The sequence below is a fragment of the Streptomyces sp. NPDC048516 genome (genome assembly GCF_043199875.1).
Lineage (GTDB): Bacteria > Actinomycetota > Actinomycetes > Streptomycetales > Streptomycetaceae > Streptomyces.
Window position 1 is genome coordinate 454526 of sequence record NZ_JBICWS010000001.1, and the last position, 56903, is coordinate 511428.

Consider the following 56903-nt stretch of genomic DNA (forward strand, 5'->3'; position numbering starts at 1 on the left):
GCCGATCAGGTAGATGTCGCCGGAGGTGGGAATCTGCTGGTCGGACCGTACGTCCAGCCGCTGGACGTCCAGGCCGCGCTGGCGCGCCCGCCGCTCCACCACCAGGGCGTTGCCCTGGTCGCCGTACGTGCTCAGCAGGTCCGGGTAGATCCACACCAGGCGCAGGCTGTTGTCACTCATGCTCGCTCGTCCTTGTCCCTCACGTCGGTGCACCGCATTCAGTTGCCCACGCGCCGGCGCAGGTCCTGGAAGGCCGTGTAGTTGGCGATGACCTCGATCCGTCCGGGCGGCGCCATCCCCACGGCCTCGTCGAGGCTTTCGCACACGTGGAAGTCCAGCCCCGCGACCTCCAGCCGCACCGCCAGGTCCAGCTTGCGGTCGCCGAGAACGAAGATCGGGTGCCCGGCGAGCCGGGTGTAGTCGACGTCCCACAGCCAGGAGGTGTCCGTGCCGTCCGCGCCGCGGGCGTTCACCGCCATGATCACCGGGGTCGGCGGCGGGTCGATCAGCGAGAACGTCTCCAGCCAGCCGGCCGGGTTCTTCGCCAGCAGCAGCCGCAGCTCCCGCTCCATGAACGTGACCACGTCATAGCGGCCTGCCACCGCCTGCACCGAGAACATCCGCTCCAGGGCCACCTGCGGCGGCACCCCGAAGGCGGCGGCCACCGCGGCGGACGTGGTGGCGTTCGCCTTGTTGGCGCGCCCCGGCAGCTGCAGCTTGATCGGCCAGGCGCTGCCGTGCGGATCGAGCACATGGTCGCCGGACAGCGCCCAGCTGGGCGTGGGGCGGCGGAAGCCGCACTCGGCGCAGAACCAGTCCTCGCCCGGGCGCTGCATCACACCACCGCAGGAGGGGCACGACCAGGCGTCGTCCTTCCACTCCTGCCCGGCCGCGACCCACACCACATTCGCGGACGACGAGGCCGCCCAGACGATCAGCGGGTCGTCCGCGTTGGCGATGATCAGGGCCTTGGAACCGGACAGGCCTTCCCGCCAGTGCTCGGCCAGCATCCGGGTCTCCGCGGCGCGGTCGAGCTGGTCGCGCGAGAGGTTCAGCAGCGCTATGGCCTTCGGCGTCACATCGCGTGCCACGCCGGCGAGGTACTTCTCGTCCACCTCGATGACGCCGTACTTGGCGTCCGATCCACCGGCCAGCGCGGAGGTGATACCCGCCGGCATGTTGGCGCCGAGCGCGTTGGAGACCACCGGCCCACTGGCCCGCAGGGCCTCCGCGATCAGTCGCGTCGTGGTCGTCTTGCCGTTGGTCGCCGACACCAAGATGACGTCCAAGTGCCGTGCCAGCCGCGCCAGCAGGTCGGGGTCGAGCTTCAGCGCCACCCGGCCACCGATCACCGATCCGCTGCCGCGGCCCGCCGCGCGCGACACCGCCGCCGCGGCCTTGCCCGCCGTCACGGCCAGCTTGGCCCGCGGCGACAGCGGCTCCGTGTTGCCTGCCATCGTCCTTGATCCTCCTTGCATCCGGCGCCCGCCTGCCCTGAGGCTGCCGGTGGAACGCTTCCTCCGCAGCCGATGACCGGCCGAGGCTTCGGTCGGGGATCAGCCTATCGAGATCCGGCCCCGGGCCCGAACCCCGCCACCCGTCCGGCGACATCCCGGGCGCGCCGGACCGTACGCTTACCCCCATGCCCGACCGCAACATCCCCGGCTCCTCCGGCCGGGTCCGCCCGCTGCGCCTGCTCGGCGATCCGGCCCTGACCGAGCCCTGCCGGGAGGTCACCGCCTTCGACGGCGAGCTGGCCCGGCTGGTCGAGGACATGTACGCGACGATGTACGCCGCGCACGGTGTGGGCCTCGCCGCCAATCAGATCGGCGTCCCGCTGCGGGTCTTCGTTTACGACTGCCCTGACGACGAGGACCGCCGCCATCTCGGGCATCTCGTCAACCCCCGGCTCGTCGAGACCGACGGCCCGGTCATCCGCGGGCCCGAGGGCTGTCTCTCGGTTCCCGGCATCGAGGCCGGCACTCCGCGCCACGACCACACCGCCGTGACCGGGTTCAGTGTCACCGGTGAGCCCAGGAGCGTGACCGGCACCGGCTTCTTCGCCCGCTGCCTCCAGCACGAATGCGACCATCTCGACGGCGGGCTGTACGTCGACCACCTCACCGGGCTGCGCCGCCGCCGGGCGCTGCGCGCGGCGGCCAGGGCCCCGTGGGCCGCGACGGCGGCGCCCGGCCGCTGAACGGCCGGGGCGCCCCCCGTCTCACCTTCCGGCGCTCAAAAGCCGGCGCCAATGCCGGGGCTCCGGGCCGGCGCCAATGCCGGGGCTCAAAAGCCGGGGCCGCCCTCGCGGTCCGCGACCGCGGCCAGCTGACCCCAGAGCAGATCGGCCAGCTGGGTGACCAACTGCTCGCGCGAACAAGGGCGTTCGCGCAGCCACCAGTCGCCTGCCCCGTGCATCATGCCGACGATGCCGTGGCCCCATACGCGTGCCGTCAGCTCGCCGCCCGGTCCCAGGTCGAGCCGGTCGGTGATCACCTTGGCCAGCTCCTCGCCGAGCCGGCGCAGCAGCGGTGCGGAGTGCCGCCCGACGTCGAAGCCGGACTCCGATGCGTTGTCCTCGTCCGACGGGTGCATCAGGAAGCGGTACACCTGCGGCCGGGCCTCGATCGCGAGCAGGTAGGCGTCGAGGGTGGCCTCGACCCGGTCCCGGCGCAGGACGGGCGCGTCCAGCGCGGTCGCCAGATTGGCCAGCAAGGCATCGGTGTGCCGTACGGCGAGGGCGCGGTACAGGCCGCCCTTGTCGCCGAAGTGCCGGTAGAGGATCGGCTTGGTGATGCCGGCCTCGGCGGCGATGGCGTTCATCGATGCGTCCGGGCCGTCGCGCAGCACAATGCGCTCGGCGGCCTCCAGCAACTCCCGCCGTCTGCGCTCGGTCGCCGTCTGCTGGCGGCCGCCGTGCTTGGTGCTTTCCATGGTCGTGCTCCCCACCCTTGTGAATCCGTGGCGCTCGCGCAACGTAACACCCGATCTCCACGGGGAATTCGTTCTCAGGGGAGTTGACATCTCCTACTGGCGAGTAACACACTGCGGGTTACCGCTAGTAACAACAGTAATGCCAGGCAGCAGTGGAGGGGACATGGCCGAGTTCACCATGGAGCTCAACGACGAGCAGAAGGAAGTCCGTGACTGGGTTCACGGCTTCGCCGCGGACGTCATGCGCCCCGCCGCCGCCGAATGGGACGAGCGCGAGGAGACCCCCTGGCCGGTCATCCAGGAAGCCGCCAAGATCGGTCTGTACTCGCTGGACTTCTACGCCCAGCAATTCTTCGACCCCACCGGCCTCGGTATCCCCATGTCCATGGAGGAGCTCTTCTGGGGCGACGCCGGCATCGGCCTGTCGATCGTGGGCACCGGACTCGCTGCCGTCGGCGTGCTCGCGAACGGCACCGAGGAGCAGATCGGCACCTGGATCCCGCAGATGTACGGCGATGTCGACGATGTGAAGGTCGCGGCCTTCTGCTCGTCGGAACCGGACGCCGGCTCGGATGTCGCCGCGATGCGCACCCGCGCGGTCTACGACGAGGCCAAGGACGAGTGGGTGCTGAGCGGCACCAAGACGTGGGCCACCAACGGAGGGATCGCCAACGTCCATGTCGTCGTCGCGGCCGTCGATCCCGACCTCGGCTCCAAGGGGCATGCCTCCTTCATCGTCCCCCCGAACACCCCCGGTCTCTCCCAGGGGCAGAAGTTCAAGAAGCACGGCATCCGCGCCTCGCACACCGCCGAGGTCGTACTGGAGGAGGTCCGGATCCCCGGCCACTGCCTGCTCGGCGGCAAGGAGAAGCTGGACGAACGGCTCGCCCGCGCCCGGGAGAAGGCCAGGAGCGGTGGCGAGCGCGTGAAGAACGCCGCCATGGCCACCTTCGAGGCCTCCCGCCCGGCCGTCGGCGCGATGGCGGTCGGCACCGCTCGCGCCGCCTACGAAGAGGCCCTGGAGTACGCCAAGACCCGTACCCAGTTCGGCCGCCCGATCATCGACAACCAGGGCGTGGCCTTCCAGCTCGCCGACATGCGCACCCAGATCGACGCCGCCCGCCTGCTGGTCTGGCGCGCCTCCTGGATGGCGGTGGCCGGCAAGCCGTTCACCTCCGCCGAGGGCTCCATGTCCAAGCTCTTCGCCAGCGAGGTCGCCAAAAAGGTCACCGCACAGGCCGTGCAAATCCTCGGCGGAAACGGATTCACCCGCGAATACCCGGTCGAGCGGATGCATCGGGACGCGGCTATCTACACCATCTTCGAGGGCACCAGTGAAATCCAGCGACTGGTGATTGCCCGGACGGTTTCGGGAATGCCGATCCGCTGAGGTGTACGTGCCGTAAGACGCGTGGAGCCGCTTTTTGCGCGGGCCCCGCCCGGTCGTCGGGCGGGGCCTTTTGCGTGCCGTTTCCGCCGGGCTTCAAAGGAGGGTTCCGGGCGATTTCGGGGAGATCGAATCGGGGCGGCCTGGGATGGGCCGGGGGCGCGCCGGCGGCGGGGCGCGGGTGGGTCGTGGATGGGTGGTCCGGGTGGGGCGGGGCCCGTGCGTCCAGGCGGCATGCGGCGTGGTGCATATGAGGGAGCCGGTGGATGCGGGGCGTGGCCGCGGGGCACCGAAAAGCACTCATACAACCTTCAATCAGCGGATCGGGCCCAGGCTCGTCATCGCCGCTGCGGCTGCTGGCGTGGCTGCCGGTGCGGTTGCCGGTGTGGTTCTCGATGTGGCTGCCCGCAGGGGTGAGTGGACGTCTCGAGTTGGTGAAACCTATAACGTCGCCGCAGCTCTCAGGGGGTAACGGGGCATTGCTTCCCGGCGTCACCGCCACCCGTCCTCGCTGAATGGCGGCACACGAAGGCTCGAAGAATGGGCTGGTTGCCGTAAGTGGTAATCACCGCCTCCGGTAAGGGAGCCCCGCCGTAAGGGAGCCCCGCCGTAAGGGAGTTGCGGCGGGGCTCCGTCGTATCGCGTCGCAGGCCGTAGGTCGCAGGCCGCAGGCCGCTGACCGCATGGCTGCGCGCTGCCTGCTGTCCCCTGTCGCTGCCCGCTGCCCGCTGTTCAGTGTCCGCTGCCCGTGGCGCCGTGGCGCTTCGCTGCGAGCGCCCGCCTCTGCCCGTGCCGCATCGCCGGCCTTCCGCGCCGGGCGCCCGGCCTCCCCTTGACGGGTGGAACGCCGCGCTCTACGTTCCTTCCGTAAAGCAAAACATTAATTCCATGATGCGGAATTACTTCTCTCCGGCCCTCCGTCGGAGCTTGCCCGTGACAGGTCGACGCAGGAGTACTCGATGCCTCGAATGACAGCCGCTCGTGCCGCGGTGGAGATCCTCAAGCGGGAGGGCGTGACCCACGCCTTCGGAGTGCCGGGTGCCGCGATCAACCCCTTCTACGCGGCGCTGCAGGGCGCGGGCGGGGTCGACCACACGCTGGCCCGCCATGTCGAAGGCGCCTCGCACATGGCCGAGGGGTACACCCGCACCCATCCGGGCAACATCGGCGTCTGCATCGGTACCTCCGGCCCGGCCGGCACGGACATGATCACCGGCCTCTACTCCGCGACCGGTGACTCGATCCCGATCCTGTGCATCACCGGCCAGGCGCCGACCGCGGTGATCCAGAAGGAGGACTTCCAGGCCGTCGACATCGCCGCGATCGCCAAGCCGGTCACCAAGGCCGCCACCACGGTCATGGAGGCCGCGCAGGTTCCCGGCGTCTTCCAGCAGGCCTTCCATCTGATGCGCTCCGGGCGGCCCGGCCCGGTCCTGATCGACCTGCCGATCGACGTCCAGCTCACGGAGATCGACTTCGACCCCGAGACGTACGCGCCGCTGCCGGCGTTCAAGCCGACCGCGACCCGTGCCCAGGTCGAGAAGGCGCTCGCGCTCCTCAATGAGTCCGAGCGGCCGCTGATCGTCGCCGGGGGCGGCATCATCAACGCCGACGCCTCCGAGCTGCTGGTCGAGTTCGCCGAGCTGACCGGCACCCCGGTCGTCCCCACCCTGATGGGCTGGGGCATCCTCGCCGACGACCATGAACTCAACGCCGGCATGGTCGGCCTGCAGACCTCGCACCGCTACGGCAACGCGAACTTCCTGGAGTCCGACTTCGTCCTGGGCATCGGCAACCGCTGGGCCAACCGCCACACCGGCAAGCTCGACGTCTACACCCAGGGCCGGAAGTTCGTCCACGTCGACATCGAGCCGACCCAGATCGGCAAGATCTTCGCCCCGGACTACGGGATCGCCTCGGACGCCGGGGCAGCGCTGGAACTGTTCGTCGAGGCCGCGCGCGAACTCAAGGACGCGGGCGCGCTGCCGGACCGCTCCGACTGGGCCGCCTCCACCCAGGTGCGCAAGGCCCGGTTGCAGCGGCGTACGCACTTCGACGACATCCCGATGAAGCCGCAGCGTGTCTACGAGGAGATGAACAAGGCCTTCGGTCCGGAGACCCGCTACGTCACCACCATCGGCCTCTCCCAGATCGCCGGCGCACAGATGCTGCACGTCTACAAGCCGCGTCACTGGATCAACTGCGGACAGGCCGGCCCGCTCGGCTGGACCATCCCGGCCGCGCTGGGCGTGGCCACCGCCGACCCGGAGGCGCCGGTCGTCGCCCTCTCCGGCGACTACGACTTCCAGTTCATGCTCGAGGAGCTGGCCGTCGGCGCCCAGCACAGGATCCCGTATGTGCACGTCCTGGTGAACAACGCGTACCTGGGCCTGATCCGTCAGGCCCAGCGCAACCTCGACATCAACTTCCAGGTCAACCTGGAGTTCGAGAACATCAACGCCCCCGAGCTGGGCGTCTACGGCGTGGATCACGTCAAGGTCGTCGAGGGCCTGGGATGCAAAGCTCTCCGCGTCACCGACCCGGGCGAGTTGGGCGCCGCCTTCGAGGAGGCCAAGAAGCTGGCCGCCCGGCACCGCGTCCCGGTCGTCGTCGAGGCGATCCTCGAACGGATCACCAACATCTCGATGAGCGGCAGCGATATCGCCGGCGTCAACGAGTGGGAGGACATCGCGACCGAGCCGGGCCATGCGCCCACCGCGATCAAGCCGCTCAAGGTCTGACACCGCGCAGCGGAGGGGGCAGAGCACGGGGCGGAGGACGGGCTCGATGCGTTGCCCGCTCGGGGCGGCCGGCGCTGTGAATGCCCCGTCGTGGCCACCGGCGCCGTGACTGCCGCACTGCGGTCACGGGCGCCGGTCCGCCGTGTCACGGGCCGAGGATCACCGGCAGGGCGGCCGGCCCGTGCATCAGGCGGGTGTGACGCCACTCCAGGGCGTCCCAACTGTCCACCGCAGGCCGGATGCCCGGGAAGCGCGTCAGCAGCATCTCGAAGGCGATACGGGCCTCCACGCGGGCCAGCGGCGCTCCGAGGCAGTGGTGCGGGCCGTGTCCGAACGAGAGATGACCGCCCGGGCGGTCGGGGCCCTGGAGTCTGGCCGGGGGCCGGGGGCACCGGGGAGATTCCGGAGAGCCGGGAGCGTCCCATGGCTCCGTTGGTCCCGTTGGTCCCGTACGGCGATGACGGTCGAGGCGTACCTCGTCCGGCGCGGGGAACCGTGCGGGATCGCGGTTGGCGGCTCCGAGGGACACCAGAACCACATCTCCCGCGCCGATCCGGGCACCGCCGAGTTCGAACGGTTCGGTGGCAAAGCGGAAGGTCGCGAGCGTGATCGGGGAGTCGTAGCGCAGGAATTCCTCGACCGCGGCGGGGAGCAGCGCGGGATCGGCCCGGAGGCGGGAGCGGAGCGCGTCGTCCTGGAGCAGGGCCACCATGCCGTTGCCGATGAGGTGGGTGGTGGTCTCGTGGCCTGCGACCACCAACAGCACGGCCAGTGACACGAGTTCGCCCTCGGACAGCCGGTCGGTCTCGTCCCGGGCGGCGATCAGGCCACTGAGGACGTCGTCCCCGAGGTTCTTGCGCCGCCCCTCGATCAGCCGCGTCAGGTAGTCGCTGAGGGCGTGCGACGCGCGGTCCACGGTGTCCGGCGCCCCCGCGGCGAACAGGTCATGGGACCAGCGCCGCACCGCCGCACGGTCCGCCTCCGGCAGCCCCAGCATCTCGCTGATCACCGCGATCGGCAGCGGCACGGCGAACTCCTCGACGAGGTCGGCCGACCCGCGCGTGGCCAGTGCGTCGGCCAGCTCCTCCGCGATCGCGCGGATACGGGGCTCCAGTCGTGCGACGGCCGCCGGAGTGAACGCCTTCATCGCCAGCTTTCGCAGCCGGCCGTGGTGCGGCGGGTCGGTGGCGAGCATGGTGCGGCTGACGGCGGGGGCCAGCCGGCGGTTGCCGGGCCGGTCGGCGAAGTAGCGGGCGGTGTCCTTCGACAGCCGGGTATCCGCCAGCGCCGCCCTGGCCTCCGTCCAGCCGGTGACGACCCAGGTCGTACGGCCGTTGTCCGTGCGTACCCGTTGTACCGGGCCGCGCGCCCGCAGCGCGGCGAGCAGCGGATACGGGTCCCGGGAGAACTCGGCTGAGTCCATGGGGTTGTTCACGGTCGGCCTCATGCTCCCATCACGGAGGTCGGTTCCGGGGTGCTGTGGAGCGGTCTCCTTGCGGCCACGGCCGGCGGTCAGCCTACTGAATTCTTGCAGGGGCAAGGATTGCTGCTCATGGCGGCTGCCGAAGTGCGTGACCGGAAAGCCCGGCGCACGCTGGATGCATGTCCGAGCATCCGCCTGTCATCGTGCACCCGCCGACACCCTCCGGTGGCCGACGGGTGACCGTGCGTGGGCAGATCGTCGGCCTGGCACACGGCCGTGGTGATGTCGCCGAGTTCCTACGCCGCGCGGGCGTCGCCGGCCCGGCCGAGGACATCGCACTGGACGACCCCCGGCTCGTCGAATGGCGCGGAGGTTCGCTGGACGACTGGCCGATGCCGCCGGCCTGAGCCGATGCGGTCGGCCTGAGCCGATGCGGTCGGCCTGAGCCGATGCGGTCGGGCTGAGGCCGGTGCCGACCGAAGGCCGTACGCGGCTCCCCGCCCCGCCGCTCTCCGCCCCATCCTGAGCGCGGTGCGACCGGCGATCGAGCCGCCGCGGGCGAAGGACGTACGCTGGCGAACGGCGGCCTCCGGGCCGCCGGTTCGTGAGAGTGCGGCAGAAGCGGGAGCAGGGCGTGAGCGACGACGGGGACAGCGGCTACGACGACGGCGGTGCGCACAGTGGAAGCTCCGTGCTGCACGGCCGGTCGGAGCACTCCACGGACCTGCGTGTCCTGCGAAGGGCCGTGCGCTGGGAGACATTCGCGATCCTCCTGATCCTGGTGGTCCTGGCCGCGGCGGCGTCCTAGACGCGTCCGTCCTCCTTGCGCCGTCCCGGCCGCCTCGGACCGGCCCGCCCGGTCCCCCGAACGCGCCGTCCGATTTCCGCCAGCACCGCCGCCCGACCTGCTGCACAGTGGACCTGTGATGGGCGAGGACAGCAGGTACGAGGCGGTGCGCAGCAGGGACGCCAGATTCGACGGCGCCTTCTTCTTCGCGGTGTCCACGACCGGGATCTACTGCCGGCCGAGCTGCCCCGCCACCACGCCCCGACGCCGGAACGTCGCCTTCTTCCCGACCGCCGCGGCCGCCCAGGGCTCGGGCTTCCGGGCCTGCCGCCGCTGCCGCCCCGACGCGGTGCCCGGCTCCGCCGAGTGGAATGCCCGTGCCGATGTCGTCGGGCGGGCGATGCGGCTCATCGGTGATGGTGTGGTGGACCGGGAAGGGGTTGCCGGGCTGGCTGCCCGGCTCGGGTACAGCGCCCGGCAGGTGCAGCGGCAGCTGAACGCCGAGCTCGGCGCCGGCCCGGTCGCGCTCGCGCGGGCGCAGCGCGCCCACACCGCGCGGGTCCTGCTGCAGACCACCGGCCTGCGGGCCGCCGAGATCGCGTTCGCCGCCGGGTTCGCCAGCGTGCGCCAGTTCAACGACACCATCAAGGAGATCTACGCGCTCACGCCGGGCGAGCTGCGGGCCGCCCGCCCCGGCAAGACGGCCCGATACGGCCCGGTGGCGGTGCCTGCCACGCCCGGTGTGCTGCCGCTGCGACTGGCCTTCCGCGGCCCGTATGCGGCCGGGCAGCTCTTCGACCACCTCCAGCGGCGCGCGATCACCGGGATCGAGGAGGTCGTCGGCGAGCCCGGCGCCCGCACCTACCGGCGCACCCTGCGGCTGCCGAACGGCACCGGTATCGCCGAGGTCGACGAGGCGACCGGCGACGGCTGGCTGGACTGCCGGCTGCGCCTCGGCGAACTGCGTGACCTCACCACCGCCGGGCAGCGGCTGCGGCGCCTCTTCGACCTGGACGCGGACCCGTACGCGGTCGCCGAGCGGCTTGGTGAAGACCCCGTCCTGGCCACGCTGGTGGAGCGCCATCCCGGACTGCGGTCCCCGGGGACCGCCGCCCCGGACGAGCTGGCGGTCCGCGCCGTGCTCGGCCGGCAGGTCTCGGTCGCGGCCGGGCGCGCTCTCGGCGGCGCACTGGTCGCCGCGTACGGCGAACCGCTGCCGGAGCCGTCCGGAACGCTCACCCACCTCTTCCCCCGTGCCGACGCCCTGGCGGCAGCCTCACTCACGGAGATCGGCATGCCCGGATCACGGCGGACGGCCCTGCGCACTCTCGGCGCCGCGCTCGCCGACGGCACCGTCACGCTGGACGCCGGAGCCGACCGGGACGAAGCCGAACGGGTGCTGCTCGGCCTGCGCGGCATCGGCCCGTGGACCGCGGGCTACATCCGGATGCGTGCCCTGGGGGACCCCGATGTGCTGCTCACCGGCGATGCGGCCGTGCTGGCCGGAATGCGCCGGGCCGGAGCCCCGGCGGACGGTCTGGCCGCGCGGTCGGAGGCCTGGCGCCCCTGGCGCTCGTACGCCCTGCACCACTTCTGGAACGCGCCGGTCACCGGACCGGCGCCCACCCGCCCCTCCACCACGGAAAGCACCCGACCATGACGCTCTACACCACCGTCGACAGCCCGCTGGGCGAACTCCTGCTGGTGGGCGAGGAATCAGCCGCCGCACCGGGCGGCACCGCGCTCGCCTCGCTGAGCGTGCCCGGCCAGAAGGGCGGCGCGACCGTCCAGGACGGCTGGACGTACGACCCGGACGCCTTCGCCGAGATCGCCCGTCAGCTCCGCGCCTATTTCGACGGGGATCTGACCCGTTTCTCCATCGCCTTCGCCGACACCCGGGGCACGGACTTCCAGCGGCGCGTGTGGCAGGCCCTGGAGGCCGTCCCGTACGGGACCACGACCACGTACGGGGCCATCGCGGCCGGGATCGGCGCGGCGCGGGGGGCGGTGCGCGCCGTCGGCACGGCGATCGGCTCGAACCCGCTGCTCGTCGTCCGGCCCTGCCACCGTGTGATCGCTGCGGACGGGACCCTGTCGGGATACGCGGGCGGGCCCGTGCGCAAGCGGCAACTCCTCGGCATCGAGGGGGTCGCGCCGGCCGCCGGCTGAGTCCGCCGTACCGGACGTGGGCCGCACCGCACCGCTCCGTCCCACTCCCCGAGAGCCGCCCCGCCCGCCCCGCCCGCCCCAAGTCCCCCTGGAGCACGCCATGACCACCACGACCACCCGGCGCCGGGCCCGTCCCACAGTGCTCGCCGAACGGGTAGCGGCCGGCGACTGGACGGCACTGGGCAAGGAACTCGACGCCCTGGGCTGCGCGTTGACCCCACGGCTGCTCGGCCCGGCCGAGTGCCGTGCCCTGACCGCCCTGTACGACGACACCTCCCGCTTCCGCTCGACCGTCGACATGGCACGGCACCGCTTCGGCTCGGGCCGGTACCGCTACTTCGCGGACCCGCTGCCCGAACCCGTCCGGATCCTGCGCGAGGCGTTCTACCCGCACCTGCTGCGGATCGCCCGCGACTGGGCGGCCAGACTCGGCAGGCCGGCCCCCTGGCCGGACACCCTGGGGGAGTGGCTCACGATGTGCCACGACGCCGGGCAGACCAAGTCCTCGCAGATCCTGCTGCGTTACGGAGCCGGCGACTGGAACGCACTGCACCGCGACATCTTCGGGGAGATGGTCTTCCCCCTCCAGGTCGTCATCGGCCTGGACGAGCAGGGCACCGACTACACCGGCGGCGAATTCCTGCTCGTCGAGCAGCGGCCGCGGGCACAGTCCCGCGGCACCACCACCGTCCTGCGGCAGGGCCACGCCCTGGTGTTCACCACCCGCGACCGCCCCGTACGCTCCGCCCGTGGCTGGTCGGCCGGTCCCGTACGCCACGGCGTGAGCACCGTCCGCTCGGGCCACCGGCACTCCCTGGGTCTGGTCTTCCACGACGCCTGACGACACCGCGGCGCATCCCGGTCCAGGGCCGCTCCGACGGGGTCAGAGCATCGAGCCGCCCGTGACGTCGAAGCGCTGGCCGGTGATCCAACGGGAGGCATCCGAGGCCAGGAACGCGGCGACGTCCGCGATGTCGGAGGGGCGGCCGATGCGGTTGAACACCGAGTAGGCCGCCAGTGCGGCCCGCCCTTCCGGCGTCGCCCTCCGCGCCGCCGTCACATCGGTCTCGACCCAGCCGGGGGCGATGGTGTTCACCGTGATCCCGCGCGCGCCGACGTCCTTGGCGAGGGTGTGCGTGAGCGTTTCCAGCGCGCCCTTGGAGAGGCTGTAGGCGATCTGCGACGGGTGCGCCGTACTCGTCACCGCCGACGAGATGTTGATGATGCGTCCGCCGTCACGCATCCGTCGCAGACCGTGCTGGATGACGAAGAACGGAGCCCTGATGTTGACGGCGAGGGTGCGGTCGAACTCCTCGTAGGTGACCGCGTCCATACGCCCGGGGAAGTTCTGGGCTGCGTTGTTGACGAGAATGTCGAGGCCGGGCTCCGCGCCGGAGGCGGCGAGTTCGGTGTCGAAGGCGGTGAAGAGGGCTTCGGCGTCACCGGGAACTCCCAGTTGCGCGCCGACCATGAACGCCCGGCCGCCCGCACGCGTGATGCCTTCGACCGTTTCCTTGGCCGCGATGTCGTTGCTGCCGTAGTGGACGGCGATCAGCGCGCCGTCCTCCGCGAGGCGCTGGGCGATGCCCCGGCCGATGCCGCGGCTGGATCCCGTCACCAGCGCGGTCTTCCCCTTGAGGTCACCCATGATCGTTCTTGGCCTTCCGTTCACCTCGTGGCGGCGTGCCGCCGCCGGTTGCTTTCGATGGCTGGTGGGACAGCCGGGGAGCCCGATGCCCATGCTCAGGAGCCGTTACCCCTCGCGACAGACGGCTCCGAAGGCCGCCCGGTCCGGTGGCTCATGAAGTGTGGAGCCCCTGACGAGAGCGTCAGGACCCGTGAGGGTGTGCGCTCAATGCTGGGTGTCCAGTGCGGTCAGGGTGGAGACGAAGACCGGCTTGCCCTCCTGGGAGCCGGTGACCTGAACCGTCGTGGTGGAGGGGAGCGCGGACGGGATGCGCCGGGCCACGAGGGTGCAGGGGATGCCGTGCTCGGCGTACCGGTGGAATTCGGTGCCGAAGGCGTACGGCACGAAGATCTGGGGCGCGGTCAGCGCCCGGGCGGCCTGCTGTGCGGCGTCGAGCAGCAGCATTCCCGGAATGTGGTCATTCGCCGGATTCACCATCGCGCCATGGCCGGGTGCGATGCGCAGTTCCCACCGCCCGGACCTGCCGGTGGGGGACAGCAGGACATCGCTGTCCATGGCGCTGCCGGTCAGTTGGTGCGGGACGGGTGCGGGCAGTGGGCCCAGGGTGCGGCGTGCGGCCAGCCGTTCGCCACGGATCCGGCGGTAGACGGCAGGGGAGGCGACGGCGACGTCGGAATAGCCCGTGGCGACGATCCGGCCCGCCTTGCGGATGGTCATGCTGAAGTGGCCGCCGGACAGCGTGCCGTTCCGCAGTCGCATCCGGCTGCAGGTGACATCGACCGTCAGCCGGGTGGGCCCGCCGCCAACGGCCATATGCTCGGGGTGGGTTGTGTACACCAGGTTGCCGAGGATGAAGTGGTGGCCGACCGGTACGCCGAGTTCGGTGTGGCACAGGAGCAGCCCCGCCTGGCGGATGGTCTCGCCGGTGAGGATGAGGTGGTGGCGGCCGTGCGCCGAAGTGAAGTACCCGTGGTCGTGCGGCCACTGGGCGGTCAGCGTGAAGCGGGAGTCGTTCAGCCGGCGCCATGAGGTGACCAGAATGTCGTCGGCAATGGGCCGGTGAACGAACTCCTGAGGAATGCGGGGGGCGTAGGGATGGCCGGCGGCCGCGCGGTGGTTCCCCTTCGCGTGTGTCTGATGTGGAGCCCTGGGCTGAACCGTGCCGCTGACGTGCATCGTGTCGCTCATGAGTGCCCCCAGGCGTCTCTACGGGAAGAGGTACATCGCTGATAAGATACGTACCATCCGGTTTTATTTTCAATGCCGGGCGTCGAATTGCAGCAAGTGGCTGACCCAGGGGTGAATTGAGCGGTAGCTAACTGATGCGAACATGGAAAACACGAGAGACAGGAGGCGTCCTGTGGCACAACAGGACCGCGCGATCCGGACCCGGCGACTGATTTTGGAGGCGGCCGCCGCGGTCTTTGACGACCTCGGTTACGACCGCGCGACCATCGCCGAAGTCCTCGACCGCGCAGGCGTCACCAAGGGCGCCTTGTACTTCCACTTCGCCTCCAAGGAGCAGCTCGCGCTGGCGGTGCTCGATGAACACGTACTGGACATCGCCGTGAAGCCGCAGAACATCAAGTTGCAGGAGTTCGTCGATGCGGGCCAGGTGCTGGCGTACCGGCTGCGCAGTGACCCGATCCAGCGCGGGGCGGCGCGGCTGGCGGTCGAACAGGGCTCCAACCACCTCGACCGCAAGCAGTCGATGCTCTCGTGGAGCGTGTTCGTGGAGGGGCTGCTGAACGAGGCGAAGGACCGCGGTGAAGTGATGGAGAGCATCGTCGTGCGGGAGTCCGCGGAGCTGTTCGTCGGCGCCTTCGCCGGGCTGCAGATGATGTCCCAGGCCTTCACCAACCGGGCCGATCTCAGCCGCCGGTTGACCGTTTTCTTCGAGCACACCCTGCCGAGCATTGCGGTTCCGGCCATCCTTGCCAAGCTCAAGCTGGATTCTGAGCGCGGCGCACAACTCGATGCCGCCCTGCAGGGGAAGGCGCCGGCCAACGCCGGGATCGATGCCGCGGCGAGCTGACTCCGGCGCGTCGGGCCGGGCGGCTCGCGGCGGCCGGGTGGCGTGGATTGTCCGGCAGGGGCGGGAGGCGAAAACATACCGCGCATGCGGTGTTGGCGGTCGAGCTGTGTAAGTGCTGTGGATAAACGGTGCAGGTCAGAGGCGTCGTGGGGGCTCCCGCGGCGCCTCCTGTCGTAGGTGGACGGGTGCGCGGGGAGCAGCGGGCGAGCGGGCGGGCGGCGGCGTCCGGTGGTCTCTGCCGGACGGGATTGTCAGTGGTGTGCTGTTCACTGGGGCTCGGCGGGTTCGACGGAGTCCGCGCATCGAGGGTGCGGCCGGGGGAGGCCCGATGGACGGGACGAGAGGGAGTCAGAGGCAGGGCGGAGTGAGGCAGATCACGGCCGCCGGGGAGCGAGGGCGGCCGGTATCGCGGAATAGACCGCCGCGATAAAACGTTCGACATGCACGTATCCATGGCCTGATCGTGCCGACGCCCGGGGGAGATGCCCCACCCCTGGACGCTGCTGCTCACCCCCGCTCCGCCGCTCTCTCCACCCAAGTCACCTCCCCCCACTCCCACCGACGCTCATCTCCGCCGCCCTGGAGGCCGCCCGCATGACCCGCACGATGACGGACCAGCTTCCCGGAAGGGCGGCGGGCACCGCTGCCGAGCCCCCCGAGCCCGACCGGACCGTGGGCGGGCACCGCAGAACCCGTGGTGGCCTCGTCCCGGTCCTCGCCTTCTCCGGCATCGTCGTCGCGGTCATGCAGACGCTGCTGGTGCCGGTCATCAAGGACCTCCCGGTGCTGCTCAACACGGCCCCGAGCAATGCCACTTGGGTGATGACGGCCACCCTCCTCGCGGGTGCCGTCTCGACGCCCATCATGGGACGCCTCGGTGACCTCTACGGCAAGCGCCGGATGCTGCTGACCAGTCTCGCGGTCATGGTCGTCGGCTCGCTGATCTGCGGCTTCACCAGCGACCTGCTCACCATGATCGTGGGCCGGGCGCTGCAGGGCTTCGCCATGGGCGCCATTCCGCTCGGCATCGGCATCATGCGCGACGAGCTGCCGCGCGAACGGCTCGGCTCCGCCATGGGCCTGATGAGCTCGTCGATCGGTGTGGGCGGCGGGCTCGCACTGCCGGTCGCGGCCCTGGTCGCCCAACATGCCGACTGGCACACCCTGTTCTTCGGCGCGGCCGGTCTCGGTGTGCTGTCGATGCTGCTCACCGTCCTGACCGTCCCGGAGAGCGCGGTGCGTGCCCGGGGCCGCTTCGACGTGGCGGGCGCCCTGGGGCTGTCGGCCGGACTGGTCGCCCTGCTGCTGCCCATCACCAAGGGCAGCGACTGGGGCTGGGGCTCGCCCACCACCCTCGGTCTGTTCGGTATCGCGGCCCTGATCCTGGTGCTGTGGGGCGTGATGGAGCTGCGCATCGCCGACCCCCTGGTCGACCTGCGGACCACCGCCCGCCGCGAGGTCCTGCTCACCAATCTCGCCTCGATCACCATCGGAGTGGCCTTCTACGCGGTCTCCCTGGTGCTGCCGCAGCTGCTGCAACTGCCCGAGTCGACCGGTTACGGCCTCGGCCAGTCCATGGTGGTGGCCGGCCTGTGCATGGCGCCACTGGGCCTGACGATGATGCTCGTCTCCCCGCTGTACGCGCGGATCGCCGCCCGGCGCGGCCCCAAGGTCTCGCTGCTGCTGGGCATGCTCGTCATCGCGATCGGCTACGGCGCGGGCATCGGCCTGATGGCGGCCCCCTGGCAGACCGTCATCATCGCGGTGGTCCTCGGCGCCGGCATCGGCCTGGCGTACTCCTCGCTGCCCGCGCTGATCATCGGTGCCGTCGACCCCTCCGAGACCGGTGCGGCCAACGGTCTGAACACCCTGATGCGCTCGATCGGCACCTCCGTGTCCAGCGCCGTGATCGGCATGGTGCTGGCCCATATGTCCCAGCGGATGGGACCGGCCACGGTGCCGACGATGGCCGGATTCCGGGTCTCCTTCCTGATCGCCACGGCCGCCGTCATCGTCGGTGTCGTCCTGGCGTTCTTCCTGCCCTCGGCGCGCAAGGCATCCCGTCCGACCCTGATCGCGCAGAGCACGGACGGCGGTGACGGAGGTGACGGCGGCGTCATCGGTGACAGCGGTGCCGGGGGCGTGGCCGGTGCTGACGCCGAGGTCGCCGCTGACGCCCGGGTTGCCGCTGCGGTCGGGCCGGCCGTGCAGAACGCGACGGCCGTGCGGAACGTGCCGCACGAGCCGACCGCGACCGGGCCGGCCGGCACCCGTTCCGGCTTCGCCGGCCGGGTCCTGGACACCTCCGGCGGCCCGATACCGGGCGCGAGCATCACCCTGATCGACCGCCGGGGGCGGCAGGCCGGCGTCACCACGGCCGACGCCGACGGGGGCTATGCGCTCGCGGCCCCCGCGGCCGGCACCTACGTCCTCACGGGCGCCGCGCCCGGCCACACCCCCTATGCCGCCACGGCCATGTACCGGGGCGGGGACGTTTCCACCCGGGTCGAGTTGATACTCGCGGGCACCGGCCGGCTGGGCGGCGTGCTGCTCGGGGGCCCTGAAGGTGCGCCACTGGCCGGCGGGAGCATCGTGCTCACCGATGCCGGTGGCGAGGTGGTGACCCGTACGACCTCCGGCGCCGACGGGAGCTGGGACCTCTCCGCTGTGCCGCCCGGCCCCTACACCCTGGTGCTGAGCGCCCCCGGCCACCAGCCGCAGGCCCGTGCCGTCGAACTGTCCGGCGGCGAGCCGGAACGGCAGGACATCCGCCTGCAGCCGACCGCGACCGTCCGCGGAACGGTGCGGGGCCCGAACGGCCGGCCGCTCGCCGATGCCGCCGTGACCCTCGTCGAGGACGGCGCCGTCGCGGGGCACACCGTCACCGGACCGGACGGGGCTTTTGCCTTCGCCGACCTGAACGGCACTCATTACACCCTCACGGCAGCCGGGTTCCCGCCGTACGCCGTCCCGATATCCCTCGCCGGCGGCGCCCACGAGATCCTCGACCTGGACCTCGCCCAGCCGTCGGCGGCCACCCGCTGACCCGGGCATGCGGTGCGCGCACCTCGCTGCGCGCCGCACCCGCCCCCGCCTCCTTCCCCGCCCCCGTTTCGGGAGAGACCGCGGGGGAGAGGCGGCGGCGTTCGACGACGCCGCGTCCGCACGCATGCCGACCGGGGAGCGTGCGGACCCCGTCCGGTTTTCGGGCCGCGCCCGGGCCCCGTGTCCCGCTCAGCCCTGGTACTCCGTGAGATCAATGCTGTGCACCGTCAGCGCATGGCCGTACTCCGGATGCGCCGCCTCCCGCTCGAAGGCCATACCGAGCTTGCGCAGGACGTTGTCCGAGGCCTCGTGGCCCAGCCGGTTGACGGCGATGACACGGTCCAGGCCGCGGTCCTGGAGGGCGAACTCCAGCACGGCCTGGGCGGCTTCGGAAGCGTAGCCCTGGCCCCAGTACTGCCGTCCGAAGCGCCAGCTGATCGCCACCTCGTGGGCCACCTCCGGAAGAAATCCGGGTACGGACAGACCGGCGCATCCGGCCAGTTCGCCCGAGGCGAGCAATTCGACGGCGAAGAGGCCGAAGCCCTCGTCGTCCCACTCCTCCTCCCACCGTTCGATCTCCTCGGCGGTTTGCTCCAGGCTCAGGACGGAGCCGTCGCCGATCCAGCGCATGACCGCCGGGTCCGTGTTGATGTCCGCCATGGGGGCGAGGTCGTCGTCGGTCCAGCGGCGGAGGATGAGGCGGGGGGTGCGGATCTCGGTCATGGCGCCCATCCTGTCCAATGGCGGGGGCTCGGCGGTAATCGGCGGGTGCCCGTTCGCGGGCCGTGCGGCGCAGGTCACTGGCCCAGCAGCTGCGCCAGTGTCCCGTCGAGCTCGGTCTGCAGGATGCGGCTCGCGGCCTCGCCGTCCCCGTCGGCGACCGCCTCGACCAGCGCCGCATGGCGGCCATCACCGTGCTGTGGGTCCTCGTCGCGCAGTCCCAGGAGCTCCACGAGATCGATCAGTCCCTGGCGCAGCGCCGGTACGAACTCCGCGAAGAGATCGCTGAGTACGGGGTTGTGCGCGGCCTCGACCACCGCTGCGTGCAGGGCGATGTCCGCGTCCACGAAGTCCGCGTGGCCGGCTCCGGCCGCGGCCGTACGCCGTTGGCCGAGGGCGGACCGCATCGCCGCGACATCGGCGTCCGTGCGCCGGGCGGCGGCCAGCCGGGCGGCCTGAACCTCGACCATGGCGCGGACCTCGTAGACATCGGCGACGGCCGCGCCGCGCAGACGGGCGGGCCAGTCCTCGGTGGGCTCGGTGGCGATCACGAAGACGCCGGCGCCCTGGCGCGGCTGCACCAACCCGGCGCCGGCGAGGGCCCGCACGGCTTCGCGGACCGTGGAGCGGCCCACTCCGAGCGTCTTGGCCAGGGTGGTCTCGCCGGGGAGTTTGGTGCCCACCGGCCAGTGACCGCCGGTGATCTGGTCGCGAAGCCGCTGGGCGGCCTGTTCGACCAGTGGACTGGGGCGGAGCGCGTCGAGTGACATCCCGTCATACCTCTCAGGTTGTCTGAGGAGTTGATTCATGGTTAGTTTACCCGCCATGAAGCTGCGTGGTCTCCTTCTTGGCCGCCGCGGCGGGGCCTGACGCGACCGGCACCCCGCCGCGGGGTGTGGTGCTGCCGGTCTCCCGCCGGCTTGTGAAGGACTGACCATGCCCCGTAGCCACCCCGCCCGCTCCTACGCCGACTCCGCCGCCACGCAGGGCGCGACGCTTTCGTTTCCCACGCTCCGTACGCCCGCCGGGCCGGTACCCGCCGACGCGCCGGGGTGGAATCCGCAGCGAGGCAGTGCCATGTCGGCCCACCGCTACCGGCCCGCCCACGACCGCGTCGAGGTACCGCTGACCGGACGCGCCTGGCCCGCCGCCCGGATCGAGCGGGCCCCGCTGTGGGTGCCGGTCGATCTGCGCGACGGCAACCAGGCACTGGCCGAGCCGATGGACACGCCCCGCAAGCGCCGGATGTTCGATCTGCTCGTCGCGATGGGCTTCAAGGAGATCGAGGTCGCCTACCCCTCCGCGAGCCGCACCGACTTCGACTTCGTCCGGCACCTCGCCGAGAGCGGCGCCGTGCCGGACGACGTGACGGTTGTGGTCTTCACCCCCGCCCGCCGTGAACTGATCGAGCGGACCTTCGCGGCCATCGAGGGGCTGCCGCGCACCGTCGTGCACCTCTACACGCCGACCGCACCCACCTGGCGCGAGGTGGTCCTCGGCCGGAGCCGGGCAGAGGTGCACCGTCTGGTGCGCGATGCCGCGACGCAGATGGCCCGGCTGGCCGCCGCCCGGCCCGGGGCCGACATCCGGTTCCAGTTCTCGCCGGAGGTCTTCAACCTCACCGAGCCCGACCTCGTCCTGGAGATCTGCAACGGCCTGACGGAGCTCTGGGACGCCGCACCGGACCGCCCGGTGACCCACAATCTGCCGGCCACCGTCGAGGTCGCCACGCCCAATGTGTATGCCGACCAGATCGAGTACATGCACCGCCATCTGGCACGGCGGGACGGCGTCGTCCTCTCCGTGCACCCGCACAACGACCGTGGCACGGGGGTGGCCTGTGCGGAACTCGCCGTGCTGGCCGGGGCGCAGCGGGTGGAGGGATGCCTGTTCGGCAACGGGGAGCGCACCGGCAATGTCGACCTGGTCACCCTCGCCCTCAACCTGCACACCCAGGGCGTCGACCCGATGCTCGACTTCTCCGACATCGGCACCGTCCGCCGGACGGTGGAGGACTGCATCCGGCTGCCCGTCCACCCCCGCCACCCCTACGCCGGTGAGCTCGTCCACACGGCCTTCTCCGGAACCCATCAGGACGCCATCAGCAAGGGACTGGCCCACCACGCCCGACGCGCCGCCGGGCTGGGCGTCCCGGAGTGCGAGGCGCCCTGGGCGGTGCCGTATCTGCCGGTCGACCCGGCGGATCTCGGCTGCACCTATGAGGCGGTCATCCGGGTCAACAGCCAGTCGGGCAAGGGCGGGATCGCGCATCTCCTCCGGGTGCACCACGGCCTGGACCTCCCGCAGGACCTGCGCCCCGACTTCTCCCGCACGGTGCAGCGCGCCACGGATGACAGCGGGCAGGAGGCCACGCCGAAGGAGCTGTGGGAGTTGTTCCGGAGCACCTATCTGGCGCCGGGGGAGGACGGCCCGCTGACGCTCGGCTCGTGGACCGCCACCGAGCCCGCTCCGGGCCGCCACCGTGTCCGGTGCGAGCTGAGCGAGGGCGACGGCGACGACGAGGAAGTGGCGGGGTGCTACGAGGGCTCCGGCAACGGCCCGCTCACCGCATTTGCCGGCGCGCTGGCCGCGGCGGGGCACCCCGTCGACATCCTGGCCTATGCCGAGCACGGTCTCGCCTCCGGTCCGGACAGCGCCGCCGTCGCCTACGTCCAGTGTCGTATCGGTGGCGCCACGTACTGGGGGGCGGGGCAGGACACGTCCGTCCTGACGGCCTCGGTGCGGGCGGTGCTGTCGGCCGTCAACCGGGCGAGCGGGGACCGGGCCACCTCCTAGGAAACCGGGGCCGCTGGGCCTGCCGGGGAGCATGGGACCGGTGATCTCGATCGACGGAACGGCCGAACCTGGCGGTGGCGTATCCGCAACTCGGGAATTCTCTGCGATTCTGTGCGACACGCCCCGGATACCGGCTGGTCACGCCGATTCCGGGGAGACCGGCGTGCCCAGCGCCCCGGCTCGTTAGTGGTGTGTTAGTGCCTCGTTAGCGGACCGGCAGTGCCCGAGCCCACGCTGGCAGGAGTATTGGACGGAACCGTACGCACCCACGACGAGAGCTCGCACCTACCAGACGAGGGGGACACTTATGTCGCTCACCTTCAAGACACCCGGCCGCGGCCGGCGTGTCGCCGCGGGATCGCTGATCGCCGTCGCAGCGCTGGGGCTCACCGCCTGCCAGGGCGGGACCGACGCCACCTCGCACCCCTCGTCGGCCGCCGCACCCGTCACGTCCCACGACAAGCAGAGCGGTGACGGCTCGCAGTCGGCCGGCGGCAGCAAGTCGACCGGGGCAGGGCCGCAGTCCTCCGCGAACGGTCCAGGTCCCTCGGCCTCCTCGGCGAAGGCGACCTCACCCGGCAGCAAGCCGACGGGCAAGGCCCCGAGCGCCGCACAGTCCCAGGCCTCCGCCATGGCGGCGTCGGACCGTTGCACCGCCGACCAGATGTCGCTGCGCCTGGGTGCCTCCGACATCGGTGCGGGCAACATCCGCTACCCCCTCGTCTTCACGAACAAGGGAAAGAAGGCCTGTTCGCTGCGGGGCTACCCCGGAGTCTCGCTGATCAAGCGGGACGGCTCGGCCGTCGGCAAGCCCGCCACTCGCGGAGGCGGCTCCGGCGGCGCCGTCCGGCTCCAGCCGGGGCAGAGCGCACACGTCCTGCTGCACACCCTCAACGAGGGCGTCTCGGACACCCCGTGCTGGGACCGCTCGCAGCTCGTCTTCGTCTACCCGCCCGGATCCAAGGAGCCGATGACCACGGGCAGTGCCGGTCTGCGGGTGTGCGGCGGACGGTTCGACGTGACCGCGGTGGAGGCCGGGGGACTGGGCTGACCCGCTGTACGGCGACACGGGAGCCGGGCGGCCGCGAAGGCGGTCACCCGGCTCCCGTGCGTTCTCCGGCAGGGCGGTGCCCTGCAGCGGGCCGGGCGCCGGGACGGTTCACCACAACGGCCCCTTGTGACCGCCCTGCCGTTCCGGATCGGTGTTACCAAGGTGGATGGAAGCCTTGAATGAGTGCTTTCGTTGCATATCTGCCGAGGAGCCGTCCCCATGTCTGCAGCTTCGAGCGTGGCCGCCCAGGCCGCTGCGAACGGAAAGCCGTCCGCCGAGGATGAGTCCCCGATCCACATTCTCTGGATCAACGCCGGCCTGAGTTGCGACGGCGACTCCGTGTCGCTGACCGCAGCGACCCAGCCGAGCATTGAGGAGATCGCGCTCAGTGTGCTGCCGGGGCTGCCCAAGATCGCCGTCCACTGGCCGCTGATCGACTTCGAATGCGGCCCCGTCCAGGGCGCGGACAATTTCATCGAGTGGTTCTTCAAGGGCGAACGCGGTGAGATCGACCCGTTCGTGCTGGTCATCGAGGGATCCATCCCCAACGAATCCATCAAGCCGGAAGGCTACTGGTGTGGTTTCGGTGACGACCCCGAGACCGGTCAGCCGATCACCACCAGTGAGTGGATCGACCGGCTCGCCCCCAAGGCGCTCGCCGTGGTCGCCATCGGCACCTGCGCCACGTACGGCGGTATCCACGCGATGGCGGGCAACCCGACCGGAGCCATGGGCGTGCCCGACTACCTGGGCTGGGACTGGACCTCCAAGGCCGGGATCCCGATCGTCTGTGTTCCCGGCTGCCCGATCCAGCCGGACAACTTCTCGGAGACGCTGGTCTATCTGCTCTACCAGGCGGTGGGCTCGGCCCCGATGATCCCGCTGGACGACCAGCTGCGCCCCACCTGGCTCTTCGGCGCGACCGTGCACGAGGGCTGCGACCGGGCCGGCTACTACGAACAGGGCCAGTTCGCCACCACCTACGACTCGCCCAAGTGTCTGGTGAAGCTCGGCTGCTGGGGTCCCGTGGTCAAATGCAACGTGCCCAAGCGGGGCTGGATGGACGGCATCGGCGGCTGCCCGAATGTCGGCGGTGTCTGTATCGCCTGCACCATGCCCGGCTTCCCCGACAAGTTCATGCCGTTCATGGACGAGCCGCCCGGCGGCAAGCTCTCCAGCACCGCCAGCGCCGCGTACGGCAGTGTCATCCGCCGGCTGCGGGACATCACGGCCAAGACCGTCGATCACGAGCCCAAGTGGCGCCACCGCGGCGACCAACTGACCACCGGCTACCGGAAACCGTGGTGAGCGCACCCCGCCCGTAGCCGTCCGGCTCCTTCCGGGCCTCCGTCCGACCTCACTTCCGCGCGCAACAGAAGGGCACGGCACTCACGATGGCACCGAAGACAAAGGCGGCCGGTGACGGCAGCGGTCTGACGGAGATGTCCTGGGATCCGATCACCCGGATCGTGGGCAGCCTCGGCATCCACACGAAGATCGACTTCAAGCAGAAGCGGGTGGCGGAGTGCTACAGCACCTCCTCCGTCTTCCGTGGCTACAGCGTCTTCATGCGGGGCAAGGACCCGCGTGACGCACACTTCATCACCAGCCGGATCTGCGGTATCTGCGGTGACAACCACGCCACGTGCTCCGTCTACACGCAGAACATGGCCTACGGGGTGAAGCCCCCGCACCTGGGGGAGTGGATCATCAACCTCGGCGAGTCCGCCGAGTACATGTTCGACCACAACATCTTCCAGGAGAACCTGGTCGGGGTCGACTACTGCGAAAAGATGGTCCGCGAGACCAACCCCGGCGTCTGGGAACTCGCCCAGCGCACCGAGGCCCCGCACGCCGCCGAGCACGGCTACCGCACCATCGCCGACATCATGAGCTCCCTCAACCCACTGGAGGGCGAGTTCTACCGCGAGGCGCTGCAGGTCAGCCGCTACACCCGGGAGATGTTCTGCCTCATGGAGGGCCGCCATGTGCACCCCTCCACGCTCTACCCGGGCGGCGTCGGCACCATCGCCAGCGTCCAGCTCTTCACCGACTACCTCAGCCGGCTGATGCGCTACGTGGAGTTCATGAAGCGGGTCGTCCCGCTCCACGACGACCTGTTCGACTTCTTCTACGAGGCGCTGCCCGGGTACGAGGAAGTCGGCCGGCGACGGGTGCTGCTGGGCTGCTGGGGCGCGCTCAACGACCCCGACCACTGCGACTTCACCTATCGCAACATGACGGACTGGGGGCGGAAGATGTTCGTCACCCCCGGCATCATCGTCGACGGCAAGCTGGTCACCAACGACCTCACCGAGATCAACCTCGGCATCCGGATCCTGCTGGGCAGCTCCTACTACCAGGACTGGGAAGGCCAGGAGCTGTTCGTCACCCACGACCCGCTCGGCAACCCCGTCGACCCGCGCCACCCGTGGAACCAGCACACCATTCCGGCGCCGCAGAAGCGGGACTTCAACGACAAGTACAGCTGGGTGATGTCCCCGCGCTGGTTCGACGGCAACGAGCATCTGGCGCTGGACACCGGCGGCGGCCCGATCGCCCGGCTGTGGTCCACCGCGCTGTCCGGGCTCGTCGACACCCCGTACGTCAAGGCCACCGGCCACAGCGTCACCATCGACCTCCCGCGCAGCATGACCAAGCCCGAGGCCCGCTTCGAGTGGAAGATCCCCAAGTGGAGCAACGCGCTGGAGCGTAACCGCGCGCGCACCTACTTCCAGGCGTACACGGCGGCCATGGCACTGCACTTCGCCGAGCAGGGGCTCGAAGAGGTCCGGGCTGGACGCACCCAGACCTGGGAGAAGTTCGAGGTGCCCGACGAGTCCATCGGCTGCGGCTTCACCGAGGCGGTACGCGGTGTGCTCTCGCACCACATGGTCATCCGGGACGGGAAGATCGCCAACTACCACCCGTACCCGCCCACCCCGTGGAACGCCAGCACCCGCGACACCTACGGCACCCCTGGCCCGTACGAGGACGCCGTGCAGAACACCCCGATCTTCGAGGAGAACTCCCCGGAGAACTTCAAGGGCATCGACATCATGCGCGCCGTGCGCAGCTTCGACCCGTGTCTGCCCTGCGGCGTCCACATGTACGTCGGAGGCGGCAAGTCCGTACAGAAGATGCATGTGCCCACCGGACTGAGCGGGTTGTCGGGATGAGCGCCCGGGCCACCGCGGCGCAGGCCGCCGCACCCGGCGCCGGCGCTCCCCGGGGCGCCGCGTCCCCGGGCACCGTGCCGAACGCCGAGACGACCGGACGGCGCGTCGAAGAGGTACTGGACCACCTCGCCGGGCGCGACCGCGAGGCGGGCGCCGCCGCCGAGGAACTGGTCCGGGTCCTGATGGACTTCTACGGTGCGGGGCTCGCCCGGATCATGCACCTCGTCGGCAGCGGCACGGAAGACGGCGGTCCCCGGTCGGCGCTGCTCCGCGATGAGCTGGTGACCAGCCTGCTCGTGCTGCACGACCTGCACCCCGAGGACACCGCGGCACGCATCGGCCGCGCCCTCGACAGCGTCCGCCGCCAACACCCCGCCGAGGTCGCGGAGTTCGACGCGGAGAGCGGGGCGCTGCGACTGCGCGCCGGCGACGGTGGAGGCTGCGGCTGCCCGAGCACGAACCAGCAGGCCAGGCAGGCCGTCGAGGCCGCCGTGTCCTGCTTCGCGCCCGAGGTGACCTCGGTGCGGTGGGAGGCGGCGGGGGACCGGAGCGAACCGGCGCTGCTGCAGATCTCCCGTCGTCCGCCGACCGCCGCCACCGCCCCGTGAGCGGCCGGCAGGCGGCGCCCCCGCGGCTCGGACCAGCGGCCGCCCACCGCGGCCTGCGCCGCTTCCGCGCGCCGGTACCGCCCACCCCCGAACGCTGTGAACTGTGCGGAGTCGTGCTGGCCGAGCACAACCACCGCCACCTGGTGAACACCGAACGCCGCGCGCTGGCCTGCGCCTGCACCCCCTGCGCACTGCTCTTCGACCGGCCCGGTGCCGGCGGCGGACAGTTCCAGACCGTCCCCGACCGCTATCTCGTCGACCCCGGCCACACCCTCGACGACGCGGCCTGGAACCTCCTCCAGATCCCCGTCGGCGTCGTCTTCTTCCTGCGCCACGCCGACGACCGGCTGGTCGCGCTCTACCCCAGCCCGGCCGGCGCCACCGAGAGCGAACTCGACCCCTCGACCTGGCAGAGCGTGCTGGCCGCCAGCCGGCTGGCCGGCCTCCTGCGGCCCGATGTGGAGGCGCTGCTGCTGCGCCGCTCCGAGGGCCGGATCGACTGCTATCTGGTGCCCGTCGACATCTGCTACGAACTCGTCGGCCGGATGCGCCTGTTGTGGCAGGGCTTCGACGGCGGGGCCGAAGCGCGCACCGCGCTCTGCGACTTCTTCGCCAAGGTCGCCCGCAAGGCCCGTGAGCCGAAGGAGGGCGACCGGCCGTGACCGATCTGTCCTTCCAGTGCACCGGTGTCCGCGCCGACCGCTACGCCGCCGCCCCCACCCTGCTCTTCCGGCTGCGGATCACCGCCGCCGAAGGGGCCCGGGTGCACGCCGTCGCGCTGCGCTGCCAGCTCCGCATCGAGCCGGCCCGGCGCGGCTACCGCCCCGACGAGGCCGAAGCGCTCAGCGATCTCTTCGGCGAGCGGTCCCGCTGGGGCAGCACGCTGCAGCCCCTGCAGTTCGCCCAGGTCTCCCTGGTCGTCCCCGGCTTCACGGGTGAGACCGAGGTGGACCTCCCGGTCCCGTGCGGCTACGACCTGGAGGTCGCGGCCGGCCGCTACTTCCATGCGCTGCGCGACGGCGAGATCCCGCTCCTGCTGCTGTTCTCCGGCACGGTGTTCGCCGGCAGCGGCGGCTTCCACGTCGAGCCGGTGCCCTGGAACAAGGAAGCGTCCGTGCGGATGCCGGTGGCCGTCTGGCAGGAGATGACCGAGACGCACTTCCCCGGCTGCGGCTGGCTCCGGCTGCCCCGCGAAACCCTCGACGCACTGCTCGCCTACCGCTCACGGCACGCCCTGCCCTCCTGGCAGGCGACCGTCGAGTCGCTGCTGGCCACCGCGGAGGGCACCGAACCGCCCGCACCGCGCGCCCGCCGCTTCCCCGGTGCCGCCGCGCGCCCCGCCGCCGTCCACCCCGCCGCCGTCCACCCCGTCACCGAAAGGACCGCACCGTGACGACCAGCGTCCTGCCCGACGAGACGGCGGACCGCTTCGCCACCGCCCGCCAAGTGGCGGACGCCGTGCTGTTCGAGGGCTATGTGCTCTACCCGTACCGCGCCTCCGCCGCCAAGAACAAACTCCGCTGGCAGTTCGGCGTCCTCGTGCCGCCGCACTGGGGCGCCCGGAGTGCGGAGCACTCCTTCCAGCGCACCGAATGCCTCATGGAACCCAGGTCGGGGGCCCGGCTCTCGGCCGAGCTGCGGTTTCTGCACGCACAGCGGCGCACCGTCCAACGCCTGCGTCCGGACGGCGGGTTCGAGACCGTCGCGGAACTCGAACTGCCCGACCGGGTACTGGTCCCCTGGGACGAGGGCGTCGAGGAGCGTGTCCCGCTCGCGGCCGGCATCTCCCGGCTGACCGGCGAGGGCGTCACCGTCCCGTTCACCCGGCCCGCGGCAGAGGAGACCGAGCCCGTGCACGACGCGGACGGGCGCCTCGTCGGCAGGCTGGTGCGCCGCCGCGCGGAGCTCCGGGGACGCGTGCGGCTGACCGCGAGCGAACTCGACGGCCCCTACGCGGCGCAGCGGCTGACCGCGACCGTCGAGAACACCAGCGGCTGGCAACCGGAGGACACCGGCGCCGACCGTGACTCGGCGCTGCCGCACTCGCTGGTCGGCGCCCATCTCTTCCTCGGCCTGAGCGCGGGCTCGTTCGTGTCCATGACCGACCCGCCGGAGTGGGCCACGGGCGCCGCCGCGGCCTGCCGCAACGAGCACGTCTGGCCCGTGCTGGCCGGAGACTCGGGCCGCGCCGATGTGGTCCTGTCCTCCCCGATCATCCTGGAGGACCACCCGGCCATCGCCCCCGAGAGCCCCGGCGCACTCTACGACGCCCTGGAGATCGACGAAATCCTCGCCCTGCGCACCGCTGCCCTCACCGACCAGGAGAAGCGCGAGGCCCGCGGCACCGACCCCCGTGCCGCCGAGGTCATCGAGCTCGCCGACACCATGCCGCCCGAGGTGCTGGAACGTCTGCACGGCGCCGTACGGGCACTGCGCGAGGTCACCGGCCCGGGCCCGGCCGCACCCGACGACCTGGCCCCCGACGTGCCGGGCCTGCGCCCGGACACCCCCTGGTGGGATCCGGAGAGCGACCGCAGCGTCGACCCCGTACGCGACCGGATCACGGTCGACGGGCACTCGGTCGGCGCCGGCAGCCGGGTGCTGCTGCGGCCCGGACTCCGTCGCACCGACGCCCAGGACCTCTTTCTCCAGGGCCGCACCGCCCAGGTCGAGGCCGTGTTGCACGACGTCGACGGCGGGGTGCACCTCGCGGTGACCGTCGAGGGCGACCCGGGCGTCGACATCCGGCGCGAGCAGGGCCGGTTCCTGTACTTCCAACCCGACGAAATCGCCCCCCTGGAGGACGCGTGAACGCCGAAGCGCCGGTCGCCGGACCACCCGCCAAGACCCTGATCGCCGGCGTCGGCAATATCTTCCTCGGCGACGACGGATTCGGTGTCGAGGTCGTACGACGGCTGGGCGAGCACCGGCTGCGGGACGAGGTCGAGGTCGTCGACATCGGCGTACGCGGTGTGCACCTGGCCTACCGGATGCTGGACGGCTACCACACGGTGCTGCTGGTGGACGCCTGCGCGCGCGGCGGCGAACCCGGTACCGTCCACCTCCTCGACGCCACCGCTCCGGCCGGCGCCCGTCCCCACGACACCGCGCTCGACGGTCACCACATGACCCCCGACACCGTGCTCGCGCTGCTCGACACACTCAGCGCGGGTACCGATGGCCGCCGCCCGGAACGCGTCCTGGTCGTCGGCTGTGAACCCGCCGATGTCGCCGAGGGCATCGGGCTCAGCGAACCGGTCGACGCCGCGGTCGACGAGGCCGTGGGGCTGATCCTGCGGCTGGTCGGCACGGCGGAGCCGGCACCGGCCGCCGCGGCACCGCACACCAGTGATGAGAGGAACACGACACCATGCTGAAGCTCGCCCTGGGCGGGGCGCTCGCCGCCACGCTCGCCGTTGCCCTCAAGGCCGTACTGCCCGACGTCAAGCGCTATTTGCGCATCCGGTCCATGTGACGGGTGGCGCTGCACCGAACGGTGTACGCCACCGCGCCACCCCGGCGAGGCACCGCAGCCGCCCTCCGGCCGCGCCGTCTAATGAAGCCGGGCGGCACCCGGTCGTGCCCGCACCAGAGAGGGACCGATGCACGAGATGTCCATCGCGCTCGCGGTCGTGGAGCAGGTCGAGAACGCCGCCCGGCCCACCGGGTCCACCACCGTCAACAGCGTCCGGCTGCAGGTCGGCGAACTGGCCGGGGTGGTCCCGGGCGCGCTGGCCTTCTCCTTCGAACTCGCCTGTGCCGGAACGGTGCTGGAGGGGGCCGAGCTCATCACCGAACCCGTCCCGGCCCGCGCCCGCTGCGGCCCCTGTGCGGACACCTGGCCGGTGGGCATGCCACCACAGCTCAGCTGTCCCGGATGCGGCGGGGCGACGACCGAGCTGCTGTCCGGCCGGGAACTGCAGATCATCCGTGTGTGCTGGAACGACGCCCCGGCACACGCCCCGATTCCTGAGGAGCGCTGAACCATGTGCCGTGTCGTCGACCTGCAACAGGCGGTCCTTGCCAAGAACGACGCCTGCGCCCACACCCTGCGCGAGGACCTGGCCGCGCGTGGCACCGCGGTCGTCAACCTGCTCTCCAGCCCCGGCAGCGGCAAGACCGCCCTCCTGGAGCGGGAGCTCACCCTCGCCCGCAGCCGGGGCATCCCGGTCGCGGCGCTCACCGCCGACCTCGCCACCGAGAACGACGCCGTACGGCTGGCCCGCTCCGGCGTGCCCGTCAAACAGGTACTGACCGACGGGCTCTGCCACCTCGAGGCCGAGATGCTGGGCGGGCACCTCCACGGGTGGCTGCCCGCCGACACCCGGCTGCTGTTCATCGAGAACGTCGGCAATCTGGTCTGCCCGGCCTCCTACGACCTGGGGGAGACGCTGCGCATCGTGCTGGCGTCGGTGACCGAGGGCGAGGACAAGCCGCTGAAGTACCCCACCGCCTTCGGGCTCGCCCATCTGGTCGTGGTCACCAAGACCGACATCGCCGAGGCGGTCTCCTTCGACGAGGCGGAGTTCCGCGCCAACGTCGAACGCATCAACCCCGGTGTCGAGGTCGTCCTCACCTCGGCGCGCCGGGGCGAAGGGGACGGCGTCCTGGTGGACCGGGCGCTGGCCGCGCGCGACGGAGCGCCGGTGCACATCCCGGTCATGACCCGCAAGTCCCATCACGTTCATGACGCCGGGGACGGCCAGCCGCACGACGAGGGCCACCTCCATGCCGAGGCCCACACCCACGGCACGGACCACAGCCACCACGGGGACCACAGCCACGACCACAGTCACGGCCACGGCCACCACCGCGAACACGCCCACGCCCCGCGGGCCCAGGACAGCGGCCGCCCGCACACCACCGACCCCGACCCCGACACCGTGGCGTCGAGCCGCTCATGACCACCGGGCAGGCCGAGGCGGGCACCGCGAAGGCCCCCGCGACAGCCGCCGGACGCCGCCGGATCACCGTGCGCGGCGTCGTCCAGGGCGTCGGCTTCCGCCCCTTCGTCCACACCCTCGCCATGGAACTGGGCCTGACGGGCCATGTGACCAACACCGGCGAGGGCGTCGTCGCCGAGGTCGAGGGGGCCGCCGCCGCGCTCGCCCTGTTCCGCCGGCGGATCAGCAGCGACGCGCCACCGCTGGCCGTGGTCGAGGCCGTCCACGCCGAGGACGTCGCGGTGACCGGCGACGCCGGATTCCGCATCCTCCCCTCCCGCGCCGACGGCCTCTCCCGCACTCTGGTCTCCCCGGACGCCGCCACCTGCGAGGCCTGCCTCGCCGAGCTGACCGACCCGGCCGACCGCCGCCACCGCCACCCCTTCCTCACCTGCACCCATTGCGGGCCACGCTTCACCATCGTCACCGCGGTCCCCTACGACCGTGCGCTGACGACCATGGACCGCTTCCCGATGTGCCCCCGCTGCGCACGGGAGTACGCGGACCCCGCCGACCGGCGCTTCCACGCGCAGCCCATCTCCTGCCACGACTGCGGCCCCCGGCTGCGGCTGCTGACCGCGGACCCGGCCGACCGCACCCGCCCGCCGCGCCCGGCGGCCGGTCCCGACCCGGTCGCCGACGCCCGCCGGCTGCTTGCCGACGGCGCGATCGTGGCGGTCAAGGGCCTGGGCGGCTACCACCTCGTCTGCGACGCCTCCGACGACAGAGCCGTCGCCCTGCTGCGCGCCCGGAAGAACCGCGGCGACAAGCCCTTCGCCCTGATGGCCCGTCAACTCGCGGACATCGAGCACCTGGTCCGCGTACGGGCCGGGGAGCGCGCCCTGCTCACCGGGACCGTACGCCCCATCGTCCTGCTGCGCCGCCACCAGGACCCCGCACCGGCCCCGGACGCGCCGGTGCTGTCCGACGCCGTCGCCCCCGGCAGCCCCGACCTGGGCGTCATGCTGCCGTACACCCCGCTGCACCACCTGCTGCTCGGGCTGCCCGGCGACCCTCCCCCCCTCTCGGCTTCGTTCGAGCGGGGGGACCCCCACGGGCCCCGGCTGCTCGTCATGACCAGCGGCAATGTCGCCGGCGAACCGATCGTCACCGACGACGACGAAGCCGTACGGCGCCTTGCGCACCTGGCGGACGCCTGGCTCACCCACGACCGGCCGATCCGTATCCCGTGCGACGACTCCGTGGTCCGCCTCAGCGACGGGGAACCGCTGTTCATCCGCCGCTCGCGCGGGTATGCCCCGTTGCCCGTTGCGCTCCCGGTACCGGTCCGGCCCGCGCTCGCGGTCGGCGGCGACCTCAAGAACGTGCTCTGCCTCGGCGAGGGAGACCGCGCGTGGCTGTCTGCGCACATCGGCGACATGGACGACCTGGCGACGCAGCTCGCGTTCGAGGAGGCCGAGGCGCATCTGGAGACGGTCACCGGGGTGCGCCCGCAGATGCTCGCCGCCGACCGGCACCCCGGCTACCGCTCCGGGCAGTGGGCACAGCGCCACACCGACGGACGGCCGCTGGTCCGCGTCCAGCACCACCACGCCCATGTCGCCGCGGCCATGGCCGAACACGGCCTCCGTGACGGCCACCCCGTCATCGGCGTCGCCTTCGACGGCACCGGCTACGGCGACGACCACGCCGTCTGGGGCGGCGAGATCCTGCTCGCCGACTACGACGGATACCGGCGCTTCGGCCAGCTCGCCTACGTCCCGCTGCCCGGCGGCGACGCCACGGTTCGGCGCCCCTACCGGATGGCCCTGGCCCATCTGCGCGCCGCCGGCCTCGACTGGGCCGAGGACCTGCCGCCGGTGGCCGCCTGCCCGCCGCAGGAGCGGCAGTTGCTGGCCCGTCAGCTGGAGCGCCACCTCAACTGCGTGCCCACCTCCAGCATGGGCCGTCTCTTCGACGCCGTCTCCTCGCTGGCCGGGATCTGCCACCTCACCGGCTTCGAGGCCCAGGCCGCGGTCGCCCTCGAAGCCGCGGCCCTGACCGCGGGCGAGGACCACGGGCCCGGCTATGCGTTCGCGCTGCGCGCCGCGCCGATGGGCACGACGGGCGCCGACACCGTCGCCGACCCGGCGCCGGTGCTCGCCGCCGTCGTCGCGGACCTGCGCGCAGGCACCGCCCCGGCGCTGATCGCGGCCCGCTTCCACACCGCGGTCGCCGACCTCGTCCGCCGGGGCTGCACGCTGGCCCGGGAGCGCGCGGGCCTGACGACCGTGGCACTGACCGGCGGCGTCTTCGCCAACACCCTGCTGGCCGAGGCCACCGCCCGCCTCCTGCGGGAGGACGGCTTCACCGTCCTGCGCCACCGCCGCGTCCCGCCCAACGACGGCGGACTGGCGCTCGGCCAGCTCGTCGTGGCGGCGCGCACCGCAGGAGCCGCCGCGCGCTGAGCGGCGCCACGGCGCGGCAGAGCAACATACCCACGACGAGGAGAGGCCCCATGTGCCTGGCGGTACCCGGCAAGGTATTGGACATCGAGGAACGGGACGGCACCCGGATGGCCACCGTCGACTTCGGCGGTGTGGTCAAGGAGGTGTGTCTGGAGTACGTCCCCGACCTGCAGGTCGGCGAGTACGCCATCGTCCACGTCGGCTTCGCGCTGCAACGGCTGGACGAGGAGTCCGCCCGCAAGACCCTGGCCCTGTTCGAGGAACTGGGCCTGCTGCAGGAGGAGTTCGGCGACCCCTGGGAGGCGGCGGCCGCGCCCCCGGAATGGGATGAGGCGGACACCGGGTCCGCCACCGGGTCCGCCACCGGGGCGGGCGCCGGGTTGGGCGCCGGGGTGGGTGCCGCACCCGCGGCCGCGGTGGGCGACGGAGCGCAGGAGGCGGGCCGGTGAAGTACCTCGACGAGTTCCAGAACCCCGAGCTCGCCCGCCGGCTGCTGGACGAGATCCGGTCCACGGTGACCCGGCCCTGGGCCCTGATGGAGGTCTGCGGCGGGCAGACCCACACCATCATCCGCCACGGCATCGACCAACTGCTGCCCGAGCAGGTCGAGTTGATCCACGGGCCGGGCTGTCCGGTCTGTGTGACGCCGCTGGAGGTCATCGACAAGGCCCTGGAGATCGCCGCCCGCCCCGACGTGATCTTCTGTTCCTTCGGTGACATGCTCCGCGTCCCCGGCAGCGACCGGGACCTGTTCCAGGTGCGCAGCCGGGGCGGCGATGTACGGGTCGTCTACTCCCCGCTCGACGCGCTGAAGATCGCTCAGCAGAACCCGGACCGCGAGGTGGTGTTCTTCGGCATCGGCTTCGAAACCACCGCACCGCCCAATGCCATGACGGTGTATCAGGCCCGTAAGCTCGGCATCCCCAACTTCAGCCTGCTGGTCTCGCACGTCCGGGTGCCCCCCGCGATCGAGGCCATCATGACCTCGCCCGGCTGCCGGGTCCAGGCGTTCCTCGCCGCCGGTCATGTGTGCAGTGTGATGGGGATGGAGGAGTACCCGGAACTGGCCGCACGCCACCGGGTGCCGATCGTGGTCACCGGCTTCGAGCCCCTGGACATCCTGGAGGGCATCCGCCGCACCGTCCGCCAGCTGGAGCGCGGCGAACACACCGTGGACAACGCCTACCCCCGCGCCGTACGCAGCGAGGGCAACCCGGCGGCCCGGGCCATGCTCGCGGATGTCTTCGAGGTCACCGACCGTTCCTGGCGCGGCATCGGCACCATCCCGGCCAGCGGCTGGCGGCTGTCGGAGCGCTACCGCGACTACGACGCCGAGCACCGCTTCTCCGTAGGCGGCATCACCACCAAGGAACCCGCCGCCTGCCGCAGCGGGGAAGTCCTCCAGGGGTTCATCAAGCCGCACGAGTGCGAGGCCTTCGGGACGCTGTGCACCCCGCGCACCCCGCTCGGCGCCACCATGGTCTCCAGCGAGGGCGCCTGCGCCGCCTACTACCTCTACCGCCGACTCGGCACCACGCCCACCCCCCAGGAGGCGAGCCCCGTTGTCTGACACCGTCCACCCCACCCCCGGCGGTTCCACCCGCGGCGGCCCCACCCCGGCCGACCGCGGCCTGCCCACCGTCGACATCTCCGGCTGGACCTGCCCCACCCCGCTCCGCGACCAGCCCCGCGTCGTCATGGGACACGGCGGGGGCGGCGCACTGTCCGCGGAACTCGTCCAGCAGATCTTCGCCCCTGCCTTCGGCGGCGAGATCCTTGCCCAGCTCGGTGACTCCGCCGCGGTGTCCCTCGGCGGTGTGCGCCTCGCGTTCTCCACCGACTCCTATGTCGTCCGGCCGCTCTTCTTCCCCGGCGGCTGCATCGGCGACCTCGCCGTCAACGGCACCGTCAACGACCTCGCCATGAGCGGCGCCCGGGCCGCCTACCTCTCCTGTGGCTTCATCCTGGAGGAAGGCGTGGAGATGCCGGTGGTCGCCGGTGTCGCCGACGCCATGGGCGCGGCCGCGCGGGCCGCCGGTGTCGAGGTGGCCACCGGCGACACCAAGGTCGTCGAGGCGGGCCACGGCGACGGCGTCTACCTCAACACCGCCGGCATCGGGCTGATCCCGGCGGGCGTCGATCTGCGCCCGCAGCGCGTCACCCCCGGCGATGTGGTGATCGTCAGCGGCGACATCGGCCTGCACGGCGTGGCCATCATGAGCGTCCGCGAGGGGCTGGAATTCGGCGTCGAGATCGAGAGTGACTGCGCGGCCCTCGGCGGCCTCGTCGAGGCCATGCTCGCCGTCACCCCCGACCTGCATGTGCTGCGCGACCCCACCCGTGGCGGGCTGGCCGCCGCGCTGTGCGAAATCGCCACCGCCTCGTGCACCGGCATCGTCATCCAGGAACGTGCCATCCCGGTTCCGCCGGCCGTCGCCAACGCCTGTGCGATCCTCGGCCTGGACCCGATGTACGTCGCCAACGAGGGCAAGCTGGTGGCCTTCGTGCCCCGCGAGCACGCCGACGCCGTGCTGGACGCCATGCGCGCGCACCCTCTGGGAGCCGGCGCCGCGATCATCGGCGAGGCCGTCGCCACCCACCCCGGCATGGTGGTGGCCGGCACCCCGCTGGGCGGCACCCGGGTGGTCGATCTGCCGCTGGGGGAGCAGCTGCCGCGGATCTGCTGAGCGGTCCCCCGGCGTACGACCGAGGGCGGCACCGGTTCCCCGGTGCCGCCCTCGGCGTGGGTGTCCCTTGCGCTCAGGTCTTCTTCAGCAGCCCGGAACCGAACCAGTCGTCGGCGTCCCGTACCCCGGGCAGGATGAAGAAGTAGCCTCCGCCGAGCGGGGTGATGAACTTGGACAGCGGCTCGTGCCGCAGCCGCCGCTGGACGGTCGCGAACTGCCGCTCGGGGTTTTGCTGGTAGCCGCAGAAGACCAGTCCCAGGTCCATCCGTCCGGACTGGTCGAAGCCCTGGTCGTAGTTGTAACTCCGGCGCAGGAAGCGGGACCTGTCGGTCTTCTCGGTGCGCGGGTTGGCCAGCCGGATATGTGAGTCGAGCGGGATCTTCCTGCCGTGCGGGTCGTCGCGGTACTTCGGCGGGTCATTCTCCTGCTTGCCGTCCAGGGGGGCACCGCTCGCCTTGCGCCGCCCGAAGATCTGCTCCTGCCGGGCCACCGGCACCTTGTCCCACTTCTCGATGTGGAAGCGGATCAGACGCAGCACCTGATAGCTGCCGCCCAGCGCCCAGTCCGGCTCACCGCAGGGCGGGGTCACCCACATCAGCCGGTTCATCTCCCGGGCCGATCCGGTGTCCGGATTGACGATGCCGTCCTTGAAGCCGATGAAGGTACGCGGTGAGCCCGAGGGCCGCGACGGGTTGAGGAAGGCGTCCGCGCGCCAACGGGGCCGCAGCAGGCCGTGCGTCTCCCGTGCCAGATCGCGCAGCACATGGACGATGGCGTCCGGGTGCTGGGCGCAGATCTGCAGCGACAGGTCACCGTGACAGCGCGCCGGCTCCAGCCGGTCGTCGGGGAACGCCGGCATGGCCTTGAGGTGCCGGGGCTTGTGGCCGGAGAGCCCGAACCGGTCGTCGAACAGGGAGGCGCCGACGCCGAGCGTGATGGTGAGCGAGTCGGGGGTGGGCCGTTCCGAGGCGACCTGCTCGTCCAGCGGCTTCACCCCGTCCGTCAGCACCCGGCAGCGCGTGGTGAGCTTCTGGAACAGCTCGGTCAGTCCTTCGCGGCCCTCGGCCACCACATCGAAGCCGACGAACCCGGCGAAGAGCTGCTGGGGAGTCACAATGCCGGCCTGATGGCGGCCCTGGAAGGGCACCTTGTCGGGCAGTCCCGCGTTGTCGCGGAGCCCGCTCGCGGAACGGTCCGCAGCGGCGGCGGCTGCCTGACCGCCGAGCCCCGTCGCGGCCGCGACACCCGCGATCCCCGCCGCGCACTTGAGGAAGCCCCGGCGTCCGTCTTCGCGCACAGGGGCATGTTCGTCCCCGGCCTGATCACATCTCATCGTCCCGCCCATCCTGACTACTGAGTCGTCCGGAAGCCGCGTACGTGGCACCAACCTGTGCGCGATGCTCGTCGCCCACGACGCGGCGGCCGGGAGCAACACGGCATCGGTGCCGGATATCACGCCCTGGCCACGGGCCGGTCGTCCGAATGGCGCAGCACGCGTGCCCTCCGCGCGACAGGGCCATGGAGCGCTTCTAGCGTCGGCCCTGTGACCTGCCCGGACACGGCACAGCGCAACGCCGGGGCCGCTGGTCACCTACCGCGCTCCACCACCGATCCGACGGACCTCACATGAGTACATCCACCGACGCGAGCACAGTCATCGGCGAGGCCAGACCCGCCGGTGACGGCACCTCCACCGAGGCGAGTGACGCCCTCGGCGCAGCCGCCGTCGCCGCCGACGGCACGGCCATCGGCGCGGGCACGGTCACGGGCGAGCCCGCACCCGTCGCTGCGGACACCCCCGCCGAGGAGGACGGGGTCACCGAGTCGGACGGGGCCACCGGCGAGAGCGCGGCGGCCGGGGATGCTGCGGCCGCGGGCGAGGGCACGGCCGTCGATGACGCGGTGCCGGCCGCCGAGGGGATGCCGCTCGACGGCCTGCCCGCCTCCTGGCTGCGTATCGAGAAGGGCCATGCCGAGCCCGAGGAAATCGCGGCGATCAGCGTCGTGCTGTGCGCGCAACTCGCCGGTCTGCGCGCCCTCGCCGAGCCCGGCCACGCCGAGGAGCGGCCCGCCGCCCGGCGTCCCCACGCCCGGCACACCGCATGCTGGTCGGGCTGCTGGAGCTGCGGCTGAGCCTCGGGCGGGCGCACCTCCGGCCGGTGCTTCCCGCCCGGCAAGCCGGCAGCCGGCAGCCGGATCCGCCCGTCACGTCCGGTACTCCCGCGTCCGGTTCTCCCGCGTCCGGTGCTCCGCCGGGCCGGTGCCCGGGATGCAGCGGGCGGAGAGGACCGCCGCGACGAGGAAGCCCACGGCGCCGATGCCCACCGCGGTGTGCAGGCCCGGGACGAGCCCGGTGGCCACCAGCGTGCCGAAGAGCGCGACGCCGAGGGCGCTGCCGATCTGCCGCGCGGCATTGAACACGGCGGCCGCGGCACCGCTGCGCTCGCCCGGCGCGGCCTCCATCACGGCCGCCGTGGAGGCCGGCATGGTCAGCGCGGTGCCGAAGCCGGCGCAGGCCATGGGCGCCACCAGTGCGAGATACGGCGTGTCAGGGCCGGCCATGAGCCAGCCGGCCAGTCCGGCCGCGCCCACCACCAGGCCCGCCACCATGGGCAGCCGCGGTCCGGTGCGGGCCGTGATCCGTCCGGCCAGCGCGGAGCCGACGGCCACCACACCGACCGCGGGCAGCAGCGCGCATCCGGTCCGCAGGGCGCTGTAGTGATGAACTCCCTGGAAGTACAGCGGGGCGAGGAACAGCAGCCCGTAGAAGCCGGTGTTGAGCAGCACGCCGATGACCGCCGAGGCCGAGAAGGCGCGGGCGCGGAAGAGCGCGAGCGGCAGCATCGGGGCGGGTGAGCGCCGCTCCAGTATGAGGAAGGCGACGAGTCCGACGAGGCACCCGGCGAAGGCGCCGAGGACGGCCGGATGCGTCCAGCCCAGCGCCCCGGCCTCGATGCATCCGGTGACCAGGCCCGCGAGGCACACCGCCCCCGCGGTCTGAGCCGGGAGGCCCAGGCCGCGGCGGGTGCGGCCGGCGGGGGAGCGGGGGACGTGACGGGAGGTGAGGAACAGCGCGGCGAGGCCGACGGGGAGATTGAGGAAGAACACCGACCGCCAGCCGAGCCCGGCGACCAGGACGCCGCCCAGGACGGGACCGGCCCCGGCGGCGAGGCCCGCGACGGTGCCCCAGATACCGAACGCGCGGGCCCGCGCCGCCCGGCCGGGGTACGCGGTCCGCAGCAGTGCCAGTGAGGCCGGCACCATCAGCGCCGCGCCCAGCCCCTGCACGAGCCGGGCCAGGACCAGCACCGTGGCGGTGGGCGCCAGCGCGCATCCGGCGGAGGCGAGGGTGAACACCACCAGGCCGCTCAGGAACACCGCCTTGCCGCCCAGCCGGTCGCCGAGTCCGCCACAGAAGAGCAGCAGCCCGGCGAACACCAGGGTGTAGCCGTCCACCACCCATTGGAGCCCGGTCACCCCGGTGTGCAGGGCGCTGCCGACTGCCGGGAGAGCGACCGTGACGACGGTGACGTCCAGGATGACCATGAAGTACCCCAGGCACACGGCGACGAGCGGCAGCGGCGTGAGCCGGTCCGCGGTCCGTGGTGCCGTGGTGGGTACGCAGAGCGTGGGCATACGGCCAGTGTTCTGCCGGATCCTTACGGCAGACGCCGAAATGTTCTCGCGCCAGGGGGAGACACCGGCCAGGGTGAGACGCCCCGCCAGAGTGAGCCGCCCGCCAGGGAAAGACACCCCCTGGGGCCCGGCCGGAGCGGGAGAACGTTTCGCCCGCTGCCGAAACGTGAGCGGCGTACGGTCGGGAACATGGATGCCCCGACCGAGACCGACGTGGCTCATGTGGCGGCGGCGATCGGTGACCCCTCCCGCGCCAAGGTGCTGCTGGCCCTCGCCGGGGGCGGCGCGCTGCCGGCCGGCGCCCTCGCCGCCGAGGCCGGGGTCAGCAACTCCACCATCAGCGGCCATCTGGCCAAGCTCCTCGACGCACGGCTGCTGACCGTGGAGCTCGACGGCCGCCACCGCTACTACCGGCTCGCCACCACGGACGTCGCCCGCGCTCTGGAACAGCTCGCCCTGATCGCCCGTCCCCTGCCGGTGCGGTCCCTGAACGCCGACACCCGCGCCAAGGCCCTGTGGCGCGCACGCCTCTGCTACGACCACCTGGCGGGGCGGCTCGGCGTCGCCGTGATGAGCGCCCTCCAGGAGCAGGACATCCTCGCCGCCGAGCGGACGGTGCAAAGCGGGGGCGCCACGGACCCGGACGCGGGCGCCGCTGCCACGGACCTCGTCTACGTCCTCACTTTGCACGGCCGCCGGGAGCTGACCGCCTTCGGCGTCGAGACGGACCGCCTCCCCCGCCGCCGGGCATCCGTCCGTTACTGCGTCGACTGGGCCGAGCAGCGCCACCATCTGGCCGGCGCGCTCGGCGCCGCCCTCACCGCCCGGCTCTTCGCCCTGGAATGGCTCCGCCACGGGAAGTACCGCCGCGTCGTCCATCTCACCGACGCCGGGCGGGACGGCCTGGCGACGACGTTCGGCGTCCCGGTCGACCGGATCGGATGAGGCAGCCCGCCGCGGGGCGTCCCTGACGGAACGGGGCGCACCCTCCGGTACCCCCTCACTGCGCTGCGTGTTCGTCCGATGCGCTGTGTGCAGGAAGTGTCCGCTGGTGGAGCGGAAGATTCCTCTTCGGCGATCGTCGAGTAGGGTCCGGCGAGCCGGAACAGTGAATCAAGGAGGCCGCTTTCGTGACGGAGCGTCAGGTATCAGGTGGAGGCGACGGGGCCGGCGCCCCACAAGTGCTGGCGCAGGAGCGCCGATTGCGCCGTGACCTGGGCTTCTGGGGGCTGACGGGTATCGGCTTCTCCAATATCGTCGGTTCCGGCTGGCTGTTCGCCGCCCTGTACGCGGCACAGACGGCCGGCCCCGCGGCGCTGTTGTCCTGGATCGGGGCCGGGCTGTTGTGCGGCCTGGTCGCCCTGGTCATGATCGAGCTCGGCGCCAGCCGCCCGGAGGGCGGCGGCACGGTCCGCTGGCCGCTGTTCGCCAGCGGCCGGCTCGTCGGCACCCTCATCGGCTGGTCGACGATGCTGTCGGTGGGCGGCACCGCCGCCGAGATCAGCGCGATCATGCAGTACGCCGCGCACTACATTCCGGGCATCTACAACGGCCACACCCTCACCGTCTGGGGACTGGTCCTGGCCACCGGACTCAGCGTGGTGCTGACGGTGCTGAACTGGTTCGCGGTGCGGCTGTTCGCCCGGCTCAACAACCTGATCTCGGTGTTCAAGATCCTCGTCCCGGTGATCACCGTGGTGGCACTGATCGCCTCCGGCTGGCACTCCGGCCGGCTGACGGACCACGGCGGATTCGCCCCGTACGGCTATGTCGCCTGTCTGACCGCGCTGGCCGGCGGCGGCATCGTCTACTCCGTCAACGGCTTCCAGGCGCCGCTGGACTTCTCGGGCGAGACCCGAAACCCCCGCCGGACCATCCCCGCCGCGGTCCTCACCGGTATCGGCCTCGCGGTCGCCATGTACCTGGCGCTGCAGCTGGCGTTCCTCTTCACCGTCCCCGAGAATCTGCTCGGCCACGGCTGGCACGGAGTTTCCTTCGACTCGCCGTTCGGCCAGCTCGCGCTGATCCTCAACCTGCACTGGCTCGCCAGCCTGCTCTACGCGGACGCGGTGATCTCGCCCGGCGGTTCGGCCTACGTCGGCGTGGCGATCGACGCGCGGCACACCTACGCGCTCGCCAAGAACGGCACCATCCCGCGGTACTTCATGAAGGTCAACGAGCGGTTCGGCATCCCGCGCCGGGCCCTGGCGATCAACCTCCTCGTCATCGTGATCTTCCTGCTGCCGTTCGGCGGCTGGCAGGACATCGTGAGCGTCATGGGCGATATGTATCTGCTGATCTACGCCGCCTCCGCGGTCGCGGTCGCGGTGTTCCGCGCCGAGCCGGGCGGCCACACCGCCGGCTGGGTCCCCGGGCTGCGCTGGATCGCACCGCTCAGCTTCGTGGTGGCCAGCGAGTTCGTCTACTGGTCGGGCTGGGACGACCTGCGCCTCGCCCTGCCCCTGGTCCTCGGCGGCCTGCTGATCTTCCTGGCCATGCGCCGCCCCGGTGTGCGCGTCGAGGACGACGGCGCCGGCCCGAGCCGTCCGCTCGGTGCCGAACTCCGCACCGGTGCCTGGCTGGTGGTCTACCTCGTGGCCCTGACCGTGGTCTCCGGGCTGGGCACCTTCGGGGGCTCCGGCCATCTGCCGGCACCGTACGACTCGATCACCGTGGCCGCCCTGGCGCTGGCGGTCTTCTTCTGGGCCGTACGGTCCGGCGTCCGGCATCTGGCGGTGGCCCGCCCGGCGGCCGCCTGAGTCCGGCCCCGTGGCGCGGCGGCGGGCCGGACGACCCGGCAGTCCCGGTCGTCCGGGCCGGCCGCCCGCCCGGGCCCGCCGCCCCGCCCCGCAGCCGTCAAGCGGAAGTCCCCCCGCAGAAATAAGATGAACCGGGAGAGGCGGGCTCCACCGGAGCCCCGTCAGGCCAGGTCAGGCGGCCACCGCGGACTGCCGTACGGAGCGCGCTCCCTGGCGGGCACACCGATGCACCTGGGAGCGGCCCATGCTGCGGCGTCGTCCCCCGCGGTCGGCGAGCGCCGACGACCTGCTGACCACGCTCGGACGGCTGACCGCCCAGGCGCGGGAGGGCGCCGAGAAGCAGCGGGCGCGCGTGGAGCTGGCCGAGGCGCTGCAGCACGAGATGCTGCCGGCCGCGCTGCCGGGCGTACCGGGGCTGCGCGCCGCCGCCACCTACGTGCCCGCCCGGCACGGACTGGACATCGGGGGTGACTGGTACGACGGCTTCCGCCTGTCCGACGGGGCGCTCGCCTTCTGCATCGGTGATGTACAGGGCCACGACGTCGAGGCGGCCGCCTTCATGGGGCAGATCCGCTTCGGGCTGCGGGCCGTCGCCGGTCACGCCGCCGACCCGGGCGAGGTGCTGAGCCGGGCCAACGACCTGCTGGTCTCGGTCGACTGCGGCCTCTTCGCGACCTGCACCTTCGTCCGCTTCGACCCGGTCGCCCGGGAGCTGTGCAGCGCCCGGGCCGGTCATGTTCCGGCTGTCTGGGCCACCACCGACGGCCGCTCCGGCCTCGCCGAAGACCCCGGGGGCCTGCCGCTGGGCATCATGCCGGGTGAGCGGTACCCGGTGACCTGCCACCGGTTCGCCACCGCGGGGGTGTTCGTGCTGCTCACCGACGGCGTGGTCGAGGGACCGTCCTTCCCGATAGAGGCCGGGCTGACACAGGTGACCCGACTGGTCAGCGCCAACGCCGACGGTGATCCGGCCACGGTGGCCGATGCGGCGATCAGCGTGGCCGAGTTCACCGGGCACACCGATGACTCGGCGGTGCTCGTACTGCGCTTCGACCCGGCCCCGCCCGAAGCCGGGTGAAGCGCGGTCCGGGCGTGCGTGTCGCAGCCGGCGCCCGGCCCCCGGCGTTGTCTGATGGCTGATGTGGTGCGCACCGAGGAACTCCGCCGTCTTGCACCCCTCGCCCTGACGATCCTCGGCCTCGCCGGCGTCTACTACGCGTCCGCCCGGATCGGCCTGCTGGAGCAGGTGGTCATCTCGGGTGCCGTGGTCACGCCGCTGTGGCCGCCGACGGGTGTCTCCCTGAGCTGTCTGCTCCTCCTGGGCCTGCGGACCTGGCCGGGCATCGCCCTCGGCACCCTCGCGGTCGTCGCCACGATCAACCCGCTCGACGTCTCGGTCCTCGGGATCATGGCGGGCAACACCCTTGCCCCGGTGTGCGCCTTCTGGATGCTCCGCCGGGTGGGATTTCGCACCGCACTCGACCGGCTGCGCGACGGGGTGGCGCTGGTCGCCCTCGGCGCCTTCGCCGGGATGCTGATCAGCGCGACGCTGGGCACCGGGACGCTCTACCTCAAAGGTGCCCTGCCGGGCGGCGGCTTCTGGCGGACCTGGGTGGCCTGGTGGGTGGGCGATGCGATGGGCATCCTCGTCATCACCCCGCTCCTCCTCGTCTGCCGCACGATCCGGTGGCCCCGCGGCGTCCCGGGCTATCGGTGGGCGGAGGCGGCGGCCCTGCTGGTCGCCACGGTCGCGGTCGCGGTCATCGCGATCCGCAGCGAGCTGTCGCTGCTCTTCCTGGTCTTCCTGGTGATCGTCTGGGCCGCGTTGCGCTTCCAGCTGGCGGGTGCCGCGCCCTGCGTGCTGCTGGTGTCCGTCCTGGTCATCAGGGCGGCAACGGCCCGGACCGGACCGTTCGAGGGCCAGAGTCTGCTGGAGGCGATGGTCAATCTGCAGGCCCTCAACGCGTCCGCGGCGCTCACCGCGCTGCTGCTGTCGGCGATCGTCACCGAGCAGAACACCATCCGCCGCAAGATCGAGCAGGCCTGCAGCGAACTGGCCGACGTGGTGGACCGGCTGGCGCCGGGGGAGAGCCGGCGCCGCTGGCCGCCGGACGGTGACCCCACCTGACCTGGCGTCCGGTGGCCTCCGGTGGCCTCCGGCGAGCCGCGCCGCCCGGCCGGCCCGGCAGCAACCGCCCGGCCGGCCCGCCGGCAACCGCGCGGTCAGCCCGGCAGCAGCCTTCCCAGGTCGTACCCCACCGGCTCCTCCAGCTGGGCGTAGGTGCAGCTTTGCGGCGTACGGTCAAGGCGCCAGTGACGGAACTGGGCGGTATGACGGAACCTGCTGCCCTCCATGTGGTCGTAGGCGACCTCGCACACCCGCTCCGGGCGCAGCGGTACCCACGACAGGTCCTTGCCGCCGCTCCAGCGGCTGGGCCCGCCGGGCATCCGCCGGGAGGCATGCGCCGCCTCGTCGGTCCACGCGCCCCACGGATGGCCCGAGACCTCGTCCATCCGCAGCGGCGCCAGCTCCTCGACCAGCGCACGCCGCCTGGCCATGGGGAACGAGGCGCACACCCCGACGTGCTGCAGCTGCCCGTCGCCGTCGTACAGGCCCAGAAGCAGGGAACCGACCACCGGCCCGCTCTTGTGCAGCCGGTAGCCCGCGACCACACAGTCGGCGGTCCGGGCATGCTTGATCTTGAACATGGCACGGTCGCCTGGCCGGTACGGCAGATCGAGCGGCTTGGCGATCACCCCGTCCAGCCCCGCCCCCTCGAACTGGGTGAACCACCGGCGCGCCAGCTCCTGGTCCCTCGTCGCGGGCGCCGTGTACACCGGCGCCCCGGCCGGGCGCAGCGCCTCGACCAGGGCTTCCCTGCGTGCCGACTGCGGCTCGTGCAGCAGCGCGTCGGAGCCGAGCGCCAGCAGGTCGAAGGCGACCAGCGAGGCGGGCGTCCGCCCGGCGAGGGTGCGGACCCGGGAGTCCGCCGGGTGGATGCGCTCCAGCAGCTCCTCGAAGTGCAGTCGGCCGTCATGCGCGATGACGATCTCGCCGTCGACGACGCAGCGCGGCGGCAGCTCGGCCCGTGCCGCGGTGACCACTTCGGGGAAGTAGCGGGTGAGCGATTTCGTCGTACGGCTGGCGATCTCGACCTCCTCGCCGTCCCGGAAGACGATGACGCGGAAGCCGTCCCACTTGGCCTCGTACAGCATGCCGGCGGGGATGCCGGTCACCGGCTTCGCGAGCATGGGGGAGACCGGGGGCATGACGGGCAGGTCCATGGTCTTGATCCTGAGGGCCGGCGCGGCATCCCGCGCGCCGGGACGGCCGCTCCGCTGGACGCCGGCCGCCGCCTCGCCCGGCGCGCGGCGGCGGTGACCGGAATCTAGCGTGGAGTCATGGCCGGAGCCGGAGCTGTCGAACTGGACGTCGCGGGGCGCACCGTGCGCGTGACCCACCCCGACAAGACGTATTACCCGGAGCGCGGATTCACCAAGCTGGACGTGGCGCAGTACTACCTCGCCGTCGCCGACGGGGTGCTGCGCGGGCTGCGCGACCGGCCCACCACCATGCAGCGCTTCCCCGACGGCGTCGAGGGCGAGTTCTTCTACCAGAAGCGGGCGCCCAAGGGGATGCCGGACTGGCTGCCCACCGCCCGTATCGCCTTCCCCAGCGGCCGCTTCGCCGACGAGATGTGCCCCACCGAACCCGCGGCGGTCCTCTGGGCGGCCAATCTGGGGTGTCTGACGTTCCATCCATGGCCCGTCCGGCGCGGTGACACCGAGCACCCCGACGAACTGCGCATCGACCTCGACCCGCAGCCCGGCACCGACTTCGCGGACGCCGTACGGGTGGCCCACCTCCTGCGTGAGCTGCTGACGGAACACGGGCTGCGCGGCTGGCCCAAGACGTCCGGCGGCCGCGGCGTGCACGTCTATGTGCCGATCCGCCCCCACTGGACCTTCACCGAGGTCAGACGGGCCGCGATCACCCTGGCCCGGGCGCTGGAGCGCCGGATGCCGGACCTGGTGACCTCGGCATGGTGGAAGGAGGAGCGCGGCGCGAAGGTCTTCGTCGACTACAACCAGATGGCCCGGGACCGGACCATTGCCTCCGCCTATTCTCTGCGCGCCCGGCCCCGGGCGACCGTCTCCACCCCGTTGCACTGGGACGAGCTGTCCGATGCCGCGCCCGAGGACTTCGATCTGCGGACGGTCCCCCCGCGGTTCGCCGCACTCGGCGATGTGCACGCGGACATGGCGGACCACGCCTTCGGCCTGGAATCCGTCCTGGAGCTCGCGGACCGTCAGGCGGCGGACGAAGGACTGGGCGATATGCCCTATCCGCCCGACCATCCGAAGATGCCGGGCGAGCCGTCCAGGGTCCAGCCGAGCCGCGCCCGCAAGAACTGAAGCCGTGCGTCGCGCCGAAGCCGTGCGTCGCGAGAGCTGAAGCCCGTGCCCACCTGCGCGCCCCGTCCGGCCGCGAGAGCTGACGGAAGAGTGCGCGCCGCGCGGCCGGGCCTGCTGACCGGCCTCCTCCCGTGGAGGCCGGGCGTTCCGGTGCTCCGGGCCGTTCGTCGGTCCCGGGACGTTGGCCGGTCCCGCGCCGTCCCACCCGGTGCCCGGTGCCGGCGCCGGCCGCCCCGGCCCGCGCAGACGGAGACCGCGGCCACGGCGGTGATGCCCGGGCACCGCACCGGGCGAAGTGCGCCGCGAGGGCGAACGTACCGTCATCGCGGCGCACTTCGAGCACCCGGCCCATGACTCCCACTCAGGGCATTCACCAGGCCGCTTTGCCGATCCATTACCGCTATCGGAGCAATTCTTGGGGCCGTTGGAGTGGCTGTCCGCCGTGTCTGCTGGGTTTGCGGTGGGGCGCGGTACTCATCAAATGTCAGATTTCCTGCCAAACAGGAGAAACGCAATGCGCAAGTTCATAGGCCGCTCCGTGGCCACCGCGGCCCTTGCCGCCGCTACCGTCGTCCCGCTCGCCGGCATGGCTTCAGCCACCCCGCAGGCGCCGACCGCATCTTCCAAGGGCGACCACCACGGTCGTCACCACCACGGTCGTCACCACCACAGGCACCACTGCAACCACCACGGCGGCTTCGACCGTTTCGGCTTCGGTGGCTTCGGCGGCCTCGGTGGCTTCGGCGGCCTCGGCGGCTACGGCGGCTTCGGCGGCTTCGGCGGCTGCGGCTTCGGCAACTACGGCTACGGCTTCGGGGGCTTCCCCTTCGGTCTGCTGGGCATCCTCTGACGGCAGTTGTACCAACAGGCCGCCGCAGCCCCCGGCTGCGGCGGCTCGTCGCTGTCAGCCCAGGGCACCGGCCTCCTGCTCGGCCTGCCGGCGCAGCTCCTTCTTGTCGGGCTTTCCGGCATCGGTCAGCGGCAGCGCCTCGACAAAGGTGATCCGGGCCGGCTCGTACATCGCACCGCGCTCCGCGCAGACCATCTCGCGCAACTGCTGCCCGTCGACGCTGCTGCCGGGCGCCCGCACCACCGCCGCGTGCACCCGCTCCATGCGGTCGGCGTCACGGACCCCGAACACGGCGCTCTGCAGTACCTGCGGGTGCGAGTTCAGCAGGTCCTCCAGCTCCGTCGTGTACACATGGCCGCCAACGACGACGATCATGTCCTTGATCCGGTCGACGATCGTCAAGTACCCCTCGTCGTCGAGGAATCCGATGTCCCCGGTGTGCAGCCACCCGTCCCGCAGGACTTCGGCGGTCAGCTCGGGCTGCTTCCAGTACCCCTTCATGATCATGTCGGAGCGGACGCAGATCTCGCCGTGTTCACCGGCCGGCAGATCGCGGCCCGATTCGTCGCGGACCACCACCTCGACGTCGGGCAGCACCTTCCCCGCCGACCGCAGCCGCTCGGGGCGCTGCGGGTCGTGGTCCTCCTGGGTGAGCACGCTGATGCCGCCGGCCTCGTTCTGCCCGTAGGCCTGCATCAGCACCGGGCCGAACGTCCTCACCGCGTCGGCTATCCGGGCCGGGGAGGCCTGGCAGCCGCCGTAGGTCAGCATCCGCAGGCTGGAGGTGTCGGTGCGCGGGGCGTCCGGGTGGTCCATCAACTGGTAGAGCAGCGGCGGCAGCAGGAAGACATCGGTGATGCGCTCGCGTTCGATGGCGGCGAGCGCGGCGCTCGGGTCGAAGTCGTCGAGCAGCACGACCGTGCCGCCTGCGTGCAGAGTGCTGTCGGCCATCAGGCCCGCCGCGTGCGCGAGGGTGGTGCACACCAGCTGGCGGCGTTCGACCTCCGGCTGCTGGAGTATCCCGTGGAACCAGCGTGCCTGCTCGAAGGTGGTGCAGATGCCCTTCGGGTGGCCGGTGGTGCCGCCGGTGTGGCGGATGGTGCAGACGTCGCCGGGCCGGGCCCGGCCCGCGAACGGCTCGTCGGACTGACCGGCCACCAGCTCCAGCAGATCCGTGCCCACCTTGGCGGGGCCGAGGACGAGAACCTCCGGCACCGGCGCCAACTCGGTGACCTCGGCGGCCCGTTCGGCATAGCGCGGATCGACGATCAGGGCGCGGGTCTCGACATCGCGGACGATGGCGGCCTGGGACTCGGCGGACAGCTTGTTGTAGAGGTAGTTGACCCGGGCGCCGACCAGGTTGGCGGCGTAACGGGCTGCGATGATCTCCGGGAGATTGCCGCTCAGGAGCGTGACGGTCGCATCGCGGCCGACGCCCCGGGCGCACAGTGCCCGTGCCATGCGGTGGACCAGTGAGCGGAACTCGCCCGCCGTGACGCGGCGGCCTTGGTGTACCAGGACTTCGCGCCCCGGGTCGGCGCTAAGTACATCGAGGTTCTCCTCTACATAGGTACGGAATGTCCGGGCGGCGATGGGCATGATGTGAGGCTTCCTCCTGACGCCGGCGGGCGTAGTCGGCAACGCCGGATGTGATGTACATGGATTTGGTTGCTACAGGCAACAAAATCAGGATAGTCGCTGCAGATCGACATCTCCAAGTCGGTCTCCGTATCGGTCTGCACGCCGGCCGGGGACGCGAGGGGAATCCCTTGGCGGGCGCACGGGGGCGCCCGCCGTGCGCTGCCCGGCCACCGCTCCACGGGCCCGCTTCGCAAGCGCGTCCGGAATCATCGCACTGAATATCGTCAACACGGTCGCCCACCTGGGAACTGCGACGGATAATGCTCGCTCGCGCACGGGTCGCCGATGCCCTGCGGATCTCGCTCTCCCTGCGGGTCCGTCCCGTGTCGAGAGATGATGGAGAGCAACGGAAGCACAGCGAGAACCGGCCGATGTACGGAGAGCGCCACGGCTGTCGGTCCGCGATGACCGGCGGAAGGAGTGCCTGGATGGGTGCGACCGACGCGTTCCCCGAGGGTGCTGCCCCGGTCGGGGCCACACCGGGGCAGCCCGGCGGCTTGCTGGACGTGCTGGGCGTGGCCGCCGTGATGCTGGATGCGGACGGGCGGATCACCCTGTGGAGCCCCCAGGCCGAGCAGCTTTTCGGCTGGAGCGCGAAGGAAGCGCTCGGCCGGCCCGCGGCGCAGCTGCTGGTCGGACCGGAGGACTTCGATCTGGTCCTGGGTCTCTTCTCCCGGGTCATGGCGGGCGGCGAAAGCTGGGCAGGGGTCTTCCCGGTCCAGCACAAGGACGGCAGCACCCGGCTCGTGGAGTTCCGCAATATGCGGCTGCTGGACGAGCGCGGTGAGTCCTACGCCCTGGGCATCGCCACCGACCAGGCCGTGCTGCGGCGGGTCGAGCGGGATCTGGCGCTGTCGGTACGCCTCGTCGCCCAGTCACCGATCGGCCTGGCGGTCCTGGACACCGCGCTGCGCTTCGTCATGGTCAATCCGGCGCTGGAACGCATCAACGACCTGCCCGCCGACCAGCACATCGGTCACGAGGTGCAAGAGGCCCTGTCCTTTCTGGACACCGGCACCATCGTGTCCCAGATGCGCGAGGTGCTCGACACCGGGACCCCGCTGCTCGACCAGTTCACCGTCGGCCGCACCGCCGCCGATCCCCACGCCGACCGGGCCTGGTCGGTGTCGTACTACCGGCTGGAGGACGCCCACGGCCGGGTGCTGGGGCTGGCCACATCGGTCGTGGACGTCACCGAGCAGCACCGCGCCGCCACCGAGGCCGCCAGCGCCCGCAGGCGGCTGGCCGTCATCGCCGATGCCTCCGCCACCGTCGGCACCACCCTCGACGTCGACCAGACCGCCCATGAACTGGCCGACGTCATCGTGCCCGAGCTGGCGGACCTGGCCGCGGTCGACGTCCTCGACGCCGTGCTCGACGGCCGGCGCCCGACCTCGCTCTCCCGTGGCGGCCCGGCCCGCTTCCGGGCGCTCGCCGTGGCCACGGCCTACAACACCGAGGCGGTCCGCGCCGCCGACCCCACCGGCCAGATCGCCTCCTATGAGGCCGACCGGCTGATCACCCGCTGTGTGACCGAGGCCCGTCCGGTGCGCATTCCCCACGTCGGCCCGGACGATCTGCCGCACATCGCCCCGGACCAGCAGGGCGCCGCCCTCCTGGGCAAGGCAGGGCTGCACTCCTACCTCGCGGTACCGCTCATCGCCCGTGGTGAGGTCCTGGGCGCGCTGTCGCTGTACCGCGTCCGTAACCCGGAGCCCTTCGACGAGGACGATGCGGTGCTCGCGGTCGAGCTGGCCGCCCGGGCCGCGGTCTGCATCGACAACGCCCGCTCGTACCAGAGCGAACGCCGCACCGCGCTCACCCTCCAGCGCCATCTGATGAACCACCGGCCGCCGCAGCCCACGGCCATGGAGATCGCCTACCGCTACCAGCCCGCCCAGGCGGCCAGTGAGGTCGGCGGCGACTGGTTCGACGCCATCCCGGTGACCGGCGACAAGACCGCGCTGGTGGTCGGCGACGTCATGGGCAGTGGCATCAACGCCGCCGCCACCATGGGCCAGTTGCGCACCACCACCCGCGCGCTGGCCGATCTCGACCTCGATCCGGCCGAAGTGCTCCGCCACCTCGATCACATCGCCGGCGGACTCGATCCGGCCTTCGCCACCTGCCTGTACGCCGTCTACGATCCGCACCGTGCCCTGTGCCGGATCGCCGTGGCCGGGCATCTGCCGCCCATCGTGGTGCGCCCGGACCGGCCGCCCGAGCTGCTGGATCTGCCCACCGGTGCGCCGCTCGGCGTCGGGGGCGTCCCCTTCGAGCAGACCACGGTTCCGCTCCGCGACGGCGACCTGCTGGTGCTCTACACCGACGGGCTGATCGAGACCCGGGACCAGCCCATAGACGCGCGGCTGAACACCCTCCTGGAACTGCTGGCGGAGTCCGAGCGGGATCTGGAGGGCCTGTGCGACCGTCTCCTCGCCGCACTGCGCGACGAGCACGACCACGACGATGTCGCGCTGCTCATCGCCCGGGTGCACGCGCTCGGGGAGTGACCGCACGGCAGCGGGTTTCGGTGGAACCACGACGGATTCGGCGGTGGTCCGCGCGATGTCGCACCGTCCTTCCCGGCGCGGAATCCGCTTGTCTTCCGTGGATACATCGTGGATAAGCGCCTCGATGGCCTTGATGAGCTTCGGATTTCGTTGTCCGAAGGCCTTAACAAGACCTTGACGTGAGTCGTCGGCAGGGGTTTTATTCGGTCACCAAAGCGAGAACTGAGGATGTCCGGGTTCGGATCGCTTTGCGGTGTTCTTCCGCCAAGACGCCACCCCTCCTGCCGCCAGCACCGATGGGATACGGATACCGATATGCCCTACACGCCTGTTGCCTCCGCAGCTCCTGAGCGGGACACCCGCAGTGCGACGGTGAAAGACGCCTCCGGCGCCCCCCAGCTCACCAGGTCGATCGGTGTGGTCGGCGGCACCCTGCTCACGCTGTCCTGTCTGACCCCGGCATCCTCGCTCTTCGTGATCGTGCCGGACTCGTTCGCCACCCTGGGCACGGGCACCGCACTGACCATCGCCGTCGCGGCACTGCTGTGCATCGGGGTGGCCTTCACCTACTCCGAGCTCGGCACGCTGATACCGAGCTCCGGTGGCGAGTACGCGATGGTGGGCACGCTCATGGGCCGCCTCGCCGGGTGGCTGGTTTTCGTGCTCTCGCTGATCGTCGTCATGATCGTGCCGCCCATCATCGCCCTGGGCACCGCCGACTATCTGGCACCGATCATCCATCTGGATCCGCAGTACACCGCCGCCGCCGTGATGCTGCTGGCCACCGCCATGGGCCTGCTCGATCTGCGTGCCAACGCCTGGATCACCGGCATCTTCCTGGTGCTGGAGGTCGTCGCCTGCGCGGTGGTCGCCTTCCTCGGCTTCACCCACACCCAGCGGTCCGCGTCCGTGCTCGTGCACCCCGTGATCGACGCCGGACACGGTCACAGCACCGCCGTCACCGCGGGTCTCATCGTGGCCGGGCTGGCCACCGCGCTCTTCATCCTGCAGGGCTTCTCCACCGCCGTGTACCTCGCCGAGGAGATGGAGAACCCCCGTCGCAACGTCTCCCGCACGGTGCTGTGGACCCTCGGCATCGGCGTGGCCGTGGTGCTGGTCCCGGTGGTCGCGATCACCCTCGGCGCCCCCGACCTGAAGACCCTCGGGGCCGGTGACGTCGCCGGCATGGTGCAGAACTGGAGCAACTCGGGCGTCGGTACGTTCGTCAGCCTCTGCATCGCCCTGGCGATCATCAACGCGGCGATCGTGATGGTGATCCAGAACTCCCGTGTGGTGTTCTCCTCGGCGCGTGACGCGGCCTGGCCGACGGCCGTCAACCGCGTCTTCTCGCACGTCGGCCGGCGCTTCGGCTCCCCCTGGGCGGCCACCCTCGCGGTGGGCGTCCCCGGCGCGGCCCTGTGCTTCGTCAACCTCGACACCCTGAGCGAGGTCACCGGCGTGGCCGTGGCCGCGATGTACGTCTTCGTCGCGCTGGGCGCCCTGGTCTCGCGCCGCGGGGAGCACAAGCACCGGTTGGCCTGGCGGATGCCGCTGTGGCCCGTGGTCCCGGCGCTGCTGATCGTGGTGCTGGCCTGGGTGCTCTGCCAGCAGAGCACGACGAGCCTGGTCATCACCGGCCTCATCGTGGCCGTCGCCGCGCTGTACTGGGTGTGCTACCTGCGCCCGCGCCAGGAGACGCACTGGGTGATCGCGGTCCCCGAGGACGAGCAGGCTCCGGCAAAGGCGCCGTCCGCGGCCTCGCTGCCTGCGTAGGGGCTCCGAGCCCCACAACCGCCCGCCCGGGTCCGTACTCGGGCGGGCCTTCGCTTTTTACTGAGCGGTGGGCCGGGAGAGCGCGAGCGCGTCCAGCAGAAGGCATACATGGTCGACGGCGTCCCGTCCGGCCGGTCCCTCGGCCGCCGGTCCCTCGTCGAGCAGCCCTGCGGTCTCCCGCAGCAGCTTCAGCAGCCGCTCGTCCGCGTCGGCCGCCGTTTCCGCGTGCGCCACGGCGGACCGGATCTGCTCGCCCGTGAGCGGCTGACCGGTTTCGAGGAAGCGGTACAACGCCACGGCGGCTCGCCGGTCGGCGTCGTTCGGCTTCCACAGTCCGAGCGCGTGGTGGTCGATGAGCGCGGCCGCCTCGGCTCGGATCTCCTCGGGAACATGCATGCCCACGAACGTCTCATACCGCCTCGGCGGGCCGGATGGCGTCGCGGGGGCCCCGCTGCCGCCCGCCGGCCGCCTCCCTTTCCCTGGCGAGCGGGGCTGACCAGGCACGTTGTGTCCGCGCCCGGCTCACCCGACCGGCAGACGCCGGTCGGACAAGCGGCCGGTCCTGTGGGAAGAGTTACATGAAGCATGCACGCTCTGGGCGATTTGTTCCCTGTGGCGTGGCGCGATGAGGCCGCCGCGTATGTCCCCTTCGTCGAAGAGGTTCGCATATGCGCAGCAGTAAAACCTACCCGAGGGTCTTCCCGCCCTCTGGCGCCCGGCCCCGGATCACGGGACCATCCTCGAACAGCCCGTGAGGCCGCCCGGCGCAGCGCGGGCCCTGACTGCTGCTGCGCTCCGCATCACGCGGCTCGCCCACCGTATGCGGGAGGTGTAGAAAGAGGACATGGCCGGACGCTACGGCCGCCCGCGTTCGGTTCTCAGGATGCGAACTGTCGCAGGTCAGGTCTTTCTCCTGCAGGTGGCGATCGTGGTGTTGCTCGTCGCCGCCGCCATCGCGGCGCTCGTGCTGCAGTCCAGGGCCGACGGAGACCGCGAAGCCCGCAACAGGTCCGTCGCCGTGGCGGAGGCCTTCGCGAATGCGCCGGGCATCGAGGAAGCACTGAAAAGCGCCAATCCGACGCTGGTGCTCCAGCCGCGGACCGAGGCCGCCCGCAAGCGCTCCGAGGTCGACTTCATCGTCGTGATGAACACCCAGGGCATCCGCTACACCCACCCGATCCCCAACCGGATCGGCAAGAAGTTCGTCGGGACACTGCAGCCGGCGCTGTCCGGCGGGGTGGTCACCGAGAAGATCACCGGGACCATCGGGCCCCTCGTCCAGGCCGTGGTGCCGGTCTTCGGCCACAGCGGCAAGGACAAGGGAAAGGTCGTCGGGCTGGTCTCCGCCGGGATCACCGTCAACCGGGTGAGCGGGGTCGTCGACGACCAGTTCCCCCTGCTGTTCGGTGCCGCCGCCGGCGTCCTCCTCCTCACCACCGGCGGTACTGCGCTGGTGAGCCGCCGCCTGCGGCGCCAGACCCATGGCCTGGGCCCCGCCGAGATGACCCGGATGTACGAGCATCACGACGCGGTGCTGCACGCCGTACGCGAGGGCGTGATCATCGTGGCCGGGAACGGCTGTCTGCTGCTCGCCAACGACGAGGCACGCCGCCTGCTCGACCTGCCGCCGGACGTCGAAGGACGCCAGGTCGGCGACCTCGGGCTCGACCCCGTCACCGCCCGCCTGCTGGCCTCCGGCCGGGTCGTCACCGACGAGGTCCACCCGGTCGGCGAGCGGCTGCTGGCGATCAATCAGCGCTCCACGGACCAGGCGGGCGGACCACCGGGCAGCGTGACGACGCTGCGGGACACCACGGAGCTCCGGGCGCTCACCGGCCGGGCCGATGTGGCCCGCGGCCGCCTGAAACTGCTCTACGACGCCGGCACGGAGATCGGCACCACGCTCGATGTGGTGCGCACCTGCGAGGAGCTTGCGGAGTTCGGCGCGACCCGTTTCGCCGATGTCGTCACCGTCGACGTGGCCGAGGACGTGCTGATCGGCGAGGAGCCCACGGCCCCCACCGGCGCGGCCATCGAGATGCGGCGGACGGCCACCAGCGGCGCCCCGGCGGACAGCGGCCTCTACCCCGTCGGCAAGCTGATCCGGTTCGAGCCGGCCACCACGCTCGGCGCCAGCCTCACCAGTGGAAAGGCGGCCCTCGAAGCGGATCTGGCGGCGTTCTCCGGCTGGCACCTGCAAAGTCCCGGCCGGGCCAGGAAGATCGTCGCGCACGGCATCCATTCGAGGATCGCGGTCCCGCTGCGGGCCCGCGGCGTCATCCTCGGGGTGGCGATCTTCTGGCGCTCGCACAAACCGGAACCGTTCGAGGACGAAGAACTCTCCCTCGCCGAGGAGCTGGTCGCCCGCGCCGCGGTCAGCATCGACAACGCCCGCCGTTACACCCGCGAGCACACCATGGCCGTCACCCTGCAACGCAGTCTGCTGCCGCGCGGACTGCCCGAGCAGAACGCCGTGCAAGCCGCCTACCGCTATCTGCCCGCACAGGCCGGGCTCGGCGGGCTCGGCGGCGTCGGGGGCGACTGGTTCGACATCATCCCGCTGCCCGGCGCCCGGGTGGCGCTCGTCGTCGGCGATGTCGTCGGGCACGGACTGCACGCCGCCGCCACGATGGGCCGGCTGCGCACCGCCGTGCACAACTTCGCCAACCTGGACCTGCCGCCCGACGAAATCCTCTGGCACCTCGACGAACTCGTCACCCGTATCGACCAAGACGAGAGCGCCGAGGAGGCCGA

General features: G+C 71.6%; 49 protein-coding genes (2 of these 49 running past the window's edge). 36 read left to right on the forward strand and 13 right to left on the reverse strand.

Translation table 11 applies throughout. The features are described 5' to 3' along the window. Both ACGFR7_RS02100 and ACGFR7_RS02105 read right to left on the reverse strand, forming a co-directional pair. On the reverse strand, window positions 1–180 hold the 5' end (the start) of the coding sequence (locus tag ACGFR7_RS02100; RefSeq protein ID WP_086716724.1) for a type 1 glutamine amidotransferase. The gene continues 549 nt to the left of window position 1, outside the view; only the first 180 of its 729 coding nucleotides appear in the window; the start codon lies at window positions 178–180; the stop codon falls past the left edge of the window. Between the two features lie 38 nt (window positions 181–218). Further along, window positions 219–1457 (reverse strand): MurT ligase domain-containing protein, encoded by a 1239-nt coding sequence (locus tag ACGFR7_RS02105; RefSeq protein ID WP_393311947.1) that lies wholly within the window; start codon window positions 1455–1457, stop codon window positions 219–221. Between the two features lie 185 nt (window positions 1458–1642). Between ACGFR7_RS02105 and def the strand changes: the two genes are divergently transcribed. After that, window positions 1643–2200: a peptide deformylase gene (gene def, locus ACGFR7_RS02110; protein ID WP_393311949.1), complete on the forward strand. Its 558-nt coding sequence runs from the start codon at window positions 1643–1645 to the stop codon at window positions 2198–2200. 86 nt (window positions 2201–2286) lie between these two features. Here the strand turns inward: def and ACGFR7_RS02115 are convergent, their stop codons facing one another. After that, a complete protein-coding gene (locus tag ACGFR7_RS02115; RefSeq protein WP_393311951.1) occupies window positions 2287–2934 on the reverse strand; it encodes a TetR family transcriptional regulator in 648 nt (215 codons plus the stop codon). A gap of 163 nt (window positions 2935–3097) precedes the next feature. Here ACGFR7_RS02115 and ACGFR7_RS02120 point away from each other — a divergent pair, with 163 nt between their 5' ends. Both ACGFR7_RS02120 and gcl read left to right on the forward strand, forming a co-directional pair. Next, window positions 3098–4324 carry an acyl-CoA dehydrogenase family protein gene (locus ACGFR7_RS02120; RefSeq protein ID WP_393311953.1) on the forward strand — a complete coding sequence of 409 codons (1227 nt, stop codon included), beginning with the start codon at window positions 3098–3100 and terminating at the stop codon, window positions 4322–4324. A gap of 956 nt (window positions 4325–5280) precedes the next feature. Further along, window positions 5281–7062, forward strand: coding sequence for a glyoxylate carboligase (gcl, locus tag ACGFR7_RS02125; protein ID WP_393311955.1), 1782 nt, complete (start codon window positions 5281–5283; stop codon window positions 7060–7062). A gap of 145 nt (window positions 7063–7207) precedes the next feature. Here gcl and ACGFR7_RS02130 read toward each other — a convergent pair whose 3' ends face one another. Then, window positions 7208–8509 carry a cytochrome P450 gene (locus ACGFR7_RS02130; RefSeq protein WP_393311957.1) on the reverse strand — a complete coding sequence of 434 codons (1302 nt, stop codon included), beginning with the start codon at window positions 8507–8509 and terminating at the stop codon, window positions 7208–7210. 155 nt (window positions 8510–8664) lie between these two features. Here ACGFR7_RS02130 and ACGFR7_RS02135 point away from each other — a divergent pair, with 155 nt between their 5' ends. From ACGFR7_RS02135 to ACGFR7_RS02155, 5 genes are all read left to right on the forward strand, one after another. Beyond that, window positions 8665–8892, forward strand: a complete 228-nt coding sequence (locus ACGFR7_RS02135; protein ID WP_086717821.1) for a hypothetical protein — start codon at window positions 8665–8667, stop codon at window positions 8890–8892. 227 nt (window positions 8893–9119) lie between these two features. Next, window positions 9120–9293: a hypothetical protein gene (locus ACGFR7_RS02140; protein ID WP_393311959.1), complete on the forward strand. Its 174-nt coding sequence runs from the start codon at window positions 9120–9122 to the stop codon at window positions 9291–9293. Between the two features lie 118 nt (window positions 9294–9411). Beyond that, window positions 9412–10932 carry an AlkA N-terminal domain-containing protein gene (locus ACGFR7_RS02145; protein WP_393312634.1) on the forward strand — a complete coding sequence of 507 codons (1521 nt, stop codon included), beginning with the start codon at window positions 9412–9414 and terminating at the stop codon, window positions 10930–10932. Beyond that, window positions 10929–11441, forward strand: a complete 513-nt coding sequence (locus ACGFR7_RS02150) for a methylated-DNA--[protein]-cysteine S-methyltransferase (RefSeq protein ID WP_393311961.1) — start codon at window positions 10929–10931, stop codon at window positions 11439–11441. The genes ACGFR7_RS02145 and ACGFR7_RS02150 overlap by 4 nt, the downstream gene beginning before the upstream one ends. 100 nt (window positions 11442–11541) lie before the next feature. Then, window positions 11542–12282: a 2OG-Fe(II) oxygenase gene (locus ACGFR7_RS02155; RefSeq protein ID WP_393311963.1), complete on the forward strand. Its 741-nt coding sequence runs from the start codon at window positions 11542–11544 to the stop codon at window positions 12280–12282. A gap of 42 nt (window positions 12283–12324) precedes the next feature. Here the strand turns inward: ACGFR7_RS02155 and ACGFR7_RS02160 are convergent, their stop codons facing one another. Both ACGFR7_RS02160 and ACGFR7_RS02165 read right to left on the reverse strand, forming a co-directional pair. Further along, window positions 12325–13089 (reverse strand): SDR family oxidoreductase, encoded by a 765-nt coding sequence (locus ACGFR7_RS02160; RefSeq protein WP_393311965.1) that lies wholly within the window; start codon window positions 13087–13089, stop codon window positions 12325–12327. A 204-nt stretch (window positions 13090–13293) separates the two neighbouring features. Then, a complete protein-coding gene (locus tag ACGFR7_RS02165) occupies window positions 13294–14277 on the reverse strand; it encodes a ScbA/BarX family gamma-butyrolactone biosynthesis protein (protein ID WP_393311967.1) in 984 nt (327 codons plus the stop codon). Between the two features lie 172 nt (window positions 14278–14449). On the opposite strand from ACGFR7_RS02165, the gene ACGFR7_RS02170 reads away from it, so the two are divergent. Next, a complete protein-coding gene (locus ACGFR7_RS02170; RefSeq protein WP_393311969.1) occupies window positions 14450–15124 on the forward strand; it encodes a ScbR family autoregulator-binding transcription factor in 675 nt (224 codons plus the stop codon). 594 nt (window positions 15125–15718) lie between these two features. After that, window positions 15719–18169 (forward strand): MFS transporter, encoded by a 2451-nt coding sequence (locus ACGFR7_RS02175; protein WP_393311971.1) that lies wholly within the window; start codon window positions 15719–15721, stop codon window positions 18167–18169. 189 nt (window positions 18170–18358) lie between these two features. Here the strand turns inward: ACGFR7_RS02175 and ACGFR7_RS02180 are convergent, their stop codons facing one another. Both ACGFR7_RS02180 and ACGFR7_RS02185 read right to left on the reverse strand, forming a co-directional pair. Next, window positions 18359–18892, reverse strand: a complete 534-nt coding sequence (locus ACGFR7_RS02180; RefSeq protein WP_393311973.1) for a GNAT family N-acetyltransferase — start codon at window positions 18890–18892, stop codon at window positions 18359–18361. A 74-nt stretch (window positions 18893–18966) separates the two neighbouring features. Continuing rightward, window positions 18967–19659, reverse strand: coding sequence for a FadR/GntR family transcriptional regulator (locus tag ACGFR7_RS02185; RefSeq protein ID WP_393311975.1), 693 nt, complete (start codon window positions 19657–19659; stop codon window positions 18967–18969). Window positions 19660–19825: 166 nt separating this feature from the next. On the opposite strand from ACGFR7_RS02185, the gene ACGFR7_RS02190 reads away from it, so the two are divergent. The 16 genes from ACGFR7_RS02190 (at window position 19826) to hypE (ending at window position 36561) form a co-directional block, all read left to right on the forward strand. Next, a complete protein-coding gene (locus tag ACGFR7_RS02190) occupies window positions 19826–21685 on the forward strand; it encodes a 2-isopropylmalate synthase (protein WP_393311977.1) in 1860 nt (619 codons plus the stop codon). 307 nt (window positions 21686–21992) lie between these two features. Next, window positions 21993–22736, forward strand: a complete 744-nt coding sequence (locus tag ACGFR7_RS02195; RefSeq protein WP_393311979.1) for a DUF4232 domain-containing protein — start codon at window positions 21993–21995, stop codon at window positions 22734–22736. Between the two features lie 219 nt (window positions 22737–22955). Beyond that, complete coding sequence (locus ACGFR7_RS02200) at window positions 22956–24044, forward strand: hydrogenase expression protein HypE (protein ID WP_393311981.1); 1089 nt, start codon at window positions 22956–22958, stop codon at window positions 24042–24044. A gap of 86 nt (window positions 24045–24130) precedes the next feature. Further along, complete coding sequence (locus ACGFR7_RS02205) at window positions 24131–25915, forward strand: nickel-dependent hydrogenase large subunit (RefSeq protein ID WP_393311983.1); 1785 nt, start codon at window positions 24131–24133, stop codon at window positions 25913–25915. Then, complete coding sequence (locus ACGFR7_RS02210; RefSeq protein ID WP_393311985.1) at window positions 25912–26523, forward strand: hypothetical protein; 612 nt, start codon at window positions 25912–25914, stop codon at window positions 26521–26523. Before ACGFR7_RS02205 ends, ACGFR7_RS02210 begins: the two co-directional genes overlap by 4 nt. After that, complete coding sequence (locus tag ACGFR7_RS02215) at window positions 26520–27185, forward strand: DUF5947 family protein (protein WP_393311987.1); 666 nt, start codon at window positions 26520–26522, stop codon at window positions 27183–27185. The genes ACGFR7_RS02210 and ACGFR7_RS02215 overlap by 4 nt, the downstream gene beginning before the upstream one ends. After that, window positions 27182–27916 (forward strand): DUF6084 family protein, encoded by a 735-nt coding sequence (locus tag ACGFR7_RS02220; protein WP_393311989.1) that lies wholly within the window; start codon window positions 27182–27184, stop codon window positions 27914–27916. The genes ACGFR7_RS02215 and ACGFR7_RS02220 overlap by 4 nt, the downstream gene beginning before the upstream one ends. Then, on the forward strand, window positions 27913–29334 hold the full coding sequence (locus ACGFR7_RS02225; protein WP_393311991.1) for a hypothetical protein: 1422 nt from the start codon (window positions 27913–27915) through the stop codon (window positions 29332–29334). The genes ACGFR7_RS02220 and ACGFR7_RS02225 overlap by 4 nt, the downstream gene beginning before the upstream one ends. Then, complete coding sequence (locus ACGFR7_RS02230) at window positions 29331–29900, forward strand: hydrogenase maturation protease (RefSeq protein ID WP_393311993.1); 570 nt, start codon at window positions 29331–29333, stop codon at window positions 29898–29900. Before ACGFR7_RS02225 ends, ACGFR7_RS02230 begins: the two co-directional genes overlap by 4 nt. Beyond that, window positions 29894–29998 carry a DUF6893 family small protein gene (locus ACGFR7_RS02235; RefSeq protein WP_393311995.1) on the forward strand — a complete coding sequence of 35 codons (105 nt, stop codon included), beginning with the start codon at window positions 29894–29896 and terminating at the stop codon, window positions 29996–29998. The genes ACGFR7_RS02230 and ACGFR7_RS02235 overlap by 7 nt, the downstream gene beginning before the upstream one ends. 127 nt (window positions 29999–30125) lie before the next feature. Next, window positions 30126–30506, forward strand: coding sequence for a hydrogenase maturation nickel metallochaperone HypA (locus tag ACGFR7_RS02240; RefSeq protein ID WP_393311997.1), 381 nt, complete (start codon window positions 30126–30128; stop codon window positions 30504–30506). A 3-nt stretch (window positions 30507–30509) separates the two neighbouring features. After that, the gene (gene hypB / locus ACGFR7_RS02245; RefSeq protein ID WP_393311999.1) at window positions 30510–31427 is read left to right on the forward strand and encodes a hydrogenase nickel incorporation protein HypB; all 918 of its coding nucleotides are present in this window, start codon (window positions 30510–30512) and stop codon (window positions 31425–31427) included. Continuing rightward, window positions 31424–33874, forward strand: coding sequence for a carbamoyltransferase HypF (gene hypF / locus ACGFR7_RS02250; RefSeq protein WP_393312001.1), 2451 nt, complete (start codon window positions 31424–31426; stop codon window positions 33872–33874). The genes hypB and hypF overlap by 4 nt, the downstream gene beginning before the upstream one ends. A 50-nt stretch (window positions 33875–33924) precedes the next feature. Beyond that, window positions 33925–34323 carry a HypC/HybG/HupF family hydrogenase formation chaperone gene (locus ACGFR7_RS02255; RefSeq protein WP_393312003.1) on the forward strand — a complete coding sequence of 133 codons (399 nt, stop codon included), beginning with the start codon at window positions 33925–33927 and terminating at the stop codon, window positions 34321–34323. Beyond that, on the forward strand, window positions 34320–35444 hold the full coding sequence (gene hypD / locus ACGFR7_RS02260; RefSeq protein ID WP_393312005.1) for a hydrogenase formation protein HypD: 1125 nt from the start codon (window positions 34320–34322) through the stop codon (window positions 35442–35444). The genes ACGFR7_RS02255 and hypD overlap by 4 nt, the downstream gene beginning before the upstream one ends. 61 nt (window positions 35445–35505) lie before the next feature. Continuing rightward, the gene (gene hypE, locus ACGFR7_RS02265) at window positions 35506–36561 is read left to right on the forward strand and encodes a hydrogenase expression/formation protein HypE (protein ID WP_393312636.1); all 1056 of its coding nucleotides are present in this window, start codon (window positions 35506–35508) and stop codon (window positions 36559–36561) included. 73 nt (window positions 36562–36634) lie between these two features. On the opposite strand, the gene efeB is transcribed toward hypE, so the two are convergent. After that, window positions 36635–37894 carry an iron uptake transporter deferrochelatase/peroxidase subunit gene (gene efeB / locus ACGFR7_RS02270; protein WP_393312007.1) on the reverse strand — a complete coding sequence of 420 codons (1260 nt, stop codon included), beginning with the start codon at window positions 37892–37894 and terminating at the stop codon, window positions 36635–36637. Window positions 37895–38187: 293 nt separating this feature from the next. Here efeB and ACGFR7_RS02275 point away from each other — a divergent pair, with 293 nt between their 5' ends. Continuing rightward, the gene (locus tag ACGFR7_RS02275; protein WP_393312009.1) at window positions 38188–38694 is read left to right on the forward strand and encodes a hypothetical protein; all 507 of its coding nucleotides are present in this window, start codon (window positions 38188–38190) and stop codon (window positions 38692–38694) included. A gap of 72 nt (window positions 38695–38766) precedes the next feature. On the opposite strand, the gene ACGFR7_RS02280 is transcribed toward ACGFR7_RS02275, so the two are convergent. Continuing rightward, window positions 38767–40197, reverse strand: coding sequence for an MFS transporter (locus ACGFR7_RS02280; RefSeq protein WP_393312011.1), 1431 nt, complete (start codon window positions 40195–40197; stop codon window positions 38767–38769). A gap of 189 nt (window positions 40198–40386) precedes the next feature. Between ACGFR7_RS02280 and ACGFR7_RS02285 the strand changes: the two genes are divergently transcribed. The 4 genes from ACGFR7_RS02285 (at window position 40387) to ACGFR7_RS02300 (ending at window position 45084) form a co-directional block, all read left to right on the forward strand. After that, window positions 40387–41142 (forward strand): winged helix-turn-helix domain-containing protein, encoded by a 756-nt coding sequence (locus ACGFR7_RS02285; protein WP_393312013.1) that lies wholly within the window; start codon window positions 40387–40389, stop codon window positions 41140–41142. Between the two features lie 185 nt (window positions 41143–41327). Further along, complete coding sequence (locus tag ACGFR7_RS02290; RefSeq protein ID WP_393312015.1) at window positions 41328–42956, forward strand: APC family permease; 1629 nt, start codon at window positions 41328–41330, stop codon at window positions 42954–42956. A gap of 244 nt (window positions 42957–43200) precedes the next feature. Beyond that, window positions 43201–44034: a PP2C family protein-serine/threonine phosphatase gene (locus ACGFR7_RS02295; RefSeq protein ID WP_393312017.1), complete on the forward strand. Its 834-nt coding sequence runs from the start codon at window positions 43201–43203 to the stop codon at window positions 44032–44034. Between the two features lie 63 nt (window positions 44035–44097). Beyond that, a complete protein-coding gene (locus ACGFR7_RS02300; RefSeq protein WP_393312638.1) occupies window positions 44098–45084 on the forward strand; it encodes an MASE1 domain-containing protein in 987 nt (328 codons plus the stop codon). Between the two features lie 95 nt (window positions 45085–45179). Here ACGFR7_RS02300 and ACGFR7_RS02305 read toward each other — a convergent pair whose 3' ends face one another. Beyond that, window positions 45180–46241: an ATP-dependent DNA ligase gene (locus ACGFR7_RS02305; protein WP_393312019.1), complete on the reverse strand. Its 1062-nt coding sequence runs from the start codon at window positions 46239–46241 to the stop codon at window positions 45180–45182. Between the two features lie 117 nt (window positions 46242–46358). Here ACGFR7_RS02305 and ligD point away from each other — a divergent pair, with 117 nt between their 5' ends. Together ligD and ACGFR7_RS02315 are read left to right on the forward strand one after the other, a co-directional pair. Then, window positions 46359–47372 (forward strand): non-homologous end-joining DNA ligase, encoded by a 1014-nt coding sequence (ligD, locus tag ACGFR7_RS02310; RefSeq protein ID WP_393312021.1) that lies wholly within the window; start codon window positions 46359–46361, stop codon window positions 47370–47372. A 514-nt stretch (window positions 47373–47886) separates the two neighbouring features. Further along, window positions 47887–48222 (forward strand): hypothetical protein, encoded by a 336-nt coding sequence (locus ACGFR7_RS02315; protein WP_393312023.1) that lies wholly within the window; start codon window positions 47887–47889, stop codon window positions 48220–48222. A gap of 54 nt (window positions 48223–48276) precedes the next feature. Here the strand turns inward: ACGFR7_RS02315 and ACGFR7_RS02320 are convergent, their stop codons facing one another. Beyond that, window positions 48277–49821, reverse strand: coding sequence for an AMP-binding protein (locus ACGFR7_RS02320; protein ID WP_393312025.1), 1545 nt, complete (start codon window positions 49819–49821; stop codon window positions 48277–48279). A 470-nt stretch (window positions 49822–50291) separates the two neighbouring features. Here ACGFR7_RS02320 and ACGFR7_RS02325 point away from each other — a divergent pair, with 470 nt between their 5' ends. Next, a complete protein-coding gene (locus ACGFR7_RS02325) occupies window positions 50292–52376 on the forward strand; it encodes a SpoIIE family protein phosphatase (protein ID WP_393312027.1) in 2085 nt (694 codons plus the stop codon). A 315-nt stretch (window positions 52377–52691) separates the two neighbouring features. Then, a complete protein-coding gene (locus ACGFR7_RS02330) occupies window positions 52692–54149 on the forward strand; it encodes an APC family permease (protein ID WP_393312029.1) in 1458 nt (485 codons plus the stop codon). A gap of 57 nt (window positions 54150–54206) precedes the next feature. Here the strand turns inward: ACGFR7_RS02330 and ACGFR7_RS02335 are convergent, their stop codons facing one another. Further along, on the reverse strand, window positions 54207–54545 hold the full coding sequence (locus ACGFR7_RS02335; protein ID WP_393312031.1) for a hypothetical protein: 339 nt from the start codon (window positions 54543–54545) through the stop codon (window positions 54207–54209). A 448-nt stretch (window positions 54546–54993) separates the two neighbouring features. Between ACGFR7_RS02335 and ACGFR7_RS02340 the strand changes: the two genes are divergently transcribed. Then, window positions 54994–56903 carry the 5' portion of a SpoIIE family protein phosphatase gene (locus ACGFR7_RS02340; protein ID WP_393312033.1) on the forward strand. 820 nt of this gene lie beyond the right edge of the window, so 1910 of the gene's 2730 nt are visible here — the first part of the coding sequence; it begins with the start codon at window positions 54994–54996; the stop codon falls past the right edge of the window.

Excerpts from the sequence above, each read along its gene's own strand:
- def (WP_393311949.1), top strand. The coding sequence starts at position 1,643 with ATGCCCGACCGCAACATCCCCGGCTCCTCCGGCCGGGTCCGCCCGCTG.
- ACGFR7_RS02325 (WP_393312027.1), top strand. The coding sequence starts at position 50,292 with ATGGGTGCGACCGACGCGTTCCCCGAGGGTGCTGCCCCGGTCGGGGCC.
- ACGFR7_RS02145 (WP_393312634.1), top strand. The coding sequence starts at position 9,412 with ATGGGCGAGGACAGCAGGTACGAGGCGGTGCGCAGCAGGGACGCCAGA.
- ACGFR7_RS02180 (WP_393311973.1), bottom strand. The coding sequence starts at position 18,892 with ATGACCGAGATCCGCACCCCCCGCCTCATCCTCCGCCGCTGGACCGAC.
- ACGFR7_RS02305 (WP_393312019.1), bottom strand. The coding sequence starts at position 46,241 with ATGGACCTGCCCGTCATGCCCCCGGTCTCCCCCATGCTCGCGAAGCCG.
- ACGFR7_RS02115 (WP_393311951.1), bottom strand. The coding sequence starts at position 2,934 with ATGGAAAGCACCAAGCACGGCGGCCGCCAGCAGACGGCGACCGAGCGC.
- ACGFR7_RS02280 (WP_393312011.1), bottom strand. The coding sequence starts at position 40,197 with ATGCCCACGCTCTGCGTACCCACCACGGCACCACGGACCGCGGACCGG.
- ACGFR7_RS02205 (WP_393311983.1), top strand. The coding sequence starts at position 24,131 with ATGGCACCGAAGACAAAGGCGGCCGGTGACGGCAGCGGTCTGACGGAG.
- ACGFR7_RS02185 (WP_393311975.1), bottom strand. The coding sequence starts at position 19,659 with ATGTCACTCGACGCGCTCCGCCCCAGTCCACTGGTCGAACAGGCCGCC.
- hypB (WP_393311999.1), top strand. The coding sequence starts at position 30,510 with ATGTGCCGTGTCGTCGACCTGCAACAGGCGGTCCTTGCCAAGAACGAC.
- ACGFR7_RS02255 (WP_393312003.1), top strand. The coding sequence starts at position 33,925 with ATGTGCCTGGCGGTACCCGGCAAGGTATTGGACATCGAGGAACGGGAC.
- ACGFR7_RS02150 (WP_393311961.1), top strand. The coding sequence starts at position 10,929 with ATGACGCTCTACACCACCGTCGACAGCCCGCTGGGCGAACTCCTGCTG.
- ACGFR7_RS02320 (WP_393312025.1), bottom strand. The coding sequence starts at position 49,821 with ATGCCCATCGCCGCCCGGACATTCCGTACCTATGTAGAGGAGAACCTC.
- hypF (WP_393312001.1), top strand. The coding sequence starts at position 31,424 with ATGACCACCGGGCAGGCCGAGGCGGGCACCGCGAAGGCCCCCGCGACA.
- ACGFR7_RS02210 (WP_393311985.1), top strand. The coding sequence starts at position 25,912 with ATGAGCGCCCGGGCCACCGCGGCGCAGGCCGCCGCACCCGGCGCCGGC.
- ACGFR7_RS02195 (WP_393311979.1), top strand. The coding sequence starts at position 21,993 with ATGTCGCTCACCTTCAAGACACCCGGCCGCGGCCGGCGTGTCGCCGCG.
- ligD (WP_393312021.1), top strand. The coding sequence starts at position 46,359 with ATGGCCGGAGCCGGAGCTGTCGAACTGGACGTCGCGGGGCGCACCGTG.
- ACGFR7_RS02105 (WP_393311947.1), bottom strand. The coding sequence starts at position 1,457 with ATGGCAGGCAACACGGAGCCGCTGTCGCCGCGGGCCAAGCTGGCCGTG.
- ACGFR7_RS02160 (WP_393311965.1), bottom strand. The coding sequence starts at position 13,089 with ATGGGTGACCTCAAGGGGAAGACCGCGCTGGTGACGGGATCCAGCCGC.
- gcl (WP_393311955.1), top strand. The coding sequence starts at position 5,281 with ATGCCTCGAATGACAGCCGCTCGTGCCGCGGTGGAGATCCTCAAGCGG.
- ACGFR7_RS02165 (WP_393311967.1), bottom strand. The coding sequence starts at position 14,277 with ATGAGCGACACGATGCACGTCAGCGGCACGGTTCAGCCCAGGGCTCCA.
- ACGFR7_RS02275 (WP_393312009.1), top strand. The coding sequence starts at position 38,188 with ATGAGTACATCCACCGACGCGAGCACAGTCATCGGCGAGGCCAGACCC.
- ACGFR7_RS02240 (WP_393311997.1), top strand. The coding sequence starts at position 30,126 with ATGCACGAGATGTCCATCGCGCTCGCGGTCGTGGAGCAGGTCGAGAAC.
- ACGFR7_RS02130 (WP_393311957.1), bottom strand. The coding sequence starts at position 8,509 with ATGAGGCCGACCGTGAACAACCCCATGGACTCAGCCGAGTTCTCCCGG.
- ACGFR7_RS02200 (WP_393311981.1), top strand. The coding sequence starts at position 22,956 with ATGTCTGCAGCTTCGAGCGTGGCCGCCCAGGCCGCTGCGAACGGAAAG.
- ACGFR7_RS02135 (WP_086717821.1), top strand. The coding sequence starts at position 8,665 with ATGTCCGAGCATCCGCCTGTCATCGTGCACCCGCCGACACCCTCCGGT.
- ACGFR7_RS02295 (WP_393312017.1), top strand. The coding sequence starts at position 43,201 with ATGCTGCGGCGTCGTCCCCCGCGGTCGGCGAGCGCCGACGACCTGCTG.
- ACGFR7_RS02285 (WP_393312013.1), top strand. The coding sequence starts at position 40,387 with ATGGATGCCCCGACCGAGACCGACGTGGCTCATGTGGCGGCGGCGATC.
- ACGFR7_RS02155 (WP_393311963.1), top strand. The coding sequence starts at position 11,542 with ATGACCACCACGACCACCCGGCGCCGGGCCCGTCCCACAGTGCTCGCC.
- ACGFR7_RS02335 (WP_393312031.1), bottom strand. The coding sequence starts at position 54,545 with ATGCATGTTCCCGAGGAGATCCGAGCCGAGGCGGCCGCGCTCATCGAC.
- ACGFR7_RS02315 (WP_393312023.1), top strand. The coding sequence starts at position 47,887 with ATGCGCAAGTTCATAGGCCGCTCCGTGGCCACCGCGGCCCTTGCCGCC.
- ACGFR7_RS02120 (WP_393311953.1), top strand. The coding sequence starts at position 3,098 with ATGGCCGAGTTCACCATGGAGCTCAACGACGAGCAGAAGGAAGTCCGT.
- ACGFR7_RS02330 (WP_393312029.1), top strand. The coding sequence starts at position 52,692 with ATGCCCTACACGCCTGTTGCCTCCGCAGCTCCTGAGCGGGACACCCGC.
- ACGFR7_RS02175 (WP_393311971.1), top strand. The coding sequence starts at position 15,719 with ATGACCCGCACGATGACGGACCAGCTTCCCGGAAGGGCGGCGGGCACC.
- ACGFR7_RS02190 (WP_393311977.1), top strand. The coding sequence starts at position 19,826 with ATGCCCCGTAGCCACCCCGCCCGCTCCTACGCCGACTCCGCCGCCACG.
- efeB (WP_393312007.1), bottom strand. The coding sequence starts at position 37,894 with ATGAGATGTGATCAGGCCGGGGACGAACATGCCCCTGTGCGCGAAGAC.
- ACGFR7_RS02235 (WP_393311995.1), top strand. The coding sequence starts at position 29,894 with ATGCTGAAGCTCGCCCTGGGCGGGGCGCTCGCCGCCACGCTCGCCGTT.